The 45,821-nt window shown below is 71.6% G+C and carries 39 protein-coding genes, 3 tRNA genes and 2 pseudogenes; 26 read left to right on the forward strand and 18 right to left on the reverse strand.

Annotated elements, in window-relative coordinates; translation table 11 throughout:
- Positions 1 to 141: 141 nt before the first annotated feature.
- The gene (locus tag E1294_RS24975) at positions 142 to 4,998 is read left to right on the forward strand and encodes a CHAT domain-containing protein (RefSeq protein WP_132512068.1); all 4,857 of its coding nucleotides are present in this window, start codon (positions 142 to 144) and stop codon (positions 4,996 to 4,998) included.
- On the opposite strand, the gene E1294_RS24980 is transcribed toward E1294_RS24975, so the two are convergent.
- Entirely contained in the window at positions 4,938 to 5,249 is a 312-nt protein-coding gene (locus E1294_RS24980) for a hypothetical protein (RefSeq protein WP_132512070.1), read from the reverse strand. The two genes, E1294_RS24975 and E1294_RS24980, sit on opposite strands and share 61 nt — an antisense overlap.
- Positions 5,250 to 5,324: 75 nt before the next feature.
- Complete coding sequence (locus E1294_RS24985; protein ID WP_132512072.1) at positions 5,325 to 5,780, reverse strand: hypothetical protein; 456 nt, start codon at positions 5,778 to 5,780, stop codon at positions 5,325 to 5,327.
- A 112-nt stretch (positions 5,781 to 5,892) separates the two neighbouring features.
- Here E1294_RS24985 and E1294_RS24990 point away from each other — a divergent pair, with 112 nt between their 5' ends.
- A complete protein-coding gene (locus E1294_RS24990; RefSeq protein ID WP_132512074.1) occupies positions 5,893 to 6,408 on the forward strand; it encodes a P-loop nucleotide/nucleoside kinase family protein in 516 nt (171 codons plus the stop codon).
- Here the strand turns inward: E1294_RS24990 and E1294_RS24995 are convergent.
- Positions 6,405 to 6,953, reverse strand: a complete 549-nt coding sequence (locus E1294_RS24995) for a GNAT family N-acetyltransferase (RefSeq protein ID WP_132512076.1) — start codon at positions 6,951 to 6,953, stop codon at positions 6,405 to 6,407. The genes E1294_RS24990 and E1294_RS24995 overlap by 4 nt on opposite strands.
- 44 nt (positions 6,954 to 6,997) lie before the next feature.
- Positions 6,998 to 7,705 (reverse strand): sirohydrochlorin chelatase, encoded by a 708-nt coding sequence (locus tag E1294_RS25000; RefSeq protein WP_246083254.1) that lies wholly within the window; start codon positions 7,703 to 7,705, stop codon positions 6,998 to 7,000.
- Between the two features lie 289 nt (positions 7,706 to 7,994).
- Here E1294_RS25000 and E1294_RS25005 point away from each other — a divergent pair, with 289 nt between their 5' ends.
- A complete protein-coding gene (locus E1294_RS25005) occupies positions 7,995 to 9,290 on the forward strand; it encodes an MFS transporter (RefSeq protein ID WP_165977462.1) in 1,296 nt (431 codons plus the stop codon).
- On the opposite strand, the gene E1294_RS25010 is transcribed toward E1294_RS25005, so the two are convergent.
- Together E1294_RS25010 and E1294_RS25015 are read right to left on the reverse strand one after the other, a co-directional pair.
- Positions 9,287 to 10,219 carry an SPFH domain-containing protein gene (locus E1294_RS25010; RefSeq protein WP_132512080.1) on the reverse strand — a complete coding sequence of 311 codons (933 nt, stop codon included), beginning with the start codon at positions 10,217 to 10,219 and terminating at the stop codon, positions 9,287 to 9,289. The two genes, E1294_RS25005 and E1294_RS25010, sit on opposite strands and share 4 nt — an antisense overlap.
- Positions 10,220 to 10,286: 67 nt before the next feature.
- The gene (locus E1294_RS25015) at positions 10,287 to 11,621 is read right to left on the reverse strand and encodes an MFS transporter (RefSeq protein WP_165977463.1); all 1,335 of its coding nucleotides are present in this window, start codon (positions 11,619 to 11,621) and stop codon (positions 10,287 to 10,289) included.
- A gap of 98 nt (positions 11,622 to 11,719) precedes the next feature.
- On the opposite strand from E1294_RS25015, the gene E1294_RS25020 reads away from it, so the two are divergent.
- The 5 genes and pseudogenes from E1294_RS25020 to E1294_RS57795 all read left to right on the forward strand — a co-directional run bounded on the left by E1294_RS25020 (position 11,720) and on the right by E1294_RS57795 (position 14,881).
- Entirely contained in the window at positions 11,720 to 12,391 is a 672-nt protein-coding gene (locus tag E1294_RS25020) for a GntR family transcriptional regulator (RefSeq protein ID WP_246083255.1), read from the forward strand.
- 9 nt (positions 12,392 to 12,400) lie between these two features.
- On the forward strand, positions 12,401 to 12,760 hold the full coding sequence (locus E1294_RS25025; RefSeq protein ID WP_132512082.1) for a DUF2203 domain-containing protein: 360 nt from the start codon (positions 12,401 to 12,403) through the stop codon (positions 12,758 to 12,760).
- Between the two features lie 45 nt (positions 12,761 to 12,805).
- Positions 12,806 to 13,453: pseudogene (locus E1294_RS25030) on the forward strand (SDR family NAD(P)-dependent oxidoreductase); the annotation flags it as partial.
- A 33-nt stretch (positions 13,454 to 13,486) separates the two neighbouring features.
- Positions 13,487 to 13,833: pseudogene (locus E1294_RS25035) on the forward strand (ArsR/SmtB family transcription factor).
- Entirely contained in the window at positions 13,826 to 14,881 is a 1,056-nt protein-coding gene (locus E1294_RS57795; RefSeq protein WP_342775076.1) for an SRPBCC domain-containing protein, read from the forward strand. The pseudogene E1294_RS25035 and the gene E1294_RS57795 overlap by 8 nt, the downstream one beginning before the upstream one ends.
- A 117-nt stretch (positions 14,882 to 14,998) precedes the next feature.
- Here E1294_RS57795 and E1294_RS25050 read toward each other — a convergent pair whose 3' ends face one another.
- Complete coding sequence (locus E1294_RS25050; RefSeq protein WP_132512084.1) at positions 14,999 to 16,516, reverse strand: MFS transporter; 1,518 nt, start codon at positions 16,514 to 16,516, stop codon at positions 14,999 to 15,001.
- Between the two features lie 212 nt (positions 16,517 to 16,728).
- Here E1294_RS25050 and E1294_RS25055 point away from each other — a divergent pair, with 212 nt between their 5' ends.
- Positions 16,729 to 17,358, forward strand: coding sequence for an alpha-ketoglutarate-dependent dioxygenase AlkB (locus E1294_RS25055; RefSeq protein WP_132512086.1), 630 nt, complete (start codon positions 16,729 to 16,731; stop codon positions 17,356 to 17,358).
- A gap of 177 nt (positions 17,359 to 17,535) precedes the next feature.
- Here the strand turns inward: E1294_RS25055 and E1294_RS25060 are convergent, their stop codons facing one another.
- From E1294_RS25060 to E1294_RS25080, 5 genes are all read right to left on the reverse strand, one after another.
- A complete protein-coding gene (locus E1294_RS25060) occupies positions 17,536 to 18,591 on the reverse strand; it encodes a WD40/YVTN/BNR-like repeat-containing protein (protein WP_132512088.1) in 1,056 nt (351 codons plus the stop codon).
- A gap of 10 nt (positions 18,592 to 18,601) precedes the next feature.
- Positions 18,602 to 19,510: an alpha/beta fold hydrolase gene (locus tag E1294_RS25065; RefSeq protein WP_246083256.1), complete on the reverse strand. Its 909-nt coding sequence runs from the start codon at positions 19,508 to 19,510 to the stop codon at positions 18,602 to 18,604.
- On the reverse strand, positions 19,507 to 20,034 hold the full coding sequence (locus E1294_RS25070) for a GbsR/MarR family transcriptional regulator (RefSeq protein ID WP_132512090.1): 528 nt from the start codon (positions 20,032 to 20,034) through the stop codon (positions 19,507 to 19,509). Before E1294_RS25070 ends, E1294_RS25065 begins: the two co-directional genes overlap by 4 nt.
- A gap of 39 nt (positions 20,035 to 20,073) precedes the next feature.
- A complete protein-coding gene (locus tag E1294_RS25075; RefSeq protein WP_132512092.1) occupies positions 20,074 to 20,958 on the reverse strand; it encodes a D-alanyl-D-alanine carboxypeptidase family protein in 885 nt (294 codons plus the stop codon).
- 123 nt (positions 20,959 to 21,081) lie between these two features.
- Positions 21,082 to 22,260: a glycosyltransferase family 4 protein gene (locus E1294_RS25080; protein ID WP_132512094.1), complete on the reverse strand. Its 1,179-nt coding sequence runs from the start codon at positions 22,258 to 22,260 to the stop codon at positions 21,082 to 21,084.
- A gap of 287 nt (positions 22,261 to 22,547) precedes the next feature.
- On the opposite strand from E1294_RS25080, the gene E1294_RS25085 reads away from it, so the two are divergent.
- From E1294_RS25085 to E1294_RS25095, 3 genes are all read left to right on the forward strand, one after another.
- Positions 22,548 to 23,240, forward strand: a complete 693-nt coding sequence (locus tag E1294_RS25085) for a DUF6348 family protein (RefSeq protein ID WP_132512096.1) — start codon at positions 22,548 to 22,550, stop codon at positions 23,238 to 23,240.
- Between the two features lie 437 nt (positions 23,241 to 23,677).
- Entirely contained in the window at positions 23,678 to 25,150 is a 1,473-nt protein-coding gene (locus E1294_RS25090; RefSeq protein ID WP_132512098.1) for a family 43 glycosylhydrolase, read from the forward strand.
- Between the two features lie 110 nt (positions 25,151 to 25,260).
- On the forward strand, positions 25,261 to 26,274 hold the full coding sequence (locus tag E1294_RS25095) for a LacI family DNA-binding transcriptional regulator (protein WP_246083257.1): 1,014 nt from the start codon (positions 25,261 to 25,263) through the stop codon (positions 26,272 to 26,274).
- 3 nt (positions 26,275 to 26,277) lie between these two features.
- Here E1294_RS25095 and arfA read toward each other — a convergent pair whose 3' ends face one another.
- Entirely contained in the window at positions 26,278 to 27,768 is a 1,491-nt protein-coding gene (gene arfA / locus E1294_RS25100; protein ID WP_132512100.1) for an arabinosylfuranosidase ArfA, read from the reverse strand.
- 324 nt (positions 27,769 to 28,092) lie between these two features.
- Between arfA and E1294_RS25105 the strand changes: the two genes are divergently transcribed.
- The 13 genes from E1294_RS25105 (at position 28,093) to E1294_RS25165 (ending at position 42,573) form a co-directional block, all read left to right on the forward strand.
- Positions 28,093 to 29,424 (forward strand): extracellular solute-binding protein, encoded by a 1,332-nt coding sequence (locus E1294_RS25105; protein ID WP_132512102.1) that lies wholly within the window; start codon positions 28,093 to 28,095, stop codon positions 29,422 to 29,424.
- Complete coding sequence (locus tag E1294_RS25110) at positions 29,424 to 30,347, forward strand: carbohydrate ABC transporter permease (protein ID WP_132512104.1); 924 nt, start codon at positions 29,424 to 29,426, stop codon at positions 30,345 to 30,347. Before E1294_RS25105 ends, E1294_RS25110 begins: the two co-directional genes overlap by 1 nt.
- The gene (locus tag E1294_RS25115; protein WP_132512106.1) at positions 30,344 to 31,177 is read left to right on the forward strand and encodes a carbohydrate ABC transporter permease; all 834 of its coding nucleotides are present in this window, start codon (positions 30,344 to 30,346) and stop codon (positions 31,175 to 31,177) included. The genes E1294_RS25110 and E1294_RS25115 overlap by 4 nt, the downstream gene beginning before the upstream one ends.
- Positions 31,178 to 32,359: 1,182 nt before the next feature.
- Positions 32,360 to 32,566, forward strand: a complete 207-nt coding sequence (locus tag E1294_RS25120) for a dihydroxy-acid dehydratase domain-containing protein (RefSeq protein ID WP_246083258.1) — start codon at positions 32,360 to 32,362, stop codon at positions 32,564 to 32,566.
- Positions 32,567 to 32,665: 99 nt separating this feature from the next.
- Entirely contained in the window at positions 32,666 to 34,372 is a 1,707-nt protein-coding gene (locus tag E1294_RS25125) for a hypothetical protein (protein WP_132512108.1), read from the forward strand.
- The gene (locus E1294_RS25130) at positions 34,365 to 35,126 is read left to right on the forward strand and encodes an IclR family transcriptional regulator (protein WP_132512110.1); all 762 of its coding nucleotides are present in this window, start codon (positions 34,365 to 34,367) and stop codon (positions 35,124 to 35,126) included. Before E1294_RS25125 ends, E1294_RS25130 begins: the two co-directional genes overlap by 8 nt.
- Positions 35,127 to 35,160: 34 nt before the next feature.
- Positions 35,161 to 35,817 carry a hypothetical protein gene (locus E1294_RS25135; protein ID WP_132512112.1) on the forward strand — a complete coding sequence of 219 codons (657 nt, stop codon included), beginning with the start codon at positions 35,161 to 35,163 and terminating at the stop codon, positions 35,815 to 35,817.
- The gene (locus E1294_RS25140) at positions 35,814 to 36,797 is read left to right on the forward strand and encodes a dipeptidase (protein ID WP_220447925.1); all 984 of its coding nucleotides are present in this window, start codon (positions 35,814 to 35,816) and stop codon (positions 36,795 to 36,797) included. The genes E1294_RS25135 and E1294_RS25140 overlap by 4 nt, the downstream gene beginning before the upstream one ends.
- A gap of 4 nt (positions 36,798 to 36,801) precedes the next feature.
- Positions 36,802 to 37,608: an ABC transporter ATP-binding protein gene (locus tag E1294_RS25145; protein ID WP_132512114.1), complete on the forward strand. Its 807-nt coding sequence runs from the start codon at positions 36,802 to 36,804 to the stop codon at positions 37,606 to 37,608.
- Complete coding sequence (locus E1294_RS25150) at positions 37,605 to 38,417, forward strand: ABC transporter permease (RefSeq protein ID WP_132512116.1); 813 nt, start codon at positions 37,605 to 37,607, stop codon at positions 38,415 to 38,417. Before E1294_RS25145 ends, E1294_RS25150 begins: the two co-directional genes overlap by 4 nt.
- 22 nt (positions 38,418 to 38,439) lie before the next feature.
- On the forward strand, positions 38,440 to 39,519 hold the full coding sequence (locus E1294_RS25155) for an ABC transporter substrate-binding protein (RefSeq protein ID WP_132512118.1): 1,080 nt from the start codon (positions 38,440 to 38,442) through the stop codon (positions 39,517 to 39,519).
- A 22-nt stretch (positions 39,520 to 39,541) separates the two neighbouring features.
- A complete protein-coding gene (locus E1294_RS25160; protein ID WP_132512120.1) occupies positions 39,542 to 41,155 on the forward strand; it encodes a thiamine pyrophosphate-binding protein in 1,614 nt (537 codons plus the stop codon).
- 77 nt (positions 41,156 to 41,232) lie between these two features.
- A complete protein-coding gene (locus tag E1294_RS25165) occupies positions 41,233 to 42,573 on the forward strand; it encodes an APC family permease (RefSeq protein ID WP_132512122.1) in 1,341 nt (446 codons plus the stop codon).
- Positions 42,574 to 42,650: 77 nt separating this feature from the next.
- Here the strand turns inward: E1294_RS25165 and E1294_RS25170 are convergent.
- From E1294_RS25170 to E1294_RS25185, 4 genes are all read right to left on the reverse strand, one after another.
- Positions 42,651 to 42,725: transfer RNA gene (locus E1294_RS25170), tRNA-Val, on the reverse strand.
- Position 42,726: 1 nt separating this feature from the next.
- A tRNA-Cys gene (locus E1294_RS25175) sits at positions 42,727 to 42,800 on the reverse strand.
- Positions 42,801 to 42,814: 14 nt separating this feature from the next.
- Positions 42,815 to 42,886, reverse strand: a tRNA-Gly gene (locus E1294_RS25180).
- Positions 42,887 to 42,901: 15 nt separating this feature from the next.
- A complete protein-coding gene (locus E1294_RS25185; protein WP_165977464.1) occupies positions 42,902 to 43,576 on the reverse strand; it encodes an ACT domain-containing protein in 675 nt (224 codons plus the stop codon).
- Positions 43,577 to 43,723: 147 nt separating this feature from the next.
- Between E1294_RS25185 and dusB the strand changes: the two genes are divergently transcribed.
- Positions 43,724 to 44,833 carry a tRNA dihydrouridine synthase DusB gene (gene dusB / locus E1294_RS25190; protein WP_132512127.1) on the forward strand — a complete coding sequence of 370 codons (1,110 nt, stop codon included), beginning with the start codon at positions 43,724 to 43,726 and terminating at the stop codon, positions 44,831 to 44,833.
- A 5-nt stretch (positions 44,834 to 44,838) separates the two neighbouring features.
- Here the strand turns inward: dusB and E1294_RS25195 are convergent, their stop codons facing one another.
- On the reverse strand, positions 44,839 to 45,618 hold the full coding sequence (locus E1294_RS25195) for a phytanoyl-CoA dioxygenase family protein (protein WP_132512129.1): 780 nt from the start codon (positions 45,616 to 45,618) through the stop codon (positions 44,839 to 44,841).
- Positions 45,619 to 45,821: the final 203 nt, after the last annotated feature.

The raw sequence follows: 45,821 nt of genomic DNA on the forward strand, positions 1-45,821 counted from the left end.
CCCACCGCCCTCAACCCTTCACCCACTGCTCCCGGCCCTTCGCCCGCCACCCGCGGCCCTTCACCCGCCGCCGGGGAGGCAGCCAGCGCTGCAGCAGCCGCCGTTCACGACTCCACCCCTGGCGCCGCCTTGGACCCCACCATGGCCGCCGGTGTTGACGGCGGCTCCGGGCTGCTGTCGCGGCTAGGGGACCTGCTGGACGATCTGATCGAGCAGCCGGAGCCGGTGCCGGTGGACGAGCGGCTCGCGCAGGCCGCGACCGAGCTGGCCCTGCGCTCGCCGGACGAGGAGACGGCGGGCAAACTGCTGCGCCTCGCCGAACGGCGGACGCGAGCACCGGGGGAGCGCGGCGAGCACCTGCTCCAGGTGGCGTCGCGGTTCGCCGAGCTGGGTCGTCCGCACATCGCCGGTGACGTGCTGGCCCGGGCCTCCACGGCGTTCGGTGAGGCGGGGTCGCGCTCGCGGATGGCGTACGCGCTGTCCAGGCAAGGAGCAGGGGAGGAGGACGCCGGCCGGCTCGACCGGGCGCTGGAGGCGTACGAACGGTCGGCCGCGCTCTACCACGAGCTGGGCGAGCCGAGCTCCGAGGCGCTCCAGCTCGGCAGGAAGGCCGCCGTTCACCTGCGGTCGGGTGATCCCGCCGGCGCCGTCGAGGAGCACCTGCGCGCCATCGCCCTGTGTGAGGACGCCGGGCTGGCCGCCGAGGAGGCCTCCCATCAGGAGCGCGCGGCCGACGCCCACCTGGCCGCCGGCGACCCCGCCGCAGCCGTGGCCCGCACGGCCAGGGCGCGCGAGCTGTACGTGGATCTGGGCGAGACCGAGCGGGCGGCCATGGCGCTGGTGCCTGCCGCCAGGGCGGCCGTCGACCAGGGCGACCTCACGGCGGCCGGCGAGCGCATCACCGCCTGCGCCATCGAGCTGGAGGCGGCTGGAGCGTGGGAGGAGGCCTGCAGGACGCTCGACGCGCACGCCGTCATGCTGGCCGGGCGCGGCCACCGGGCACAGGCGGCCGCCTGCGAGACCCGGCTGGTGGAGATCGTGCGGCGGAGGGGACGGCGCCGCGAGCCCGCCGACGAGTGGTACCGCATCGCGCGGCGCCGCCGTGAGCGCGGTGACGTAGCCGGTGCGCGGTTCGCCTTCGACCTGGCCGAGCGCGAGTACGAGGCCGCCGGCCACGACGACGGGGCCGGATCCGCCCGGTACAACCTGGGCGCGCTCGCCTACGCGGAGGGCGAGCCGGAGCGGGCACTGGAGTCCTTCGGGGCCGCGGCGGAGGCCTTCGCCCGGCTGCGCGCTCCCGCAAAGGAGTCGGCGGCGCTCACCATGCGGGCCACCTGCCTGACCGTGCTCGACCGTGCCGAGGACGCCTCGGCGGACCTCGACCGCGCCTTGGAGCTGGCCGCCGTCGCGGACGACTCCGAGGCGCTCCTGACCGCCTCCCTGGGCAGGGCCGCTCTGGACGTGCGGCTCGGGGAGCTGCGGGAGGCGGGGGAACGCCTGCGCTCGTCGCTCGGGCCGGCCGCGGGCGACCCCGTCAAAGAGGCCGTCGTACGCGATCGGCTGGCGGCGCTGGCCGCACGCACCGGTGATGTGCCCGCGCAGGTGACGGCGCTGGAGCAGGCCATGGCGGGTTACCGCGAAGGCGGTCAGGACCGGCTGGCGGCCCTCGCCTCCACCCGGCTCGGTTTCGCGCTGGAGCGGCAAGGCGAGTTCCGCCGCGCCAGGGCCGCGCTGGAGACCGGCCTGGCCGGGCTGGAGACGGCCGGGGACGTGATGGGGGTGCCGTTCGAGGTGATCGCGCCCATGGCGGGCGAGCTGGACGTCGAGGTCCTGTCCCGGCTCGCCGCCATCCAGCTGACCCTCGGCGACGTGACCCGCGGCCGTGGCACCCTCAACCAGGCGCTCACCACGGTGCGGGCGGGCGGCGGCCGGGACGGCGGCGCGGAGCGGCTGGAGCTGTGGCTGCGGATCGAGGAGGCGGAGGCCGCAGGAGACCCGCTTACGGCCCGCACCCTCGCTGAAGAGGCGCTCACCGCCTCGGAGCGCGCCCCCACCGGCCCGGCCCAGGATCCCACCGCCTCCCGGACGGCTCTCACCAGACCGGTACAGACCGTCACCACCGACAGGGCCGCGCACGCCCCGGCCGGCTCCGAGCCGAGCGCGTCCCCGGCCGAGCCGGATGTCGCCGGGACGGGTCCGGGTCCCGCCCTGGGCGAGCCGGGTTCCGCCGGGACGGGGCCGGGCTTCGCTCCGGTGGAGCTGGGTTCCGCCGGGACCGGTCCAGGTCCCGCCCTGGGCGAGCCGGATGCCGCAGGCGTGGGTCAGGGGCCTGTTCCGCAAGAGCCGGTGCACGGGGGCGTCGAGGGCGCGGAGGAGCGCTCGTACCTGCTGGCCAAACTCTCCGCCCTCTGCCGCGCCCTGGGAGACCCGATCGCCGCCTACGACCGCGCGGCGCGCGGTGACCGGCTCCGCGACGGCCGCCGGATCGAGCACCTGCGGAACCTGGGCGCGGCGGCCAGGGACCTCGGACGGACGGACGAGGCGGTCCGGCACCTCGCCCAAGCCGTCAGCCTGGCCAGGGCAACGGGCACAGCCCTCCCGGTCCAGCTCGTCCAGGCCCTTGACCTGCTCGGCCGTACGCTCACCGCCCAGGCCCGCTGGCAGGACGCCGCGGACGCCTTCGACGAGGGACTCGCCCTGGCCGACGCCCCCATCTGGCGCGCCCTGCGAGCCCCGCTCCTCGCCGGACGGGCCGCACTCCACCTCGGGCTGGACGAGCTGGACGAGGCGGCGTCCCGCTACCGGCAGTCCCTCACGATCAGCGAGGAACTGGGCGTGCGGACCGGGCTCGCGGACGCCTACGCGGACCTGGCCCTGGTCCGCACGCTGCGCGGGGAACGGGACGAGGCCAAGCCGCTCGCCGAACGGAGCCTGTCCCTCGAACGTGCTCACGGCAGGGGACACGGCGTGGTGCTGGCCCTGATCGCCCTCGCCCACCTGGAGGACCCGGCAGGGGCGTCGACGCGCCTGGACAACCCGGGGGAGAAGCTGACCCGCCTGCGGGACCCGGCTCGGACCCTGGCCCGCCTGGAGAGCTCGGCCCGGGCGTCGCTCCTCCTGGAAGAGGCGCTGGCCCTGGCCGAGGAGCTCGGCTACCGCCCCGGTACGGCGCTCGCGATGAGCCGCCTGGGCGCCCACGACGTCATGACCTCCTCGTACGCCCGCGCCCGCCGCCGGCTGTCCGCGGCCATCGACCTGCTGGCCGAACTCGGGCACGACCTGGAGCTGGGCGTCGCCTGCCACCATCGTTCCCTGGCCGCGGAGGCGCTCGGCGACCTGCCCGCCGCGCTGGCCGACGCGGAACGCGCCGTCGAGCTCGGCCACCCGCCCGCCCGTGACCGGGCCTTCGACCTCGCCGTACGTCTTCGGCGCGGCCTGACCGCCTGGACCATCCTCGAACGCGCCAAAGTCACCACGCCGACCGCTCACCTCGACCCCCCGCCGCGCCCGCTCGAAAGCAGCGGCGACGGCCCGGAACAGCGCGGCCCCGCTTTCCCTGGCGGCGGGCCCGGCCCTGCCTCCGCTCGATCGGGCGGCGCGTCGCGTCCCGCGCCGGTTCAGCAGGAACGGTGGCCCGAGCCCGGCCCAGCGCCCGGAGGGGTGCCCGGTGAGATGCTGGAGGCCGAGCGGCGAGGGCTCGACGCCGTGCGTACGCTCATGACGGCCGCCCGTAACACCCGAGACCCGGAGCAGGCGGCGGCGCTCATCCGGCGCGCCCGCGAGGCCAGAGCCGAGGTGGAGTCGTTGTGGCGGCGCATGGAACCCCTGGCCCCTTGCCACGTGGCGCTGCGGCGGGGCGCCCCACCCGACCAGGCCCAGCTGGACGCTCTCGTCGCGCCCGAGCCGGCCGTGCGCTCCCCTGCGGCTACCGGCCCCACCTCCCGGGATGCCATGGGGGCCGTCGGGCTGCTCGGGTTCTCCGTGGGGGACGGCGCCGTCACCGTGCTCGCCCATCGTACGGGCTGGGCCGAGCCGCGGGTGTTCCCCACAGCCGCGGGCCGCGATGTCCTGAGCGACTTCCTCGCCACCGCGCGCGAGCGGCCGGGACTGCTCGACGTCGAGGCCCGCCGGCGGCGCGCGGACCTCTGGAGGCGGCTGGCCGACCTGCTTCTGCGGGAGGCGCTCCAGACCTTCGGCGACGACCTCGACCTCGTGCGCCTCCTTCCGCACGCCGAGCTGCACGGCATCCCGCTCCACGCGCTCGCCCCGGATGGCCGCACGCTGATCGAACGGTTCCCCGTCGCCTACGCCCCGTCCGCCGCCGTCCTGACCCGCCTGGCGCGGCGTACCCGGGCGGTGGGTGCGAGTTCGCTGGTGCTGGGCTTCCCGCGGGGGGACGGCGCGAGGGCTCCCATGGAGGCCGAGGCGGAGGAGGTCGCCGCCCTGCTCGGCACCCGGCCCCGCACCGGCCCGTCCGCCACCGCGGCGCTCCTGCCCGGCCAGTGGGACGTGCTGCACTTGGCGTGCCACGGTGTGTTCGGTCAGGGCGGCGACCCGTTCGGCTCCGGCGTCCGGCTCGCCGACGGCCTGCTCACCGCCAGGCGGCTGATGACCATGAACGTCGATGCCCGCCTCGTGGTCCTCACCACCCACGAGCAGACCCGCGAAGGCCCCCGTGCGCAGGCAGGCGAGGGCGCCCGTGCGCGGGTCCGCGAGGGTGCCGATGCGCCGGTCCGCGTGACCGTCCCCGGCGCGGAGGACGTGGCCGCGCTGGGGCACGCGTTTCTGCACGCGGGGGCCAGGTCGGCGCTGCTGGCGCTCTGGCCGGTGGCGCCCGAGATCACCCTGGCTCTCCTGCGCGACTTTTACGCCAGGCGGCGCGACGGCGAGGGCGAGGCGCGGGCCCTGCGCTCGGCCGTGCTGGGGTTGCGCGAGCTCTACGGCTCCGCCGAGCCCGGGCTCTGGGCGCCGTACGTGCTGGTCGGCCTGCCCGGCTGAGCGTCCGTCCACTTCGAGCCGGGCATGAGCGTGACCAGCGCGAGGTGGCCGAAGAACCCGATCACGAGCCCCACCGCGTAGCCTCCGAACGCCTCCGGCAGGCCCAGCACCGCCGTCACCGCGCCCCCGCCCACGACGGCCAGCACCGCGGCGAGGTCGGCCAGCCCCGCCGCGCCCTGCCGGTGGCGCTGCGTCGTGTGGGTCAGCCATCCGATCACGATTCCGAAGCAGATGGCGCCGAGCACCGCCATGCGTGAACCTCCTCGTCGTCAGGCCGCTCGCGCGGAATGATCTCCGATCACCATCGCAGGTGGGGGCCGGGGCGGCTAGAGGTAGGGCCGGGCCGCGCTCACCAGCTCGGCCGCGGCGTCGCGGGTGTCGATGGAAAGGGCCGTGTCGGGCGTGCGCTCCCGGACGTCCTGGTCGCGGATCGCGAACACGGCGGGGGCGACGCCCACGTCGCCGTAGCGCCCGGTCACGGCCTCGCTGATCGCCCTGCGCAGGTCGAAGACCGCGCTGCGCGCGGTGTGGCCGGGGCCCGAGGCGGCGAGATGGCCCAGCATCCCGGCGAAGCGCAGCTCCGTCTCGGCCGCGGGACGCTGACCCGGCAGCACGGGCCGGTCCAGCCAGAACACCTTGCCGGCCAGGAACGCCGCGTAGCCCGTGCCGTCGCGGCCGAGCACGCGCGCCGTCTCGGCGAGCAGCTCCCCGAACCCGGCCAGCTCCGCCCCCGGCGGCAGGTCCGTGGTGACGAACAGGGGCACGATCAGCGAGTCGAGCATGGCAGTTTCCCTCCGTGAGGAGGCTCATCGTAGGACGCCCTACCGACAATCCCGGTTCCCGCCACTCCGCCTGTCCGGCGGGTCTGCCCGGTAAGGGCGGTAAGATCACGAAGTGGCAGAGGCTCTCTTGATCACGGGCACCGTGGGCGTGGGGAAGACGTCGGTGGCGGACGCCGCGGGCGACGTACTGATCGACGCCGGCGTGCCCCACGCGGTCATCGACGTCGACTGGCTCCGCCGGGCCTGGCCCGCGCCCCCCGGCGATCCCTTCAACGGAGCCCTGACGATGCGCAACCTGCGCCCGGTGGCGGCCAATTTCCTGGCGGCGGGCGCGCAGCGGCTGGTCCTCGCCGGCGTCATCGAGAGCCGCGCCGAGCGCGCCGGCTACGCGGAGGCGCTGGGCGTCCCGCTCACCGTCTGCCGGCTCCACGCCGCTCTCCCCGAAGTCCGCAAGCGGCTGAGCGTACGCCACGCGAACGACCCCGAGTCACTTGACTGGCACCTCGAAAGGGCGGGGGAATTGGCACCGATCCTCGCCGCGGCCCGGGTGGAGGACTACGCCGTGGACGCCGGCGCGGGCTCTCCCGCGCAGGTCGCCGCCCTGGTCGTCAAGGGGTGGGGCGTCTAGCGCTCGGTCCACTCGTCCTCGAGCGCCGAGTGCACGATGGAGTCGCGCCAGCCGTGCGGTGTGTGCACGTGGTGGCGGATGCGGCCCTCCTCGACCATGCCCGCCGTCAGCATCGCGAGCTGCGCCGGCAGGTTGGCGGGGGAGCGGGCGCCCCAGATGCGGTGCAGCCCGAGCTGCTTGAAGCCGAACTTCAGCAGCAGGCGCACGAGGTCGGTGCCGATGCCCCGGCCCCACTGGCCGGGATGGAGCCCGAAGCCGATCTCCGCGCTGTGCGGGTGGTCGGCCTCGATCCGCAGGCGGGCCACCCCGATCACGCCGTGGTGCTCGGCGTCGATCACGGCCAGCACATAGAGGCGGCGCGGCTCGGCGCGGGCGGCCTCCATGGCCTGCTGGACCAGCGCGGTCACCTCGTGCAGGTCGCGTGGGGTGAAGGGCGTGTGCTGGGTCGCGGCGGGGTCGCCGTAGACGGCGTGCAGGGCGGCGACGTCGGCCTCCGTGACGTCACGGAGGCCTAAACGCTCACCCTTGCACAGGACACGCCGCATGCGACAGACGGTAACGCGAGTCTTGTGATCTCTACAAGTTGCTGTCAAGTGGCGAGTTGACTTCCGTAAGCTCGCGCGACAAGTTCGGCGACGGCGCTGTGGGAGCCGAGCGGCTCCGCGTGCCCGGCGTTGATCGCCGCGGCCGCCTCCTCGACGATGCCCTGCGGGGCCTCGTGCCCGATGATGCAGGGCGCGATCGCGAGGCGCTCCGCGCCGGCCTTGCGCAGTTGCCGGGCCGCGAGGACGACGCCGGGCTCGCTGTCCATCGAGGCGGCGAGGACCGGCAACGTGAGCCTGGAGGCCAGGAGCACCGCGGTGGCCTGCACGGCCTGTACGGCCCGCTGACCGCCCACCGTGCCGAGGATGACGGCGTCGGTGGGGCTGGAGACGTTCAGCAGGCGTACGCGGTCGGCCCTGGCCAGGCCGCGCTCGGCGAGGCGGATGTGCAGCGCCTCGGCCAGCAGCGGGTGCGGCCCGAGCGCCTCGGTCACGACGGCTTCCGAGCCGCTGGCCGCGACGGCCTTGCCGATCTCCGCCATGACGACGGGGTCTTCCCAGGTGAGCAGCGGCACGACGACGGCGTCACGGCCAGGGGGCAGCGAGTCGGCAAGGTCGGTGACGCTCTTCAGCCGCACCTCGATCTGCGGGTGGTCGACGCGTACGACCGCCGCGATCTCCTGGGCCACTCCGGCGGTGTCGCCGGGGGTGGCGAGCACGAGCAGGGGAGCGTCCGGCGGCAAGGACGTGGGCACGGGACGGCGATGGCGACCGCCTCCCGGCCGGGGGGAACGTTCACGTACAGGCAGGCTCACAGGCGCGCAGTTTATGCCCATTCAAGGCCGCCTGTTCTGTGAATCGATGGCGATTCCGTCACAACCTGCCATGCCCGGCCACGAGATGGACCGCTCCGCTCGCTATGAGTGATCGAGATGGGTTTGTGATGGCCGAAAAGATTGACTTGCCGGTACGAAACGGAAACTGTTGAGTAACTAGAAACGCGTTCTAGAGCGAGTCCCAGGTCCGTCCCCCCGGAGGATGGGAATGAAGCCGTTCTATGTCCGCGAACTGAGCGTTTATCCCGTCGGCCGCCGCAGAATCTTCCTGCTCGCGATAGCCGTGCTGGCCAGCCTCGTGGTCAACTTCGAGACCACGATCGCCACCATCCTGCCCCTCCTCATGGACGACCTGGGCATGTCCCTCACCGTCTACGGCCAGATCGCCGCGCTGTCGGTGCTGGTGGGCGGGATCTCGGCCGGGTTCGGCGGCATCCTGTCCGACCGGTGGGGCCGGGTCAAGATCCTCGTGCCGACCCTGACCGTCACGGCCGCCTGCAACTTCCTGCTCGCCACGGTCGACACCGTGGCCGGGCTGTTCTGGATCCGGTGCCTCATGTTGTTCATCGAGGGCGCCGGCATCACGATCACCGCGTCGCTGGTGCGGGACTTCTCGCCGCGGATGGGGCGGGCGCAGGCGTTCGCGTTCTGGACGTGGGGACCGGTCGGGGCCTCGTTCCTGGCTGCGCTCATCGCGGGCTTCACGCTGCCGCTGTTCGGCAACGCGTGGCAGTCGCAGGCGATCATCATGGGCGTGGTGTCGCTGACGATGTGCGCGATCATCGCCTGGAAGATCGCCGAGCCGTCGGCCGCGCTGCGGGCGCAGGTGCTGGAGGACGAGCAGGCCGTCCAGGTGGGAGAGATCATCGCTCCCGGCAAGGTCAGGGAGCTGTTCAGGCACCCGCACTTGTGGGCGCACGTGCTCGGCAACACCGGCTGGCAGGTGCTCTACTGGACGTTCGCCATCTTCGGGCAGACGATCCTTTCGGGCGCGTTCGGCATGGACCCGGCCGAGGCCAACCGGGTCGTGGCGCTGAGCATCGTGGTCAACGCCCTGACCGTGGTCGTCGTCGGCCGCGTGTCCGACCGGCTGCGGCTGCGCAAGCCGTTCATCGCCGTGGGGACGGTGTTGACGATCGGCGCGATGGCGTACTTCATCGCCCTGATCGGTCCCGGGGTCCCCGCCGCGCACGTGACCGTCGTCTACGCGCTGATCCTGCTGTTCATGGGCATCGCGTACGTGCCGTGGATGGCCGGCTTCTCCGAGAACGCCGAGGACGTCGAGTCCCGGCTGCAGGGCTCGGCGCTCGGCATCTGGGGCATGGTCGTCCGCGTCATGATCGTGGTCCTGCTGGTCGTCTCCCCGATCGTCGTCGAGGCCGGCGGCTGGGAGACGTGGCTGACCGTGGCGCTCGCCGGCCAGGTCGTGTTCCTGATCTCCATGGCGGCCTTCAAGGGCCGCTGGCGGACGGAGCGCACGGCCGCCCCCGAGATCCCGGCCTAGCGTGCGGGCACGACGACCGACTGCGGGTTGCCGGGGGCGTACACGGTGATGCCCTGCGGCAGCGACTTGAGCTTCTCGATCTCGGCGCAGGACGGGCACTTGTCGTAGCCGTCCTGCCTGGCCTTGTTCGCCTCCGCCTCCGCCTCGGCCTGGGCGACCTTCGCCTGGGCCTCCGAGACGGCCGCGGCGGCGGCCAGCGAGCGGTCCACGGCCTTCTGCACCTCTCCGGGCAGCGTCACCTTGACCAGCGTGAAGCGCAGCCCGGTCAGGAAATCGCCGTCCAGCGTGATGGGCAGGTCGCGGGTCAGCGAGGCGTTGACCGCCTCCTGCACCTTGACGATGGTGGCGTTGCTGTCCCGCGGCTTGAGATCGGAGCCCTCCAGCAGCGAGCAGGAGGGCACCAGTTCGGCGCAGCGCATCGCGCCGATCTGCCCGCGCAGCGCGTTGTCGATCACCGGCCGGACGGCCTGGCCGAAGAAGGCCGCCCAGCCCTGGTCGCCGTCCCACGGGTAGAGCGATCTGTCGTCCTGGGCGCGGAAGGTGCGTGTTCCGTACTTGTCGTCGAACTTCTTCAGCGTCTCGTGGTCGAGATTGAGCGTGAAGTAGAGGGTGCCCTCGATGCCGAGGTTCACGCCGTCGCTGCTCGGGACCGTCACCACGTCCACCCCGAGCGCGGTCGCCCGCTTGGCGTCCGCGGTGATCGTGTAGAAACGCTGCTGCGCCGGATAGCGGTGCACGGTCGACCACATGCCGGTCCAGGTGACCCCGGAGCCGGGGTTGATCACCTCGCGCACCTTGTTGTCGTCGAGCGGGCCGCCGTCGCGCACCACGGCCACCTCGCCGCCGCTCGTGCTCCGCATGCCGCCCACACCCCCGATGAGCAGGGGGATCGCGATGATCGCGGCGACGACGGCCAGGGCGATTCTCATCCGGATCCTTTCGCTCGGGCGGCGTTGGCAGCCGCCGCCCACGGCTTTCGCGGCATTCCTGCGGATCTCAAGCGAACGGGCCAACCTGGCCCGGCAGCGAGGGCTTGGCGGGGACGTCGGGGCCGGCGGCGAGGTCGAGGTCGCGCGTCTCAGGGGCGATGGCCAGGCCCACGGTCGTGACCGCCAGGGCGGCGACCACGTAGATCGACACCGCCAGCGTGGTCTGGAACGTGTGGAAGAGCTGGAGCGCGATGACCGGGGCCAGCGAGCCGCCGACGATGCCGGCCACCTGGTAGCCCATGGACGCGCCGCTGTACCGCAGGCGCGTGCTGAACAACTCGGCGATGAACGCGGCCTGCGGGCCGTACATGGCGGCGTGGGTGACCAGCGCCACGATGGCGGCCAGCGCGATCAGCGGGAAGGATCTGGTGTCGAGCAGCGGGAAGAACGCGAACACCCACACCGCGGCGGCCACCACGCCCGCCAGGTAGACGGGCCGCCGGCCGTACCGGTCGGACAGCGCGCCGGCCACGGGGATCAGGGCGAGCTGCAGCGCCGAGGCGATCAGTACCGCGTTCAGCGCGTACGAGCGCGGCAGGTCCAGCTCCCCGGTGATGTAGACGATGATGTACGCCGTGAAGGTGTAGAAGGCCACGTCGACCCCGATCCGCGCGGTGAAGGCCGACAGCAGGGCGCGCGGGTGCGTGCGCAGCACCTCGAGCAGTGGCATCTTCGCCTTGGCGCCGTGCTGCTCGACCTCGGCGAACAACGGCGACTCCGAGATCTTGAGCCGCACCCACAGCCCCACGAAGACCAGCGCGCCGGACAGCAGGAACGGCACCCGCCAGCCCCACGACAGGAACGCCGCGTCGGACATCGTGAAGGACATGACCGTGAGCAGGCCCGTCGCCAGCACGTAGCCCGCGGGCACTCCGACCTGCGGCCAGCTGGCGTTGAAGCCGCGCCGCCGGCCGTCGCCGTGCTCGAGCGACATGATGACCGCGCCGCCCCACTCGCCGCCGAGCCCCAGGCCCTGCACGAACCGGAGCAGCGCCAGCAGGATCGGCGCGATCACGCCGACGCTCGCGTAACCGGGCAGCACGCCGATGAGGAACGTCGAGATGCCCATCACCAGCAGCGTGACCACCAGGACGGTCTTGCGGCCCGCGCGGTCGCCGAAGTGACCGAACACGATGCCGCCCAGCGGGCGGGCCACGAACGCCACGGCATTGGTCGTCAGCGAGGCCAAGGTGGCGTTGAACGGGTCGAGGTCGGGGAAGAACAGCTGGGGGAAGACCAGGGTCGCCGCGGTGGTGTAGAGGAAGAAGTCGTACCACTCCAGCGACGTGCCGATCAGGCTGGCGAGGATCACCCGCCGGGTCTGTTGCGTGGAGCCTGACATCGAATGCTCCTTGAGTTGAGGGGATAGGTTCAACGTAAGGATCGTTGAACAATTCGACAAGAGGTTTGCTCCATGATTCCCTGTCAAATGTGGATAACGTGGTTGCTGATCTCTCCCAGGACCGGCCCCGCCTGGGACGCAGCAGCACGGCGGAACGGGTGGCCGACATCCTGCGCGACCGCATCAGCGAGGGCTTCTTCCCTCCAGGTCAGCGGCTGTCGGAGGAGTCCATCTCCGAGGCGCTCGGCGTGTCGCGCAACACGCTGCGCGAGGCGTTCCGGCTGCTCGGCCACGAGCGGCTGCTCGACCACCGGCTCAACCGCGGCGTGTTCGTCCGACTGCCGTCCGCCGCCGACGTCTCCGACCTCTACCGCGTGCGCCGCGTGCTCGAAGGCGCCGCGGTGCGGCGCACCCCCGACGAGACGGAGCTCGCGACGATCGGCGAGGCCGTCCGTGACGCTGAGCGGGCCGCCGCGAAGGACGACTGGCAGGGCGTCGGCACCGCCAACATCCGGTTCCACCAGACCCTCGTCTCGCTCATCGGCAGCCCGAGGATCGACGAGGCCATGCGCCAGCTGCTGGCCGAGCTGCGCCTCGTCTTCCACGTGATGGAGAACCCGCGAGCCTTCCACGAGCCGTTCGTCGACCGCAACCGCACGCTGCTCGAGCTCATCGGGTCGGGCGGGCCCGATGCGGCCGCCGCCTACCTCGACGACTACCTCGACCACGCCGAGCAGCTGCTCATCCACGCCTTCGAACCGAGCCGCTAGCGTGGGCGCATGGACCGGATCTTCACCCTCGACGAGGCCCGTGCGCTGCTCCCCTCCGTGATCGAGGACGCCCGCGCCGTGATCTCCGCCCGCGCCGACCTGGCCGAGATCGATTTCGACCGGCGTGCGAAAGGGCGCTCCGAGCTCGGCGGCCTGCCTGAGCTGAAGGGGCTGCAGGCCCGCGTCGAGGAGATCCTGAGCGGATGGAGCGAGCAGGGGATCGAGGTCAAGGGCATCGCGCCCGTGCTCGTCGACTTCCCCTCGGAGCTCGGCGGCATGTCCGTACGGCTCTGCTGGATCGAGGGCGAACGCGAGCTCGCCTGGTATCACCGCACCGAGCTGGGCTTCGCCGGCCGCCGCCCCCTGTAGCCACCGCACGTCCTTGACGGGGCCCTTCGAGGCGTCTTCCTCGCCGGCCGCACTCCGGCGGCGCTCGACAAGGTCGTCTCCGACATCCGCGCCGCCGGCGGCAGCACCGAGGCCGCCCGGGTCGACGCGCTCGACGAGAACGAGGTCGACGCCTTCGCCGACTCGGTGGCCGGGCGGGCGGCCGGCATCGACGTCTCGTTCAACGCCATCGGGATCCAGGACGTGCAGAAGCCGCTGGCCGAGATCTCGGTCGCGGAGTTCCTGCGGCCGGTCGAAGTCGCCACGCGCACACAGTTCCTGACCACCAGGGCCGCCGTCCGGCACATGGCGCCGCGCGGGTCCGGCGTGATCCTGATGTTCGGCGGCGGCGGCCCTCAGACGGCACCCGGGCTGGGCGGGTTCAAGGTCGCGCTCGACGCCATGGAGAGCATGCGGCGCCAGTGGGCGTGCGAGGCCGGGGCGCACGGCGTCCGCGTCGTCACCATGATCACCGGCGGCGTGCCGGAGAGCCTCACCGACGGATTCGAGGGCAGGGACGAGATCGCCGCCGCCATCCGCGAGTCGACGCTGCTGGGCCGCGCCGCGACGCTGACCGACGTGGGAGACGTCGCCGCGTTCGTCGCCTCCGACCGGGCCAGGACCATGACCTCGGCCACCGTGAACACCTCCTGCGGCGCGATCGTGGATCATTGACCACGCGCACTCTCGACAGGAAGACCGACCCGGATGCCCGACGACCAGCTCAGCCGCACCTTCGCCGCCCTGGCCGACCCGACGCGGCGCGCCATCCTCGCCCCGCTGGCCGAGGGGAGGCCACGCTCAACCAGCTGGCGGAGCCGTTCGACATGAGCCTCCAGGCGGTGTCCAAGCACCTCAAGGTGCTGGAGCGGGCAGGGCTGATCAGCCGGGGCCGCGACGCGCAGTGGCGGCCGTGCCGTCTGGAGGCCGCGCCGCTGGAGGGCGCGTCGGAATGGATAGACCGCTACCGCGAGCGCTGGACCGACCGCTTCGACCGGCTCGACCGGGAGATCAAGCGGATCCAGCGCGGTGAGGGAGGACCACACCATGGGTGACACCGAGTTCGTCATCGAACCCGGCCGGCAGGACGTCGTCATGATCCGTGTCTTCGACGCGCCGCCTGACGTGGTGTTCCGGGCGATCACCGATCCCGGGCTCATCCCGCGCTGGTGGGGGCCGAGATCCCTGACCACCAGGGTCGAGCTCATGGAGGTCCGGCCGGGCGGCCGCTGGCGCTACGTGAACATCGACGAGCACGGCAAGGAGTACGCCTTCTGCGGCGTCTACCACGCCGTCGTGGCACCGGAGCGTTACGTGCGCACGTGGGCGTTCGAGGGCTGGCCGGAGGACGTGGCCCTGGAGACGGTCACGCTGGAGGCGGTGGACGGCCGGACGAGGTACGTGGCGAAGTCGGTGCACCAGTCGGGGAGTCGCGCGACGCCATCGTGCGGGCCGACGGCCCGAAGGGCGGCGGAGAGTCCATGGACCGCCTCGCCGAGCTGCTCGCCGGCCGCTGACCCTGCGGACTCCCGCACTGCGCGGGCATACGCTGCTGGGGTGGAGGTTTACTCGACCAAGGTGATGGCCGCGCGAGCCGTCGACCTGTGCGTGGTGCTGCTGCACGAGCAGCCGTCGATCGAGTCGGTGGCGCGGGTCCTGCGCGACCACGGGGAGACCGGAGACCTCGATCTCAGCGCGAACGACCTGACGGCGATGCGGGAGGCGGCGGCGCGGCTCCGCGAGGTGCTGGGCGCGCAGACCGCAGACGAAGCGGCGGCCCTGCTCAACCGGCTGCTCGCCGGCGGAGCCCAGACGCCCAGACTCACCAGCCACGGGGGTTCGACGACGTGGCACCTGCACGTCGACAGCGGTGACGACGCGCCGTGGGGGGAGTGGTTCCTGGCGTCCTCGGCGATGGCGCTCGCGGTGCTGCTCGCCGACCACCAGAGGGTTCCCGGCGGGCTGTGCGCCGCACGGAGCTGCGGGCGGCCTTTCCTCGACCTCGGGGGCGGCAGCCCGCGACGCTACTGCAGCGCCCGCTGCGCCACCCGCGAACGCGTCGCCGCCCACCGCTCCCGCTCCTCACCACGCGTCCCCACCTGAGCCCCTTCCCGGCGTTCCCTTCGCCCGGGAGCGCCCTCGCCCCCGGCGTTCGTTTTGCCCGGACGCGCCCTCGCCCCCGGCGTTCGGCCTCCCCTGTGGCGACCTTCGCCCGGCGTCTCATTCTTCCTGGCCGGGCGTGCCGGGCCGTCGTCCCGGTGACCGCCTCAGGATGAGCACCACCACAGCGACCGCCTGCAGCGCCGCGCCGGCCAGCAGGGCCGCACCGGGCGAGTACGCAGCCAGCGGGCCCGCCGTCGCGGACCCGAGCGCGTACGAGGTGATCTTCAGGCTGGCGCCCGTGGTGAACACCTGGCTCCGCAGGCGCGCGGGCGCCTCGCGGTGGCGTACGGAGAACAGCGCGGTGAGTTGCGGCCCCGCACCCGCACCCGCCACGGCGGCGGCGATCACGGCGATCCAGAACGACTCCGACACGGCCGCCAGCGCCATCCCTGCCCCGAGCACCGCCGTCCCCCAGATCAGCACCCCATCCCACCACCGCGCCGGGTCGCGGGCGACGCGTGTCCCGCCCTCCGTACGCGCCGGGTCGCGGGCGGTCCGCGCTTCGTTTCCCGCGCGGGCCGGAGCGCGGGTGGCCAGGAGCGCGTTCATCGCCAGCCCGCACGCGGCGGTGACGCTCAGCAGCAGCGCGCCGTGGCCGCTTTCTCCGGTGAGCCGGACACCCAGCACGGGTGCCGCCACGACCAGCATGGCCTCACCGGCACACGAGATCATGGACCCGGCCGTCGCCCTGCGCAGTGACGGATTCCCGGTGATGACGGCGAACCCGGCGACCAGCTCCGCCCGGACGGACCGCCCGCCTCTCTGCCGCCCGGTCTTCTGTCGCCCGCCCTCCTCGCGCGCGGTCTCCTGGCGCCGGGCCCCTTGACGCTGGGCCTCCTGACCCTCGACCTCCTCGCGCCCGCCGCCGGTGGCTCCGGTCTCGGTCGGCTGAACCTCGGGTGGGACCGGGTCTGGATGTCCTTCGGGGGACGTCCGGATCCCGACCGGCCGTCGATCGGGCGGCGTCCTCCCAGACGATGCTCTCCCCGTGGATGTCCGGCCTGCGGAGGTCCCCGTGGAGGTTGCGTCCAGAAGTGGGGGCAGAGTCCAGGCGACGGGCAGGGCGGCGATCAGGAGCGCGGCGCATGCCGCCACCGCCATGGTGCCGCCGCCCACGGTCGCGAGCACGCCTGCCACGGCGGGACCGGCGAGTCCGGCCACGTTGTAGGTCATGGCGTCGAGCGCGGTAGCACGGCCCAGCCGCTCGGGACCGGCCACCAGCCGCAACTGCGCGGTCCAGCCGCCGGCGAGCGCGGGACCCAGCAGGCCGGTCGCGACGGCCACCCCGATGAGCGCCGCCTCCGGCACCCGGCCCAGCCCCGAGAGGACCAGCAGGAGCCCGGCCGCGTACCCCGACAGGCAGCAGGCGAGCAGCCTGCCGGGCCGCCGCGCCCGGTCGAGCAGCACTCCGAGCAGCGGCCCGCCCACGGCGGCCGAGACGGTGAGCCCGGCCAGCAACCACGACGCCAGCACGGGAGACCCGGTGACGGCGAGTCCGGTGACGAGCAGGGCGGGCCCAGACATCTCGTCTCCGGTGCGCGCGGCTACGGCCCCAGCCATGTAACGGGATAACATGGATGAGACGTTACATGGATGGTGCTCTTCGTGTGAGGGCGGGGTTGCCGGGAAGGTGCCAGAAAGCGTTCCAGGGTCCTGGAGACCGGTTCGCGATCGAGGACGGCCCGGCCTGTACGGACTGCGTGCCGCGCAGGCCGGGCGCACCTGCGCGGTCGCGCCACCCACCGGTGATCGAATGTGTGTTTGAACGATGGCCTACACTCGTCCCTATGACAGCCGCGTTCCAAGCATCTCTGCTCGGCCTCGACGAGGAGCTCGCGGTCGGGCCGCTCGGCGCCACGGTGCGCAGGACGCACCTCGCCCACGGCGCCTGGATCGACCTCAGGCCGGGCTGGCTGGCGGGAGCGGACGAGCTCTACGAACGGCTGGCCGAGACGGTTCCGTGGCACGCGGAGCGGCGGCACATGTACGACCGGGTGGTCGACGTGCCCCGGTTGCTGAAGTTCTACGACGAGCACGAGACCCTGCCCGATCCGGCGCTCGACGAGGCCAGGCGGGCGCTCAACGCTCACTACGGCGAGGAACTGGGCGAGCCGTTCCTTACGGCCGGTCTCTGCTTCTACCGCGACGGCCGTGACAGCGTGGCCTGGCACGGCGACACGATCGGCAGGGGCAGCACCGAGGACACCATGGTGGCGATCCTCTCGGTCGGCGACCCCCGCTCGCTGCTGCTGCGGCCGCGCGGCGGCGGTTCCTCGATCCGCCACGACCTCGGCCACGGCGATCTGATCGTGATGGGCGGGAGTTGCCAGCGCACCTGGGAGCACGCCATTCCGAAGACCAGCCGCCCGGCGGGGCCGCGCATCAGCATCCAGTTCCGCCCGCGCGGCGTGCGCTGATCCGCACCCGCGTAACACCCGCCGCCACTCCGCTCCAAGGCCGGTCACACGGCGTCGGCCGCCCTTGGGTCACGCGGCGCGGTCGCGCAGGACCATCCGGTTCGGTCGTTCAGCGGCGGGCACGACCATCCGGCTCGGTCGTTCAGCGGTGGGCGCGGCAGGCTGGGCGGCGGCCGGTCACCGCAGGGTCAGTCGTGCGACCCGGCCCTGCTCGCCCGCCGCCCAGCACGACAGGTCCCGCGCGCAGGACACCGTGTCGAACGATCCGTCGTCGAATGTCTTCCAGCTCCGGCCGCCCGAATACGTCACGTCACTCCCGGAGGGCCCGACGGCGACGGCGGCGAAGGGCGGGAAGGGCAGCCAGGTGACACCCGACCGGTACGCGGGCGGTGGGGCGCCGGCCGCCCGCCAGGTCGTCCCGCCGTCCTCACTGACTGCCCCGGCGCTCGGCGACTGCTGTCCGGGACGGTAGTCGCCGCCGACGGCGATGTTCCGGTGCCGGTCGCGGAAGGCCAGCCCGAAGACGCCGCGTGCCGGATCGCCCGCCGGGATCGGGGTGTCGGCGACGGTCCACGTACGCCCGCGATCATCCGAGTGGAACACCCGCGACCGCTCCGCCCCGCCACTGGCCAGCCAGACGTCCCGGCCGCCCGCCGTCACCAGGCACTGCCCGCTCGCCGCGAACCCGGCCTCGCCCGGGAGCGCCTCCGGCATGCCGTCCGAGGGCAGCACCTGCCAGCTCCGCCCGCCGTCGTGGGTCGCCAGGATGCGGAACCGGCCGTCCACGGGGTCGCTCATGGCCAGCCCGTGCCGCCGGTCGAAGAAGGCCAGGCAGTCGTAGAACGCCTTCGGCTCGTCGTTCCTGAACGTCTCCGTCCACGTACGCCCGCCGTCGTCAGTGCGGTAGACACGCGAGTCCGTGCCCTCGCCGATGGACAGCGCGACGGCCCTGTGCGCGTCGAACGCCTCGATGTCGCGGAACTCCAGCGCCGCCGTGTCGGGCGGGGAGACGTTCTGCCAGCGTCGCCCACCGTCCACGGTCCTCAACACGGTGCCTTCCGAGCCGGAGGCCCACACCACGTGCCGGCTGACGGGCGACAGGCCGCGCAGGCGCGCCGTCACCGCGGTCTCCTTGAGCTCCCAGCCCAGCTCCGGCGTTCCGGCGTGGGCGGGGAACGGAGCGGCGAGGACGAGGGACGCTGACAGCACGCTCAACGCGATGCGAAGCTTCATGTCGGGCAAACTAACCCAAAGGACTAGTACCGTCCATCGCTCGTCGCCCCTCGCCGAGGAACTCGCCGATCAGCGGGTTGACCCGCTCAGGGGCCTGGCGGCTGGACCAGTGGCCGACGCCTTCGAGCAGCACGCAACGGCCGCTGGGGATGAGCGCGGCGGCGGCCCTGGTGCGCTCGGCGTTCACCCCCGCGTCCTCGTCGCCCTGGACGAGCAGGGCGGGGCAGGCGATCTCGCCGAGGCGCGGCCTGAGGTCGACGCGCATCCGCAGCGGGCCGATGGAGGCGTTCTGCCAGTCGGACGAACCCGCGCCGGCGATCCGCACCTCGGCCTGGATCTCGTCCACGACGTCGTCGAAGTCGTCGACGGGCCCGGCGAAGAGCGCCCGCCTGGCGAAGCGGGCGATGCTCTCCCGGCTCCTGAACATGGCGCTCGGCAACGTCTTGCTGAGCAGCGGCAGCTTGGCGACGAGCCAGAGCGCCTGGTGCACGACGGGCGGGAACGACAGGATCCCGGCGGGGGCGAGCGCCACGAGCCGGTCGACGCGGGAGGGGTGCTCGATGGCGTACGCGAGAGTGAGCGCGCCGCCCTGGGAGAGGCCGACCAGGGCGGCCGAGGGCAGTTCGAAATGGTCGAGCACCTGGGTGATGGCGGCCAGCAGGCGCTCATGGGTGGCCGGTCCGTCCCACGGGCGGCTCCTGCCCTGCTTCGGCCAGTCGAGGGCGAGGACCCGGTGCCGAGGCGCCAGAGCGGGAATGAGATGCCGCCAGCTGAGCAGCGCGTTGTCGATCCCCGCCCCGCTGAGCAGCAGCACGGGGGAGCCCAGGTCGCCGGCGCTGTAGACGTGCAGCCGGCCCTCCGGGCAGGTGAGAAAGGTGCTGCGCAACCCGGACGGCTCCGCCGGCGCCCCCGCCGTCACTCCGTACCCTTCCCTGCGGCGCCTGCTCCGGATGTGTCCTTTCCGCCAGCGCTTTCGGCGGCGGCGCGGTACGCCTCCCACCGGTCCCACAGGGCCGGCAGTTCCCGCTCCAGGAACTGGTAGAGCTGGTGGACGCCGGCAAGCCGCTCGCGCCGCTCGGGCGCGCTGCCGGCCAGCATCCGCAGACCGCCCTCGGTGAGCTCCCTGAACGCGGCCGTCTTGGCGTACCGCCCGGCGACCATGCGGCTCCACCCGTCGGCGGCGATGCGGAAATACTCCTGCCGCTCGCCCCTGCGGCGGACCCCCTCGACGAGCCCGCCGGGGGTGAGGAGGCGGGTCGCGCTGCTGATGGAGCTGCGGCTGACCCGGAGCACGTCCGCCAGCTCCGCCGCGCTCTGCTCCTCCGGGTCGCTGATGAGCAGCCATCCGATCACCCGGCCGGCGATCAGCGGCAGGCCCTCCCGCGCGAAGAACACCGCGACGTCGTCGACGAACTCCAGTTCGGCTTCCGAGGGGGTACTCATATTTCGGATATTACTGACATTGCAGTCATTGCTGCAATGTCAGGCGGACACGCGCGACCCGCCCCAGGACAGGAGGGCCCCGGCGGTGCTGAACCGCCGGCTGGAGACGGACTCGTCGAGCAGTACGCCGACCAGACGCCGTCCTCCCGACTCGCCGGCGAACGCCAGGCAGTAGCCCGCCGCCCGGGTGAACCCGGTCTTCAACCCGATCGCGCCCGGCGTGCCGAGCAGCCTGTTGGTGTTGCGCCAGCTGTAGGCGCGGTGGTCGTCGGTGGCGGCGAGCGTGTGCCGCCGCGTACCGGCGACCTCCTTGATCAGTGGCACCTGGAGCGCCTTGACCGCCAGCAGCGCCTGGTCCTCGGCCGTGGAGTAGCCGTCGCCGCGCGGGGTGGGCAGGCCGTCGGCGTTGACGTACTCGGTGTCGGACATGCCCAGTTCGCGGGCGGTCGCGTTCATCGTGGCGACGAAACCCTTGACCCCGGGGCCGTATGTGCGGGCCAGCGCGTGGGCGGCGTCGGCGCCGGAGGGGAGCATAAGGGCGTACATCAGTTCGCCGACCGTGAGACGGTCGCCGGGGCGTAGGTCCGCGGTGGTGCCGCCGCCGTCCTCCGCGTACGCGACGTCTTCGGCCTTGATGCGGACGACGTCGGTGGGTTTGGCAGACTTCAACACGACATATGCGGTCATGGTTTTGGTCAAGCTGGCGACCGGCATACGTTCGCCGGCGTCCTTGCTGAAAAGCACGTCGCCGGACTCGGCGTCGATCAGATGGGCCGCCCGGCCGTACACCGCTGGGGTGTCTCTTTCCGCGGCCGTCATGACGGGCGCGGCGGCCGGGACCTGGGCGGCGGCAGGCGTGGCTACCCCGGTGACCAGGGCGGCGGCGCCTGCCAAGGCGACAAGAGGGGCTTTCCTGATACGCATGACGACAGGCTGCCGCGCCTTTTGGGGTGCTGTTGACGAAAAGAAGAAAGATTCTGTGACTGGCCATCAGAAACCCCGAAATTTCCGGGCTTTTCGCTAGGTAAATCTTTTGGCCTACTACGCTCACCGGCCGTGCCAGAAGGTGCCGGTGACGCGTTCGCCGTGTGCCAGCTCCGCGAACAGATCCTCCCAGAGCGGCATCACCTGGTCCGGCGCGTAGGCCCGTGCCGTCTCGGCCGCGGCCCCGCCCATGCGCACCCGCAGATCCCGGTCGGAGATGACCCGCACCAGGGCGTCGGCCAGCGCGTTCACGTCCCGCGGCAGCACGAGCACGCCGTCCACCCCGTCGGTCAGCACGTCCCCTGGGCCGGTCGGGCAGTCGAACGCGACCACGGGCAGCGCGTGCGCCATGGCCTCGATCATCACCATGGGCAGGCCCTCGAACCGGGAGCTGAGCGCGTACACGGAAGCGTTCGTCAGCTCCTCGTCCAGCCGGCCGGTACGCCCTGGCAGCGTCACGTGCTCGCCCAGTTCCAGGCGCCGCACGAGCCCGTCGAGCTCGGCCTTCCTGGCGCCCGTGCCGAAGATGCGCAGCCGCCATTCCGGATGGTCGGCCACCACCCGCGCGAAGGCCTCGATGAGCAGGTCGAAACCCTTCTGCGCGGTCAGCCGCCCGGCCGCGACCACCACGGGGTTCACCTGCCGGGACGGGTCCTGCACCGCCCGGTGGACCGCGTTCGGGATCTGCACGATCGGGGCCCCTGGCAGCAGGCGCTCGTATTCACGCCGGTTGGTGCGGGTCAGCACGGTGATCGCGTCCAGGCGGCCGTAGTGACGGGCGATCTGCTTGCGGATGGTGCCGGGATAGGCCGACAGGTTCATGTGCTCCTGCGCGACCGTGACGACACCCCTGGGCGCGCGGCGGGCCGCGATCAGGTTGAGCGCGGGCCGCGTGGTCACGAGGACGCCGTCGCGGAGCGCTGCCACGTAGTCCATCGCGGCGCGCTCCACCCGTTCGGTGAAGTACGCGCTCGCGAACTCCCCGCGCGGCACGACCTTCCCTCGCACCCGGCGCCACGCCCTGCGGCCGAGCGGGTCCGGACGCCGGCCGCCGCGCTGGTCCACGAGCGTCACGATCGGGATGCGCGGGTCCAGCCTGACGTGGGGTCTCTCGCGCCGCCGCACGAGGCTGACCAGTTCGACGTCGTGGCCCGCGGCGGCCATCGCGTTCGCCTGGTTGGCGACCGTGCGGATTGTGCCGCCCACGCCGTAGGCGTGCAGCATGAAGTAGCGGATCTTCATGGGGCGTGCTCCCGGGCCTGGCAGAAGCGTACCCACGGGCCCGGGGCGGGCAGCTCGCGTGCGCCGGGCGCGCGGGAGAGGACGGGACCGGACCTGGCCAGCGTCGTGCTCGGTGTTCGCTGCCGGTTCATGCCGGTGCAGAGTAACGACCGTTCCTGGCAGTTCCCTGGGAACGGCGGCCCCAGGAGCGGGGCCGCCTCTCCGCCCGCGGGTGCGTCCGCCCGCATGATGATCACGACTCGCTAGTCTTGCCGGAGTGGTGCCCGGCGAGGTCGAGAGGGATGAGCATGGACGAGGGACGACCGGAGGACGACGTGATCCTGGGCGTGATCGCCGATCGCCTGAGCACGGCCATGGGCAAGCCGTGGCAGGTCCAGGGGGGCATGGCCAAAGGGCCGGGCACGCTCGCCGTCGTGCTGGGCGACGACCACTCCGGCGGCCCCGGACACCTCGACCTCGACTTCGTGCTCAACGTCGACCGCCCCGAGGACACCACGATCAGCGACTGCGTGGCCGGGTACGGCGGCACCGCCGAGGAGGCCCTCGACCGGGCCGTCCAGGTGTGGCTCGGCACGACCGGCAGCGCCCTGCTCGAGCTCCTCGTTCAGGACGGCTCGCACGCCGCCCACTTCGGCCCCGACGACCCCGACGGCTTCTCCGGCTGGCACGCCGTCCACGGCGGCATCACCGGCTGGGGCACCGGCGTCGACCATGAGGCCGTCCAGCGGTGGGCCGTCCAGCACGTGGTCCTGCCGCACCTGGCTCCCGCGCTGAAGGGCACGTTCGAGCGCGAGCACCTGATCGGCGTCAAGGTGTTCTTCGGCGGGGGCGAGGGCGCCGAGACGGCCGAGATCCGCGTCAACGGCGCCTACCACGAGGCGGGCTCGCGGGCCCTGGCCGAGCTGGACTGGCCGCGGCCCGATCAGGGTATCTCGTACGCCCGCACCTTCGTCCTGCTGGTGCACGACGGGGCCGGTTGACCGGCGGCCCGCTCGCGCCGGCGATCGATCGGCTGAGCCGGGGGCGTCCGCGGGTTTCCCGACGCCGGTCGCACCCTGCGCGCCCCCATCGCGACGTTCCCGGGTTCAGCGTCCGGCTCGGGCACGGGAACGATCCGGTCTCGTGCCGCGGGGTCGTCGGGCCAGGTGATCAGGCGGCCGGAGACCTCGGCAGCGTCCCCGGCGCCGCGCCCGCCTTTCGCCGGGGACTCCACGGCCCGCACCATCATGCGAGGCCGGGCACGACTACACCCGGCTGCTCCTCGACGCGACTCCCGCACCGCGGGCCGATGACGGGGCCGCTGAAAATTTCAGTGGCCATTGACACTCCGGACGTGAGCGCTAACAATCACGTAACCCCATGAGCAACCCCCGGTAAACCGCCGTGAATGTTAGCGCTACCAAAGGGAGTCACGACGATGATCCGAAGAGCCATGGCCGCTCTGGCCCTCCTGCTGTTAGCCCTGGTGGTCCCCGGCACGGGCCCCGCCTCGGCGGCCACCTCCTACACCAACCCGATCAAATCGCAGAAAGGTGCCGACCCCTGGCTGCAGTACCACGACGGCAACTACTACCTGATCACCACGAGCTTCACGAACACGCTGGTCATCAGGAAGTCGCCCACCCTCGGCGGCCTGAACACCGCCCCCAGCATCCAGGTCTGGCAGGACACCACCAGCTCCCGCGGCACCAACTTCTGGGCCCCGGAGCTGCACCTGATCAACGGCCGCTGGTACATCTACTACTCCGCCGGCCAGGTGGGATCGACCTGTTGTGACAGCCAGCGCACGCACGTGCTGGAGAGCGCGGGCAGCGACCCGCTGGGGCCGTACACGTACCGGAACATCCTGACCGGCGGCAACCTCGACCCGGGCGGCTGGCTGATCGACGCCAGCCCCATGACCCTGAACGGCTCGCTCTACCTGCTCGGCAGCGGCTTCATCGGCGGCAGCGCGCAGAGCCTGGTGATCGCGCGGATGAGCAACCCGTACACGGTCAGCGGCACGTTCAGCCGCATCTCCAGCCCCACCCACAGCTGGGAGACGCAGGGCGGCACCGTCAACGAGGCGCCGGTGGCGTTGCAGCGGGGTGGCAGGACGTTCGTGATCTACTCGGCCAGCGCGTGCTGGGGGCCCGACTACAAGCTGGGGCAGCTCACCTACAACGGCGGCGACCCGCTCAGCGCCTCGGCGTGGGCGAAGCGGTCCACGCCCGTGTTCCAGCGCGCGGGCAGCGTGTACGGCCCCGGCCACAACGGCTTCTTCACCTCGCCCGACGGCCAGGAGAGCTGGATCGTCTACCACGCCAACAGCTCGACCAGCGGCGGCTGCGACAACAACCGGACCACCCGCGCCCAGAAGTTCACCTGGAACGCCGACGGCACTCCGAACCTTGGCACCCCGGTCGCGACCGGCGCCGCACTGCCCGCGCCGGCGGGGGAGAGCGCCGCGACGCCGGCGGGGTACACGCTGGTCAACCGCAACAGCGGCAAGTGCCTGGAGGTGTCCGGCGGGTCGTCGTCCGACGGCGCGAACATCCAGCAGTGGACCTGCGGCGGCGGCGCCAACCAGCGCTGGCGCGTCGAGGACCAGGCCGACGACACCAGCAGGCTCGTCAACGTCGCCACGGGGAAGGTCGTCGACGTGGCCGACTGCGCCTCCGCCGACGGCACCGGCATCCGGCAGTGGAGCTGGCTGGACAACACCTGCCAGCGGTTCCGGCTCGTCTACACGGCGAGCGGCGGCTGGGTCAGGATCGTCAACGCCGCCACCGGCAAGGTCGCCGACGTGGCCGACTGCGGCACGGCCGACGGCGCCGACGTGCGCCAGTGGAGCTGGCTGGACAACACCTGCCAGCAATGGTCGCTGCGCCCGGCCCAGGCGTACCGGTGATCGGCTGCCCCGGCCCGCGACCGGCGATCCGCTGGTCCCGGCCAGGGCGTTAATCAGTCGCGCGCTCACCCCCTCCGCCTGTTAGCGTTACCGCTAGGGGGTGAGCCGCGGTGAAATCCAGGAATGGCAGGCCTGCGGTGCTCATGGACGTGGCGGTGCTCGCCGGTGTCTCGGCCATGACCGTCTCGCGAGTGCTCAACGATCCCGACCGGGTGCGCGCCGAGACCCGGGCCCGGGTGCTGGCCGCGGTCAGGGAGCTCGACTACCGGCCCAACCAGGCGGCCCGCCAGCTCGTCACCGGCCGCTCCGGCGTGCTCGGCGTGGTCAGCATCGACACCACGCTCTACGGCCCCGCCACCACCCTCTACTACATCGAGCAGGCCGCGAGAAACGCCGGCTACAACGTCAGCATCGCCAGCCTCAGCTCGCTCAACCGCAGGTCGATGGAGGAGGGCGTGCAGCGGCTGCGGGCCCAGGCCGTCGACGGCGTGATCATCGTCGCGCCGCACGAGTCGGCCACCGAGGGCCTGCGCCACCTGCCGCCCGAGCTGCCGGCGGTGGCGGTCGACGCCGGCGACGACATCCCCGTGCCCGTGGCCAAAGTCGACCAGCGGGCCGGAGCCGTGCGCGTGACCAGGCACCTGCTCAGCCTCGGCCACCGCACGGTGTGGCACGTTGCAGGGCCGCCCGACTGGCTCGACGCCAACGGCCGCATCGAGGGCTGGCGCGGCGTGCTGGAGCAGGCCGGCCGGCCGGTGCCCGACGTGCTGCGCGGCGACTGGAGCTCGCGCTCCGGCTACCGGCTCGGCCGCGGCCTGGCGCAGGAGCCCGAGCTCACCGCCGTGTTCGTGGCCAACGACCAGATGGCGCTCGGCGTGCTGAGGGCGCTGCGCGAGGCGGGGCGGCGCGTGCCCGAGGACGTCAGCGTGGCGGGCTTCGACGACATCCCCGAGTCCGCCTACTACTGGCCGCCGCTGACCACCGTGCGGCAGGACTTCGGCGAGGTCGGCCGGCTCGCCTTCCACATGCTGCTCGACCGGATGGCGGGCGCCGACCTCGACGGGCGGCGCCTGGTCGAGCCGGAGCTCGTCGTCAGGGAGAGCACCGGCGCCGCCCCGGGGTGAGCCTCAGGCCAGCCTGATCACGTTCCACGACACCGGCGGCAGCAGGACGCGCGCCGGGTCGTGCTCGACGTCGGGGTTCGGCCTGGGCACGATCCGGTCGGGGGCGTCGGCCGTGTTGCGGGCGTAGACGTCGGCGTCCGTCAGGGTGGTGGCCTCGACGATCCGCGCGCCGCCGAGCGCCCGCGTGTCGATCTTCAGCGACAGCGGCGCGTCGGTCGAGCGGTTGACCGCGAACAACGTCGTGCCCTCCTCCGTGTGCGTGGCGACCGCGTGCAGCAGCGGCACCTCGCCGTACTCCTTCGTCTCGTACGACGGCGAGACCGGCTCCACCCGCAGCACGTCGCCCGCCGCGTGCCTGGACGCCTGGGCGAACGGATGGAACGTCGTCTGCCGCCAGGCCCGCCCGCCGGGCTCGGTCATGATCGGCGCGATCACGTTCACCAGCTGGGCCAGCGACGCGGCGGTCACCCGGTCGCTGTTGCGCAGCAGCGTGATCAGCAGCCCGCCGAACGCCACCGCGTCGGCCAGGTGGTAGTGGTCCTCCAGCAGCGGCGGCGCGACCGGCCAGTCGGTGGGCGGCTCGGCGCCGTGGAAGCGCGACAGGTACCAGACGTTCCATTCGTCGAAGGAGATGTCGATGCGCTTGCTCGACTTCAGCCGGGCACCGACGTGGTCGGCGGTGGCCACGACCGAGGAGATGAAGTACTCCATGTCGGTCGAGCAGGCCAGGAAGCTGCCGAGGTCGCCGTCCTTCTCCTCGTAGTAGGCGTGGCAGGAGATGAAGTCGACCACGTCGTACGTCTCCTCCAGCACCGTGGCCTCCCACGCGCCGAAGGTCGGCATGCCGGAGCCCGAGCTGCCGCAGGCCACCAGCTCCAGGTTCCTGTCCATCGTGCGCATGGCGCGGGCGGTCTCGGCGGCCAGGCGGCCGTATTCGCGGGCCGTCTTGTGGCCGGTCTGCCAGCGGCCGTCCATCTCGTTGCCGAGGCACCACATCCTGATGCCGTGCGGTTCCTTCGAGCCGTTGGCGACGCGCAGGTCCGACAGCGTGGTGCCGGACGGGTGGTTGCAGTATTCGAGCAGGTCGAGGGCCTCGGCGATGCCGCGGGTGCCGAGGTTGAGCGCCATCATGGGCTCAACGCCGGCCTTGCGGCACCAGCGGACGAACTCGTCGACGCCGACCTCGTTCGTCTCGGTGCTGTGCCAGGCCAGGTCGAGCCGGCGCGGCCGCTCGGCGACCGGGCCGATGCCGTCCTCCCACCGGTAGCCGGAGACGAAGTTGCCGCCGGGGTAGCGGACGGTGGACACGCCCAGCTCCCTGGTCAGGTCGAGCACGTCGCGGCGGAAGCCGTCGTCGTCGGCCGAGGGGTGGTCCGGTTCGTGGATGCCGGTGTAGACACAGCGCCCGAGGTGTTCGACGAACGTGCCGAAGGTGCGCCGGCGTACCGGAGCCACCTTGAACGCGGGATCGAGCGTGAGTTCTGCCTGGTGCACGGAGGGGACTCCTGGTGTCGCGCGGGCGTGACGTCGTTCCAGATTGTTAGCGTTATCAGCAGGCGGGGTCAAGGGGCCCGCGCTCGCCTCCGGATCTTGGCAAGCGGTTTCCGCAGGGGGCCTTGACATGCCAGGTGTTACCGCTAACACTCGGGTAACCCCAATGAAACACGGGGTCTGCGCGGCGACCTCCGCAACCCGGCGGATCGCCACCGTCGCCTGCGCGCGATGCGCCAGGTTAGTTCGCGGCTGCCCTGAATCCTCTTTGTTAACGAGAACATCAGCGAGCACGGCCAAGCATCGGCTCGGTAGGAAGAGGCCACTGTGCAAGGTCCCCCCGACATATCCCGCCGGCACCTCCTCGGCGGCAGCCTTGCCCTTGTCGGCGCCGCCGCAACCGGCTGCGCCATTCCCGTGGGACTCGGCTCCTCCCAGACACGGGTCCAGTACTGGCATTTCCTGGGCGCCAGCGACGGGATCATCATGAACAGCATGGTGAACGCGTTCGCCAAGGAAACCCCGGAGATCTTCGTCGAGGAGAACGTGCTCGCCTGGGGCGAGCCGTACTACACGAAGATCGCCATGGCGGGTTCCGGCGGGCGATCGCCCGACCTGGCCACCTTCCACCTGGCCCGGCTGGCCGGGATCGGGGCCGGCCAGATCCTCGACCCCGTCAACGAGCGGCTGCTGGAGGAGGTCGGCCTGCGGGGCGCTGATTTCAGCCCGCCCATCTGGGAGCGCGCGCACATCGACGGCGTGCTGTACGCCATCCCGTTCGACGCCCACCCGATGGTGCAGTACTACAACACCGACATCTGCGGCAAAGCAGGGCTGCTCGGCTCGGACGGCAAGCTGCGGCCCACCAACGGCGTCGACGAACTGATGGACCAGCTGACCAAGGCCAAAGAGGTGATGGGCGGTAAACCGCCGCTCGCGTTCGACGCGCTCGGCCTGGGCACGGTCGGCCCGTGGCGCGTGTGGTGGTCGCTGTACCCGCAGGGAGGCGGCACCCTGCTGTCCGACGACGGCACCACGATCACCATCGACGACGCCAAGGCGCTCGAGGCGCTGCGGCTCATGCAGCGGCTCGGCAAGGAAGGGTTGTGCGACTGGCGCACGGACTACGGCGCGTCCGTGGCCAACTTCACCAACAGCCAGGCCGCCTTCCTGTGGAACGGCGACTGGGAGACCACCGGGCTCAAGGACCGCAAGACACCGTTCAGCATGACGCGCTTCCCCGCCGTCTTCGGCACCGGATCGGCGCAGGCCGACTGCCACGCGTTCGTCCTGCCGCACCAGCGCGACCGCGACCCCGAGGTGGAGCGCGCCACGTACGCATTCATCGCCTACCTCGTCAAGAACAGCGCCGACTGGGCCGTGGCCGGCCACGTGCCCGCCTACCTGCCGACCCTGGAACTGCCTGAGTACCTGGCGCTGGAGCCGCAGTCGGAGTACCGCTCGGTCATCACCGAAGTCGCGCTCGATCCCCAGGTGTGGTTCGCCGGCTCCGCGTCACGGTTGTGGATCGAATTCGGCGAGGCGTTCTCCCCCGTCATCAGCGGGGAACGCACGCCGGAGGAGGGCCTGGCCGCGGCCAAGGCCTCGCTCGGCCGGCTGCTGTCCGCCCCGAACCCCTTCCCCGACGAGGAGCGCTGATGAGCACCACCGTCGCGGCTCCCGCGACCTCCTCCGCCCCCGTCGCCAGGGCCAAGGTCCGGCGCGGATGGACACAGCACGGGCTGCTGTTCGTGGCGCCGTTCCTGCTGGTCTACGTGGTCTTCCTGGTCTGGCCGACCCTGCTCGGATTCCGGATGAGCCTGTCGAGCGTCAACATCGCCGGCGGCAACGACCACCTCGTGGGGTTCGCCAACTACGCCGAGGCGTTCGGCGACCCCCGCATGTGGCGCTCGTTGTGGAACACGCTGGTCTTCACCGTGCTGAGCACGATCCCGCTGGTGTTCCTCGGGCTGGTGTTCGCGCTGCTGGTGCACCACCTGCGCTTCGTGCAGTGGTTGTGGCGGCTGTCGTTCTTCGGGCCGTTCCTGCTGCCGTCCGCCGTGGTGTCCATCCTCTGGCTGCAGATGATCTACCCGCCCGACTACGGCCTGCTCAACGGCACGCTCGGCACCGACGTCCTGTGGCTGGGCGACCCGTCCACGGCCATGTGGTCGGTGGTGCTGACCACGGTCTGGTGGACGGTCGGCTTCAACTTCCTGCTCTACCTGGCCGCCCTGCAGGCCATCCCGCAGCACCTGTACGAGGCCGCCTCGATCGACGGCGCCACGGCCTGGGACAAGCTGCGCTCCATCACGCTCCCGCTGCTCGGCCGCACGACCGCGCTCATCGTGGTGCTGCAGCTGGTCGCCTCGCTCAAGGTCTTCGACCAGATCTACCTCATGACGGGCGGCGGCCCCGAGGACTCCACCAGACCGATCATCGAGTACGCCTACGACGTCGGCTTCACCGGCTACCGCATCGGCTACGCCTCGGCCGTCTCCTACATCCTGTTCGTCCTGATCGTCATCGTCTCCCTGGCGCAGCTCCGGCTGTTCCGCAAGCGCGAGGAGGTCGCGTCGTGACCAAGCGGTTCAGCTTCAGCCAGGTCATCCTCCTGCTGGCCGCGCTCGTGCTCGCGGCCATCTGGCTCGCCCCCATCGCCTGGGCGGTGGCCACGTCGCTCAAACCCGAGGACGAGACCACGGTGACCCCGCTGCAGTGGTTCGGCAGCGAGATCACCTTCGACTCGTACGCGCTGGTCCTGGAGACCGGCGGCATCCTCAAGTGGGCCGTCAACTCGACCGTCACCGCGGTCATCGTCACGTTCATGACCGTGCTGTTCTCGGCCATGGCGGCGTACGGGTTCGCGCGCACCCAGTTCAAGGGGCAGCGGGCGCTGCTGGCGGTGATCCTGGCCGGGATCATGGTGCCGCCGCAGGTGCTCATCGCGCCGCTGTTCGCCGAGATGGTCGCCTTCGGGCTGGTCGACACCTGGTGGGCGATCATCCTGCCGCAGGTGGCCGCGCCGCTGATCGTCTTCATCCTGTTCAAGTTCTTCCAGGACGTGCCGCCCGAGCTGGAGCAGGCGGCGTTCGTGGACGGGGCGGGGCGATGGCGGGTGTTCTTCACGATCGTGTTGCCGCTGTCGCGGCCCGTGCTGGCCGCGGTGTCGATCTTCACGTTCATCAACACGTGGAACAACTTCCTCTGGCCGTTCCTGGTCTCCACCGACCCGAACACCATGACCCTGCCGGTGGGCCTGGCCAATGTCGTGCAGGGCACGTTCGGCCTGCGGTACGCGCAGATCATGGCCTCGGTGGTGCTGGCCGGGCTGCCGCTGCTGGTCGTGTTCGTGCTGTTCCAGCGGCAGATCGTGCGCGGCGTCGCGCACAGCGGCCTGGCCGGCCAGTGACCCGCGCGCGAGGGGTGGCGCGCAGGGCCGCCGGTCACCTGCAGGTGAATGGGGGCGGGAGCCCTTTGCAGTGGTAGAAAGCGCATTCACACTGATGCCAACAATTTGTGTCGCCGGGCCTGCACCTGAGGTGGCAGTTGTTTCTTGCCTCCTCGCACGTCGGCGGGGTGTGAGAGGCCCCTTCGTTGGGGCGTAGGGGCAGGAGAGTTCCGTAGTCGATCATTTCTCCGGACGATAGTGACTGCGTATTCCACATCGCCCGGGGGTCGGAGTACCAGAGAGCCGGCGGTGGTATTGGACGGCGGAATCCCGCGTTCGGCGGATCAGGAGGTGCTTCGGCTTGTGCAGGGGACTGCGTGGCCTGACGCAGCGCCTGGTCGATGACGCTCGCGAGAGTGGGATCCGTGAACTTGACGTGCACCACGATGTGGCGTGTGCCGCAACACCAGACGGTGTCATCCGTCGGGAGCACTGATGCGATGGCCTGCTTCGGGACGACCAGGGAGACGGCGCACTGGCATTTTTGGCTGCCGGGCAGAAAGGGAGTGATCTTGACCTTGTCCGGTTGATCCGCGACGGCCTCCATGGTCACGGACAGATCTTGGGGTTCGTCCTGTCTGCCAAGTAATTCATCGACGGAGATCGGATCGTTCGGCATGCTCTTCCTCCGGTGTAAGCGACCCCCGACAGCGTCGGCCAACCCAGATTACGAGTGCAGCGGGCTGCAGACCATATGTGGTTGCCGCCCGCTCGTCGAAGGCCAGAAACCCGTCGATCCGGGCAGAGCCAAAGGCAAGCCTCCCTATCGCGCCAGTCCATAGTCGTTGACGCGGAACCCCGCCCTGGCTGTTCCGTGCCGGAGCACTCGCGCACCTGGTCGTCCCCGCCCGCGGCGGGGACGAACCCGATCAGCGGGGCAGGGCCACGGGGAGCGGCATGCGCGGCTGCTGGGGCCCGCAACCCCTGCTCGTGGCTCTCCTCGCTACCGTGAGTAATATCGCGAGGACAGGAGCACTGGCCAGGCGATTTTCGCGGGCCACCGCCACGATGCCGTCAGGCGATGCGCTGGATCATGGTGTTGCTGATCTGGCTGACTCAAGGACGGCGACGTCGTCGAGGTCGAGATCGGCGCCGTCGGCACGCTGCGCAACACGGTGAGGGTCGCATGAGCCGCGCCGCCCTGTGGTGGGCATCGCCTCCACCTGGACCGGCACCATGCCGTGCAACCTGACCCACCGCGAACTGGCCACGCACGTGGCCGACGGCGTACGCGCGGCGGGCGGCCTGCCGATGGAGTTCAACACCATCGCCGTCTCCGACAACCTCACCATGCACACCCCCGGCATGCGCACCTCACTGATCAGCCGCGAAGTGATCGCCGAACCCTAGCGGATGGAGCGCGCGAAATATAGGTCTTGCCGTAATGGTGATTTGAGCCCTAGCGTCTTGATAATCCATACGACGTCCTGATTATTAAGACGAGGGCCTATGAGCGACCTGTCGCCCGCCATCGAACCCCGTGATCCCGCCTTCCTCATGCGCCCCGAGCGGCTGGCGTCCCTGCAGCCGTCCCGCTTCAGCGCCAGCCGGTCGCTCGTCGCGACCATGTTGCGGAAGGGATGGACGGTCGATGCGGAGCGGCTGCAGCTGGACGACCGCGGCGACGGAACGGCCGTCTACCGGGTCGAGACACACGCGGGAGTGTTGTCGTTCGTGGCGTTCAGCACCGAGCCGCGCTTCGTGGACCGCACCCCCCGGATCATCGGCCGGAGCTGGGACATGGTCGGCGCGCTGCTCGAAGGAGAGGCCGACGCCGGGCGGATCGAGCAGACACGGACGGAGCTGCCCAAACTGTACGCGGGCCGCGCCGCCCCGGGGACGCTCGTGTGGTGCCGGTCCAACCGGAGCCTGCGGGCGTTCGAGCACGCGGTGGGGGCGCTGGCCGGCGGGCGGCAGCCCAGCCTCGACCGGCTGCGCCAGGTCGGCTACCTCATGCGCAACACCGGCCTGGACGCCAACGGCACGTTCGGCACCCGCACCTACCTTTCCTACGGGCCCGACCACCCGCTGATGGCGCCGTATCACGCGCAGATGCTGACCGCTTACCTGATGCGCGAGTTCAGCTTCGACCTGTGCGACCACCTGGCCCGTGCCGCCGGCCCCGGCGCCGCGCGGCTCGCTCCCGCGCTGCGGCGCCATCTCGGCCTGGGCAACGGGTCGGCGCTGGGCCTGGTGTTGTTCGTCGCCAACCATCCGCGGATGGTCGACCGCTGGCTGCGCGTGCGCGAAGACGCCCTGGCGCGGGCCAGACGGCTCGGCCCTCCGGCCGGCGACCCGGCGTACGCGCGGCTCGTCAGCCTGCTCGACGGCGCGATCGTCCACCGCGAGCAGGACCCCGTGCGCTACGGCGTCTTCCCCGCCGGGCCCCGGCTGGCCGCCGAGCTGCGCGGGGTGCGGGAGCGTGCGGCCGAGCTGCGCGATGAGGGCCCGCGCGGGCCGTACCCGTTCGAGACGCTGCGGCGGGCGGTCGAGGGCACGGTGGCCCCCGAGACCGAGGAGATCCTGAACGCGCTGCTCATGGAGCTCCTGCCGGACGAGGTGGACGAGGAGTTCGACCGGCTCATCGTGGACGAGCGGCTCATCGGCGACCCGGGCATGACGGTACGGGAGTTCGGAGCGATGGCGCGCGGACCGTACGCGTGGGCGCACGACCTGCCCCTCGCCGACGAGGCACGCCGGGCCAGGGTCTGGTACAAGTCGCGGGCCGCGGAGGAGCCGCGCTCCGGGCCGCGCGAGCAGTTCCCCGGCGGTTTCGACCTGTCGGTGGACGTGCCCGGCGACGTGCGCCGGCTGTCGCGGCTGATGGCCCGCTACGACCCGCGCACCCGGGTCGGCCGGGTGCTCTTCGACCATCCGGAGGAGCGGGCGGCGGTCGAACGGCTCCAGGCGCTGCGCGACCTGCCGTACGCACTGCCCCGGATGGACATGCTCGACCTGGACTTCCTGCCGGTGCACATCATCCGGCTGGCCAACGCCGCCTTCTACGGTCTCGACCGGACGAAGGACTTCCTGGGCCGCACCCTGCGCGGCCTGATCTTCCAGGGCGCTCCCACACGCGCCGACCTGGCCGGTGGAGACCCAGGCCCGTGGTGGCAGCCCCGCGAACCCGACACCGAGGACATGACCCTTGACTGAGAACAACGCGCCGCGAACGCAGCCACTGAGCACCGCGCTCAAATGCCTCAAGATGCTCGAAGTGGTGGCCGGTGCCGAGCGCTCGGTACGCGTCGCCGAGCTGGCCCGCGAGCTCGGCCTGACCCGCGCCGCCGTGCACCAGCAGCTCGTCACCCTGGTCGCAGCCGGGTGGATGGAGCAGGCCGGTGACGGCACCTACCGGCTGACGTTGCGGCCGGCCCGCATCGGGCAGGCGGCGCTGCGCCAGGCGGGGCTGGGCGAACGTGTGCTGCCGGTGATGGAGCGCCTGGTGGACGTCGTACGCGAGGCCGTCTCCCTGGCCATACTCGAACGCGGCACCGCCACGATCATCCAGCGCATCGAACCCGGCCGCCCTCTCCAGGTGGACCTGCGGGCCGAGGCCAGGATGCCGATCAGCCGCAGCGCGTCAGGGCAGGTGCTGCTGGCCTACGCGACCGAGCGCCAGCTCGCCGAGCTGCGCGAGCTGGGCGTCGAGCCGCCTGGCGAGGACGAGCTGGCGCGGGTGCGCGAGCGCGGTTACGCGACCTCCGAGGGCCGCTGGCTGGAGGGCGTGCTCGGCATCGCCGCCCCCGTGTTCGACGTCGAGCGGCGGTGCGTCGGGGCGCTGAGCGTCGCGGGGCCGAGCAGCCGGTTCGACCACGAGAAGGGCATCCGCGCGCTGGGCGACGCGGTCGCCGAGATCAACGAGGTGCTGTCGGGCGGGCCGGCCACCACCCGAGGGGAGCGACCATGAAGGCGCGTGCCGCCGGCGGGCGAAGGGAGCGAGTGTGACCACGAACGCGCTCACCGTCAGCCTGCGGGAGACGCGGGTCATGACCGAGCGTCTCCTGCTGCTGCTCGGCGTGCCGAAGGGCGCCGTGCCCGCCGTACGCGAGGTGATCGTCGACGCGGAGGCCCTCGGCATCGGCGGCCTGGCCTTCCTCGACTCCGCCCAGGCCGCCGGGACATCCTGGCGCGCCCCAATCCTGACCGCCGCCTCCGGCGGGCGGGTCACGGTCGAGGCCCACGGCATGCCCGCGCCGTACGCCGCCCCCGCCCTGCTGGACCTCGGGGTGGCGCTGCAGCGCGAACACGGCCGCGCGGAGATCGAGGTCGGTGGCGTGCGCTCGGCCCATCTCCTCCTCGTCCTCCCGCACGCCGCCCTGGCCTACGGCGCCGGCATCGAGGTCACCTGCGGCGACGGCGCGCCGCGGCTGACGGTGGGCGAGCGCGCCCCGGCGGCGGAGCCCGTGCCCCGGCATCTCGCGCGGGCCGTGCGGCGCGGGCTGGACGTGGACGCCGCGCTGTGGTGGCGGCTCTACCACCGCTCCAACGACGCCCTCACCGAGGACACGCCCGTCTCGCGGCGGCACGCGGGTGCCACCCTCGACCCCGGGGCGGATGACCAGAACGCCGACGTCGACTACGTGGGAGCCAACCCGTGATTTTTGTGGATGGCCTGGAGTGCAGCAATTTCGACCGTGAGGTCTTCGAGGAGCTGCGCGGCGGCGACCTCGGCTGCGTCACCGTCACGTGCGGGTTCTGGGAGGACACGATCGAGTCGATGGACTCCCTGGTGGCCTGGCGCGACCTCGTGCGCGCCAACGCGGATCTGGTGGCGGTCGCCACGACGGCCGACGAGATCGAGGGGATCCGGGCGGACGGCCGGACCGCGCTGCTGCTCGGCTTCCAGAACAGCTCGTTCCTGTCCGGACGCATCGGCTACGTCGAGCTCTTCGCCGACCTCGGCGTACGTGTGGCGCAGCTCACGTACAACATCCAGAACGACGTCGGCGCGAGCTGCTACGACCCCGTGGACGGCGGGCTGACGAGGTTCGGCCGCGAGGTGGTCGAGGAGATGAACCGCGCGGGCATGGCCGTCGACCTGTCCCACGTCGGCGAGCGCACCAGCCTGGAGGCGATCGAGCACTCCGCCAAGCCGGTGGCCGTGACGCACGCGAACCCCGCGTCGCTGGTCCCGCACCCCCGCAACAAGCCCGACCGGCTGCTGCGGGCGCTGGCGGAGAAGGGCGGCGTGCTCGGCGTGTCCGGCTACCGCAACATCAGCGGAGAGTACGCCGCGAGCGCCGACACCTGGGCCGAGCTGGTGGCCAGGACCGCGGACCTGGTGGGCGTCGGCCACGTCGGCGTCGGCTCCGACCTCGGCCGCAAGGTCGTGTACGCCGACCTGCAGTGGATGCGCCAGGGCAGGTGGACCAGGACGGCACAGTACGGCGCCGGCTCGGCGGCCAACCCCGGCAAGCAGCCCCCGCTGCCCTGGTTCCCCGACACCCGGTCGTTCCCCGCGCTCGCTGAGGCGCTGGCGCGGCGCGGATTCGGCACGGCGGACGTGGCGGCGGTCATGGGAGGCAACTGGATGCGCTTCTACCACGAGGTGCTGCCGAACCGATCGACGAAGGAGTGAACCCATGGCGACCTTGACCGGCAGTCAGGCGCCGCCCCGGCCTGCGGCCATCGCGCTGCGTGGCGTCTCCAAGACGTTCACGCGCCGGAGCACCGCGGTCCGAGCGCTGGAGCCCAGCGACCTGGACATCGAGCCAGGGGAGTTCGTCTCGCTGATCGGCCCGAGCGGCTGCGGCAAGTCGACCCTGCTCAAGCTGATGGCGGGGCTGCTGGAGCCGACCGAGGGGTCGGTCTCCGTGGACGGCGTCCTGGTGACCGAGCCGCTGCCACAGGTCGGTGTGGCGTTCCAGAAACCGACGCTGCTGCGCTGGCGCACCGTGCTGGACAACGTGTGCCTGCCGCTCGACATCGCCGGCGACGGCGGGCCCGACGGCCGGTGCCGGGCCAGGGGGCTGCTGGAGATGATCGGGCTGGCCGGGTTCGAGAAACACTATCCCCGGGAGTTGTCCGGCGGCATGGAGCAGCGGGTGGCCATCGCCCGCTCGCTGGTGGGCAGGCCGTCGCTGCTGCTGATGGACGAGCCGTTCGGCGCGCTCGACGAGTTCACCCGCGAGGACCTCAACGACGAGTTGCTCGGCGTGTGGCAGAGCGAGCCGAAGACGGTCGTGTTCGTCACCCACAGCATCTCCGAGGCGGTGTTCCTGTCGGACCGGATCGTGGTGATGAGCGTCCGGCCGGGCCGGGTCCACGCCGACATCCCCGTGCGGCTGTCGCGGCCGCGCGACAGGGGGCTGCGCGACAAGCCGGAGTTCTACGAGGCCATCCGGCACGTACGCGCCGCCCTGGACGAGGCGAAAGGCGGCGGCCGATGACCGCCCAGCTCGACACCGAACCCCGCCTGACCCGGACGGGGCAGAGCGGCGGCCCGTCCCGCGACGGCGTCATGTCCGCGATCCTCGCGATAGCGATCTTCGTCGGCATCGTGGGCACCTGGCAGGCGGTGGCCGCCGCGAAGCTGGTGTCGCCGCTGATCCTGGCCCCGCCCGGCGAGGTGGTCGCGGTCCTGTTCCGGCTGGCCGGCGACGGGACGTTGTGGCCCAACCTGCTGGCGACCGTGAACGAGACCCTGCTCGGCTTCGTCGTGGCGGTGGTCGCGGCGGTGCTCGTCGGATCGGTGTTCGCGTTCTTCCCCATTCTGCGCAACGCCGTCTATCCGTACATTCTGATCTCGCAGACGTTTCCCAAGGTCGCCATCGCGCCGCTCATCGTCGCGGCACTCGGGTACGGCCTGGCGCCCAAGGTCGTCCTCGCGGCCCTGCTGGCGTTCTTCCCCGTGCTGGCCAACACGATCGCCGGGCTGACCGAGGTGAGCGAGGACGAGGTCAGCCTGTTCCGCGCGATGCGCGCGAGCCGCTGGCAGGAGCTGCGCTACCTGCGCGTGCCCAACGCGCTCGCGTTCATTTTCCCCGCCCTGAACAGCGCCGCCGTGCTGGCGCTCATCGGGGCGATCGTCGGCGAGTTCGTGGCCGCGCGTGAGGGCGTCGGATACGCCATCGCGCAGTACACGGTCACCGGCGAGGTCGCGGCGACGTACGCGATGCTGATCGCCCTGTCGGCCTTCGGGCTCGTGGTGTACGGGGTGCTGTCTCTCGCCGAGCGCCTGGTGCGCAGAGTCAAGTGATCAACAACCCCTGGAGTCTGAGATGAACAGATTCGGACTACGGCTGCTGGGCGTCATCGCGCTCGGAGCGGGCCTCGTGGCCTGCGGCGGCGGCGCCGGCGACGGCGAGCTCGTGTTCACCGTGCCGGACAAGGCGCTGACCGCGACCACCGCGTCCTACACGTCGGTCCCGATCCAGATGGGCTACTTCAAGGCCGAGGGCGTGGGCGTGACGATCCAGCCCGTGGACAGCGCCCCGTCGGCCGTGCAGTCCGTCGCCACGGGCAAGGCCTTCATGACGTACGCGTCCCTGAACGCCGCCATCACCGCTTACCAGAAGGATCCGAGCATCGCGGTGGTCGGCGTGACCACCGGCAGCATCTTCCGCGTGGTGGTGCCGCAGCAGAGCCCGATCAAGACCGCGGCCGACCTGAAGGGCAGGACCATCGGGGCGAACTCGCTGGCCGGGGTGTCGGCGCTGTTCGCCAAGGGGGTCATCAAGGAGGCCGGGGGAGACCCCGCCAAGGACGCCACGTTCCTGCCGGTCGGGCTGGGCGCCCAGGCGGCCGACGCGCTGCGCGGCAAGCAGGTGGACGCCTACGCGGGCTGGGACGGGCCGAACGTGGTCATCGGCGACCTGCTCGGCACCGGCATGCGCGACATCCCCACGCCGCTGAACGACATGACCGGCACCTCCGCGCTGATCGTGCGCAAGGACTCCATCAAGAACGAGCCCAAGAAGGTGACAGGCATGGCGCGCGCCTTCGTCAAGGCCATGGTCTTCTCGCAGGAGAACCCCGAGGCGGCGATCAAGCTGCACTGGAAGCAGTTCCCCCAGTCCAGGTCCGCCTCCGACGTGCCGGAGGACAAGGCGCTGGCCCAGGCGGTGCGCATCCTGAAGCTGCGCATGGACATCACCGCCGGCCGCGGAGAGTCCGGCAGGTACGGGGTGATCGACGACGCCGACCTGCAGAAGACGATCGTCACCTTCGCCCGGCACGGCATGATCACCTCGCCCCTCGACGTGAAGTCAAGCGGGCTGTTCGACTTCTCGCTGGCCGACCAGTACAACTCCATCGACGAGAAGGCCGTCGAGGCGGAGGCACGGAAGTGGAGAGCGTGATGCCCGCGGAAGGCGAGACATCATGACGAACGGGGCCGCACAGGTCGCGGCGGCGCTGAACGTCCTCGGCGTCCGGCACGTCTTCGCCATCGCCAGCATCCACAATCTGCCCATCCTGCACGCGCTGCGTGATCGGGGCGGCATCGAGATCGTCGGCATGCGGCACGAGCAGGCCGCCGTCCACGCCGCCGACGGATACGCCAGGGCCACGGGGCGGCTCGGCGTCGCCCTGGTGAGCACCGGCCCCGGCACCGCGAACGCCATGGGGGGCCTGTACGAGGCGTCGTTCGCCTCCTCGCGGGTGCTGCTGATCACGGGCCAGGTCGAGAGCGCCCATCTGGGACGCGGCCGCGGCTACATCCACGAGGCCGAGGGCCAGACGGACATGCTGCGCTCGGTGTGCCGTACCGTCTCGCTGATCCGCCGCCCCGCCGACATCGGCGCTGAGGTCGTCCGGCTGGCGCGCGACGTGCTCACGGGGCGGCCCAGACCGGCGGCCCTGGAGATCCCCATCGACCTGCAGCGCATGCCCGCCGACGCGCCGCCGCCGGTTGTCACGTCGCCGCCCCGCGACGCCGTGGACGACAAGGCCGCCGAGGAGGCCGCGCGGCGGCTCGCCACCGCGCGGCGCCCCCTCATCTGGGCCGGCGGCGGCGTCGTCGGCTCCGGCGCGTCCGTGGCCGAGCTCGCCGAGGCGGCCGGGACGCCCGTGGTCACCTCGCGGGAGGGACGTGGCGCGCTGCCCGAGGACCACCCGCTGTGCCTGGGCGCCTTCCCCACCGTGGAGCCGCTGCGGTCGTACGTCGAGTCGGCCGATCTCGTCCTGGCCGTAGGCACACGTTTCCAGATGCACCCGACGGACGCATGGCGGCTGCGGCTGCCGGACAACCTCATCCACCTCGACGTCGACCCCTCGGTGATCGGGCGTAACTACCCGGCCAGGCTGGCACTCGTCGGCGACGCCCGGCGCGGCCTGGCGCAGATGGCGGAACGGCTGCGCGACCACGCGGCGGCGATCCCCGACCGGTCGGGCTACCTGGCCGAGGGACGGGCGGCGTGGGCGGCGGCCAGGAAGCGGATCAGCGCCGAGATGGGGCCCGACCACGAGGCCATCTGCGCCTCGATCCGCCGTCACCTGCCCCGCCACGGCGTCGTGGTGCGTGACGCGACCGTCCCCGCGTACGTGTGGGGCGACCGCGTCCTGCCGATCCTGGCGCCGCGCACCTCGATCCGCCCCGCCGCGGCCGGGATAGGCCCGGGACTGCCCCTCGCCATCGGCGCCGCCACCGGCTCGGGCGCGCCGACGGTGCTGGTGCAGGGGGACGGCGGCTTCATGCTGAGCGCCGGCGAACTGGCCGCCGCCGCCCAGGCCGGAGCGCACGTGATCGTGTGCCTGTTCAACGACCGGGGGTACGGCGTGCTCCGTGAGATCATCCGCGGTGCGGGGGAGGGCACGGCCGCGGACGTGGACCTGGTCACGCCGGACTTCGCGGCGCTCGGGGCGTCGTTCGGGATCGCGACGCGCCGGATCACGGACGCGGCCGGATTCGACACGGAGTTCGCCGCCGCGGTGACCCGTCCAGGGCCCACGCTCCTGGACGTCGACCTGACCGCCCTGGCTCCCATCCGCAGGTGAGGGGGCGGCGTCAAGGCTCGGTCGCGCGGGCTGGCCGAGCCCGGTGTCAGGAACCGTGATCGGGGAATGACATTCGCATGACAGGCGCCGCACCTGAGGCCGGCCACGTTCCCCTCAAGCGGGCTATCGGCCCCAAGCTTCTCATCCTGTTCATCATCGGCGACATCCTGGGCACCGGCGTCTACGCGCTGACCGGCACCGTGGCCGGCCAGGTCGGCGGCGCCCTCTGGATGCCCTTCCTGTTCGGTTTCGTCATCGCGATGCTCACCGCGATGTCCTACGTCGAGCTGGTCACGAAATACCCCAGGGCGGCGGGCGCCGCGCTCTACACCCAGAAGGCCTTCAAGAAGCCCTTCTTCACGTTCATGGTCGCGTTCACGGTGATGTGCTCCGGCCTCACCTCGGCCAGCGCGGCGGCCCGCGCGATCGGCGGCGACTACCTGGAGGCGTTCTTCACGTTGCCGAGCGTGGTGGTCGGCATCGTCTTCATCGTCGCCGTCGCGGCGCTGAACTACCGGGGCGTCTCCGAGTCGGTGAAGACCAACATCGTGTTCACGCTGATCGAGCTCTCCGGCCTGCTGGTGATCATCCTGATCGGCGTCTACGCCGTGTCCACGGGGGCAGGCGAGCCCTCCCGGCTGGTCGAGATCGACGCCGAGCAGGCGGGCGGCCTGATGTACGCCCTGCTCGGCAGCACCGCACTGGCCTTCTTCGCGTTCGTCGGGTTCGAGGACTCGGTGAACATGGCCGAGGAGACGCAGGACCCCTCACGGAACTTCCCTCGGGCGATCTTCCTCGGGGTGGCGATCACCAGTGTCGTCTACATCCTCGTGGCCATCACCTCGTCGCTGCTCGTCGCGCCAGGGGTCCTGGAGGAGTCGTCCGGTCCGCTGCTCGAAGTGGTGAAGGCCGGCGGGCTCAACTTCCCGCCGCAACTCTTCGCCGCGATCGCCATCTTCGCCGTCGCCAACTCGGCTCTGATCAACATGATGATGGCGTCCCGGCTCGTGTACGGCCTGGCCAACGAACGAGTGGTGCCCCGCCGCCTCGGCTGGGTCGACCCGCGCCGCCGCACTCCGGTGATCGGCATCATCTTCACCACCGCGCTGGCCATCGCGCTCATCTCGACGGGGGAGATCGCGGGGCTCGGCGACACGACCGCGTTCCTGCTGCTGTGCGTCTTCACGATCGTCAACGTGGCCGTGCTGGTGCTGCGCAAGGACCGGGTGGAGCACGCGCACTACCGCACGCCCACGGCCTTTCCGGTGATCGGCGCCGTGCTGGCCTTCATCCTGGCGAGCCCGCTGACCGGCCGGCCCGCCGAGGTGTACGTCCGGGCCGGCCTGCTCCTGGCCGTCGGGCTGGCCCTGTGGTTGATCAACTGGCTGGTGGTGCGCCGCCAGCGCAGCGCCTCCTAGGAGCCAGCGGCGGGGACGACCAAGGCGGGCAAAGCGAAAACCCCGGTTTCGACGAGAACCGGGGTTTTCGCACGGGCTGGTGGACGATACTGGGATTGAACCAGTGACCTCTTCCGTGTCAGGGAAGCGCTCTCCCGCTGAGCTAATCGTCCGTGGAGGTGGCGACGGGATTTGAACCCGTGTGGACGGCTTTGCAGGCCGCTGCCTCGCCTCTCGGCCACGCCACCGAGCCCAAACTCCGAGCGGAAGACGGGATTCGAACCCGCGACCCTCACCTTGGCAAGGTGATGCTCTACCACTGAGCCACTTCCGCGTTGCTCCGTCAACTCTAGCGGGTTTTCCGACCGGATGCTTCCGGTCCTTCGTCGCGGAGCAGCCGGACCATGCTGCGTTCGGTCGCGGGCAGGCTGAGGAAGATCTCCAGGATCCTCGTCAGGCGATGCACCTCGATGCGGTGGAAGGAGGGCCCGTCGGAGCGGGCCAGCACCAGAGACAGCGCCAGAGGCGGCAGCGGGGCGTGGATGACGTGCAGGTCGTCGTCGAGGGTCAGGGCGATGGGGCGGACCGGGACGTCGGCCGGGACGGTGGGCGGCTGCTGCGGGGCGCGCCAGCTCGCGTAGACCACCCGCTGCTCGGCCGTCGTCGTGGCGGCCCAGTCGGCGCTGAACAACACGGGGAGCGAGTCGACGAGCGTGGTCAGCGCCCGGTCGCCGGCCGTGGTGATGTATTTGAGGATCTCCAGCTCGGGGTAGGTGCCGGGGGCCTCCCTGGTGGTCCAGACGCCCTCGACCGTCACGCCTTCGACGCCTTCCAGGCTCTTGACCAGCGCCTGCCTGGGCGCGCCCGCCGGGTTGAAGATCGTGATGTCGTCGACGGCCCGGCCGGCGCCCCGGTCGAGCACGGTCACCTGGGTGATGTCGGCCCCCGCCGCCCCCAGGACCCTTGTCACCTGGGCCAGAGAACCCGGCCGGTCGGGCAGCACCAGGCGCACTCGAAGAAGCATCCGTGTCCCCTCGCATGAAGATGCCGGTTCACAGTTTATCGGTGAAGGATGCGACGGTCCGTCCTTTCGGCGCGACGGCGCGCTGCGCAGGAGCCACATCCACGGGCGAATACCGCTCGCGGCCCGACCTGCGCTACAACTGAGCGGGTGAAGATTGGGCCGATCGAGGTGTGGCCGCCGGTGGTGCTCGCGCCCATGGCGGGCATCACCAACGCGCCGTTCCGGGTGTTGTGCCGGGAGCAGGGCGCGGGGTTGTTCGTGTCAGAGATGATCACGACGCGGGCGCTGGTCGAGCGCAACCCCAAGACGCTCAGGATGATCCGGTTCGCGGAGTCCGAGCGGCCCAGGAGCATCCAGCTGTACGGCGTCGACCCCGCCACCGTGGGCCGGGCGGTCCGGATGATCGCCGAGGAGGACCTCGCCGACCACATCGATCTCAACTTCGGCTGCCCGGTGCCCAAGGTGACCAGGCGCGGGGGCGGGTCGGCCCTGCCGTACAAACGCCATCTGCTGCGGCGGATCCTGCGCGAGGCGGTCGCGAACGCCGGGCCGCTGCCCGTGACGATGAAGATGCGCAAGGGCATCGACGACGATCACCTGACCTATCTCGACGCGGGGCGGATCGCGGCCGAGGAGGGGGTCGCGGCGATCGCCCTGCACGCCCGCACGGCCCGCCAGCACTACGGGGGCGTGGCCGACTGGTCGGCCATCGCGCGGCTCAAGGAGGCCGTGCCGGAGATCCCCGTGCTGGGCAACGGCGACATCTGGTCGGCCGGTGACGCGCTGCGGATGGTGGCGCGCACGGGCTGCGACGGCGTGGTCGTCGGGCGCGGGTGCCTCGGCCGGCCGTGGTTGTTCAACGATCTGGAGAACGCGTTCAACGGCAGCCCGGAGCGGGCCAGGCCGGCGCTCGGCGAGGTGGCCGAGACGATGGCCAGGCACGCCGAAGGGCTGGCCGGGTGCTTCGACATCGAGCGTTACGCGGTGGCCGACTTCCGCAAGCATGTCGGGTGGTATCTGAAGGGGTTCACGGTCGGGAGCGAGCTGCGGCGTGAGCTGGCCACGGCCGGGTCGCTCGACGGGCTGCGCGAAGGGCTGGCCAAGCTGGATCACGACCAGCCGTGGCCGCCCAACACCGACACCCCGCGCGGGAAGTCGGGTGAGCGGTCCAAGGTGTTGCTGCCCGAGGGGTGGCTGGACGATCCGTGGGACTGCGTGGTGCCGGAGGAGGCCGAGTCGGACGTCTCCGGCGGCTGACGTGCTCAGTGCGGGCCGGTGATCTCGGTGCCGCAGGGGCCGCCGCCCACGGCCCGCTCCAGCCGTACGCGCTCGCCCGACATCGTGAGCGTCGGGTAATACTCCGCGATGCGCTCGGCCGAGCGGCCTGCGTAGTGGCAGATGAAGCTGCGCCTGAACCGGTCGCTCGTGGTGTTCGGCTCCGAGCCGTGCACCAGGCTGCCGTTGAAGAACAGCACGTCGCCGGGGTCCATGTCGACCGGGACCCGGTCGAGGCCGGGCGGCGGCGGCACGTACTCCCGGGTGAACGACGTGCCCTGGTCGGCCTCCTCCGGGCAGAACAGGTCCATCAGGTGCGTCCCCGGCACCACCTCCAGGCCGCCGTTGGCCCGGTCCACCCGGTCCAGCGCCACCCAGGCGGCCACGCAGGTGCCCGGTTCGACGCGGAGATAGAAGTTGTCCTGGTGCAGGGCCTGGCCCCTGGCGCCCGGCGGCTTGAAGTAGAACATGCTCTGGGCTGCTATCGGCTCCTCGCCGAGGAGGTCGCGGAGTATCGCGGCGATGCGCGCGTCGAGCAGGAAACGCAGGGCCACGTCGTTCACCTGGTGCGGGTGCATGATGCGCGGATAGTCGCGCAGGATGTCGTACGCCCGGCCGGGCTCCTGCGGCTGCGGAGCGAAGTGCCCGGGGATGGGCCCCCTGGCGTGCAGCGCCATGAACTCCTCGCGCAGCTCGGCCACCTCCTCCTGCGAGAGGAGGGCGGGCGCCAGCACGAATCCCCGGTCGTGGAAGTCGTTGAGCCTCATGGGTCTCACGCTAAGGAGCACGTTCGTGCGACGGTATGCCTGTGACCGCTGAGGACCTGTCTGTTCCTGCTGCCGAGCTGTTGATCCTGGGCCACTACGACAAGGCGCCCGGCTACGCGACGCGCCGCCCGGCCGGATCGCCCAGCTGGCTGCTGTTGTGGACCGAGGCGGGGGAGGGGGACGTCGAGCAGGGCGGCACGTCG

Origin of the sequence: Nonomuraea diastatica (genome assembly GCF_004349015.1) — a bacterium.
GTDB lineage: Bacteria > Actinomycetota > Actinomycetes > Streptosporangiales > Streptosporangiaceae > Nonomuraea > Nonomuraea diastatica.

Excerpts from the sequence above, each read along its gene's own strand:
- E1294_RS24975 (WP_132512068.1), top strand. The coding sequence starts at position 142 with ATGGCCGCCGGTGTTGACGGCGGCTCCGGGCTGCTGTCGCGGCTAGGG.
- E1294_RS24980 (WP_132512070.1), bottom strand. The coding sequence starts at position 5,249 with ATGGCGGTGCTCGGCGCCATCTGCTTCGGAATCGTGATCGGATGGCTG.
- E1294_RS24985 (WP_132512072.1), bottom strand. The coding sequence starts at position 5,780 with ATGCTCGACTCGCTGATCGTGCCCCTGTTCGTCACCACGGACCTGCCG.
- E1294_RS24995 (WP_132512076.1), bottom strand. The coding sequence starts at position 6,953 with ATGCGGCGTGTCCTGTGCAAGGGTGAGCGTTTAGGCCTCCGTGACGTC.
- E1294_RS25005 (WP_165977462.1), top strand. The coding sequence starts at position 7,995 with ATGAAGCCGTTCTATGTCCGCGAACTGAGCGTTTATCCCGTCGGCCGC.
- E1294_RS25010 (WP_132512080.1), bottom strand. The coding sequence starts at position 10,219 with ATGAGAATCGCCCTGGCCGTCGTCGCCGCGATCATCGCGATCCCCCTG.
- E1294_RS25015 (WP_165977463.1), bottom strand. The coding sequence starts at position 11,621 with ATGTCAGGCTCCACGCAACAGACCCGGCGGGTGATCCTCGCCAGCCTG.
- E1294_RS25025 (WP_132512082.1), top strand. The coding sequence starts at position 12,401 with ATGGACCGGATCTTCACCCTCGACGAGGCCCGTGCGCTGCTCCCCTCC.
- E1294_RS57795 (WP_342775076.1), top strand. The coding sequence starts at position 13,826 with ATGGGTGACACCGAGTTCGTCATCGAACCCGGCCGGCAGGACGTCGTC.
- E1294_RS25050 (WP_132512084.1), bottom strand. The coding sequence starts at position 16,516 with ATGTTATCCCGTTACATGGCTGGGGCCGTAGCCGCGCGCACCGGAGAC.
- E1294_RS25055 (WP_132512086.1), top strand. The coding sequence starts at position 16,729 with ATGACAGCCGCGTTCCAAGCATCTCTGCTCGGCCTCGACGAGGAGCTC.
- E1294_RS25060 (WP_132512088.1), bottom strand. The coding sequence starts at position 18,591 with ATGAAGCTTCGCATCGCGTTGAGCGTGCTGTCAGCGTCCCTCGTCCTC.
- E1294_RS25070 (WP_132512090.1), bottom strand. The coding sequence starts at position 20,034 with ATGAGTACCCCCTCGGAAGCCGAACTGGAGTTCGTCGACGACGTCGCG.
- E1294_RS25075 (WP_132512092.1), bottom strand. The coding sequence starts at position 20,958 with ATGCGTATCAGGAAAGCCCCTCTTGTCGCCTTGGCAGGCGCCGCCGCC.
- E1294_RS25080 (WP_132512094.1), bottom strand. The coding sequence starts at position 22,260 with ATGAAGATCCGCTACTTCATGCTGCACGCCTACGGCGTGGGCGGCACA.
- E1294_RS25085 (WP_132512096.1), top strand. The coding sequence starts at position 22,548 with ATGGACGAGGGACGACCGGAGGACGACGTGATCCTGGGCGTGATCGCC.
- E1294_RS25090 (WP_132512098.1), top strand. The coding sequence starts at position 23,678 with ATGATCCGAAGAGCCATGGCCGCTCTGGCCCTCCTGCTGTTAGCCCTG.
- E1294_RS25110 (WP_132512104.1), top strand. The coding sequence starts at position 29,424 with ATGAGCACCACCGTCGCGGCTCCCGCGACCTCCTCCGCCCCCGTCGCC.
- E1294_RS25125 (WP_132512108.1), top strand. The coding sequence starts at position 32,666 with ATGAGCGACCTGTCGCCCGCCATCGAACCCCGTGATCCCGCCTTCCTC.
- E1294_RS25145 (WP_132512114.1), top strand. The coding sequence starts at position 36,802 with ATGGCGACCTTGACCGGCAGTCAGGCGCCGCCCCGGCCTGCGGCCATC.
- E1294_RS25150 (WP_132512116.1), top strand. The coding sequence starts at position 37,605 with ATGACCGCCCAGCTCGACACCGAACCCCGCCTGACCCGGACGGGGCAG.
- E1294_RS25155 (WP_132512118.1), top strand. The coding sequence starts at position 38,440 with ATGAACAGATTCGGACTACGGCTGCTGGGCGTCATCGCGCTCGGAGCG.
- E1294_RS25160 (WP_132512120.1), top strand. The coding sequence starts at position 39,542 with ATGACGAACGGGGCCGCACAGGTCGCGGCGGCGCTGAACGTCCTCGGC.
- E1294_RS25165 (WP_132512122.1), top strand. The coding sequence starts at position 41,233 with ATGACAGGCGCCGCACCTGAGGCCGGCCACGTTCCCCTCAAGCGGGCT.
- E1294_RS25185 (WP_165977464.1), bottom strand. The coding sequence starts at position 43,576 with ATGCTTCTTCGAGTGCGCCTGGTGCTGCCCGACCGGCCGGGTTCTCTG.
- E1294_RS25195 (WP_132512129.1), bottom strand. The coding sequence starts at position 45,618 with ATGAGGCTCAACGACTTCCACGACCGGGGATTCGTGCTGGCGCCCGCC.